This window comes from Ruegeria sp. AK11 (assembly GCF_056541095.1).
In genome coordinates, this window is the sequence record NZ_JBQFXU010000011.1 from 1 (window position 1) to 57671 (window position 57671).

The window sequence follows — 57671 nt, forward strand, 5'->3', positions numbered from 1 at the left end:
GCGTCAAAGCATCCGGTATCGGCCGCGACGGCGGCAACTGGAGCTTCGAGTTCTACATGGAACAAAAACACGTCGGCTTCGCAACCGGAAACCACAACATCATGCAGCTGGGGAAACTGTAACCGACTGCACTCGAAATACGCGCGAAGAAACTCTAACTCCAGGAGGAGACCATGGGAGAAATCGTACTTGCCGCCAAAATGACTCACGTGCCTACCCTGCTCATGTCCGAGCAGGAAGGACCGATCAAAGGCAAGCGTCAACCGGCTATTGATGGCCACCGGGAGATTGCTCGTCGCGCCAAGGAACTGGGCGCAACAACGGTTGTCATCTGTGATACGCATTGGGTGTTGAACGCGGGCTTTCACATAAACGCCAACGACCATTTTGAGGGTCTATTCACGTCGAATGAATTCCCGCAGTTCATTCAGGACCTGCCCTATAAATATGAGGGCAACCCCGAATTGGGTGATGCGATTGCGCGGATTGCGACCGAAAAGGGTGCTTATACGTTGGCCCATCACCTGGACAGCCTTGAGGTGGAATACGGCACGCTGGTGCCGATGCGGTTCATGAGCCGTGAACACGAAATGAAAGTGGTGTCGATCGGTGCGTGGTGCACCGTGCACGCTCATGACGAGAGCCGTATCGTCGGCGAGGCAATCCGCGAAGCAGTCGAGGCCAGCGACGAAAAGGTGCTGTTGGTTGCGTCGGGTTCGCTGTCGCACAAGATCTGGGCCAACAAGGACTATGCCGCCAATAACGGCACTTTCACAATCAGCTCAGAATTCAATCGCCAGATGGATCTGCACGTGCTGGAAATGTGGAAAAACGGCGATCACGCTACGTTCCTCAAGATGCTGGGTGACTATGCCAACTTCTGCTGCGGTGAAGGTTCGATGCATGATACCGCGATGCTATACGGCGCACTCGGCTGGGACGCTTACGACAAGAAATGCGAGGTTGTGACCGAGTATTTCCCGTCCTCGGGCACCGGTCAGACTAACGTCATATTCCCGGTCTGAGGATCGCGGTTTCCATTCCGATTGCTTGCCCCTGGTGCCTTTTGGCGGGGCAAGCCGTTGATCTATCTAATTCGAACTGATGCAGGTCCCCAAATGTTTCCTTTGAAAGACCCCGGTTTGCTGCGAGAGGCTGCCCTTGTAGGTACACGCTGGATTGAAGCTGACCCGGCCAACGGCCTTGCCGTCACCAACCCTGCCACCGGCGAAGTTATTGGTCATGTTCCCAATCTGGGCGCCGCCGAAACCGCCGAAGCTATTGCTGCTGCCGAGACCGCGCGCCATGAGTGGGCTAAACGCACCGCCAAAACGCGTAGTCAAATTCTGCGTCGCTGGTACGAACTGATGATGGAGAACCAGAACGATCTGGGCGCCATCCTGACAGCTGAGCAGGGCAAGCCACTGGCCGAAGCCAAAGGTGAGATCGCCTATGGTGCCAGCTTCATTGAGTGGTTCGCAGAAGAGGCCCGCCGCGCCTATGGTGATGTCACCCCAGGCCACGCGCCAGACAAACGCATCCTGACGATCAAACAACCCATCGGGGTTGTAGCCGCGATTACGCCGTGGAATTTCCCAAACGCTATGATCACGCGCAAGGCTGGCCCTGCTCTGGCGGCGGGCTGCTCCATGGTTCTGAAACCGGCCAGCCAGACTCCATTCTCAGCTATCGCGTTGGCGGTTCTGGCCGAAAGAGCGGGCCTGCCTGCGGGGCTGTTCTCGGTCGTCACCGGCTCAGCCCGTGGCATTGGCGGCGAGATGACCGGGAACCCGACAGTGCAGAAGCTGACCTTTACCGGTTCGACCGAGATCGGAACGCTTCTATATGCGCAATGCGCGCCAACGATCAAAAAACTGGGGTTGGAGCTGGGTGGCAATGCGCCCTTCATTGTATTCGATGATGCTGATCTGGACGCCGCTGTGGAAGGAGCGGTGATCGCCAAGTTTCGAAATAATGGTCAGACCTGCGTTTGTGCCAACCGCATTTACGTGCAGGCCGGTGTCTACGATTCCTTTGCCGCCAAGCTGCGCGACAAAGTAGCGACTTTGCCCACTGGTAATGGCTTTGACGAAGGTATCATATTTGGTCCGCTGATCGATCAGGCGGCTGTCGACAAGGTTGCCGAACACATCGCTGATGCGACCTCGAAAGGTGCCGAAGTCATTCTGGGCGGCAAGTCACACGACATGGGTGGCACATTCTTTGAACCAACCATTTTGACCGGTGTTACTTCGGAGATGGCGGTCGCGACCGAAGAGACGTTTGGCCCGGTTGCACCCCTTTTTAAGTTCAACACCGAAAGCGAAGTCGTCGCTGCGGCAAATAACACCGAGTTCGGCCTTGCCTCATATTTCTATTCCCGCGACCTGGCTCGCGTTTGGCGAGTTTCCGAGAAGCTGGAATATGGCATGGTCGGAATCAACACCGGCCTGATCTCGACTGCGGAAGCTCCGTTTGGCGGGGTTAAGATGTCTGGTCTGGGCCGTGAAGGCTCGCGCCATGGGCTGGATGACTTCATGGAACTCAAATACCTGTGCATGGGCGGCATCGACACCGCCGAGGAGGCTTAATGCGCTTTGCTACTTATACCGCCGAAGGGGATACCTTCTTTGGCGCGATTACCGATGATGGTGCGATTGCCCTGAACGGTGATTTCCCCGAGTTTTCCAGCCTGTATGAGGTCATCGCTGCGGGTGAGTTTAGCCGGTTGGCTGCGGCGGCCGAGGGTAAGCCTGTGACCCATTCCGATTTCACCTATGAAATGGTGATGCCGGATGCACGTCGCATTCTGTGCGTCGGCGTGAACTTTCCGGACAGAAATGCGGAATACAAGGATGGCAGCGCGCAACCGGAATATATGTCGCTGTTCCCCCGCTTTGCCAGCGGCTTTACCGGCCACAACCGCCCGCTGATCCGTCCGCCGGAAAACCACACGCTGGATTACGAGGGCGAAGTGGCCATTGTAATCGGCAAGGCGGGTCGCCGGATATCGCAGGACGAAGCCTATGAGCACATCGCCGCGTTGACGCTGTGCAACGAAGGCACGATCCGCGATTGGGTGCGCCATGCCAAGTTCAACGTAACTCAGGGCAAGAACTGGGACAATTCAGGGTCGATCGGCCCTTGGCTGGTGCCCTTCACCGACCCGGCGCAATTGGATGACGCCCGCATTCAAACCCACGTCAATGGTGAGTTGCGTCAGGGCGACACCCTCGACCGCATGATGTTCCCGATCCGGCGCGAGATCGAGTATATCTCGACCTTCATGACCCTGAAGCCGGGTGACCTTATCGTAACCGGCACCCCCACCGGTGCGGGCGCGCGCTTTGACCCGCCAAAATATCTTGCACCGGGTGACGTGGTCGAGGTTTCTGTCGGAGGTATCGGCACCCTGCGCAACACAGTCGAGGATGAGAAGGCATGACACCCGAAGAGCATGCCCGCGCAGCAGCCGACCTGCTTCAGGCCGAACGCACCGGCGACCAGATCGGTCTGCTGAGCCTGCGCCACCCCCAGATGGGTATGGACGACGCTTATGAGGTGCAGAACGCCATCTATCGCCAGAAGCTGGCCGAGGGGCGCAAGGTCATCGGGTGGAAAATCGGTCTGACATCGAAAGCGATGCAATATGCGCTGAACATCGATATTCCCGACAGCGGCATCCTGTTTGATGATATGGCGTTTGAAAACGGTGGTATGGTCCCTGCGGGCCGGTTCATCCAGCCCCGGATCGAGGCTGAAATCGCCTTTATCATGAAATCCGCCGTCGGTGGCGAGAATGTCAGCCGCGACGACATCGTATCCGCCACGGACTACGTCTCACCGGCGATTGAAATTCTGGACACACGTATTCAGCGTCAGGACCCCGAGACCGGCAAGGCCAGAACCGTCTTTGACACGATCAGCGACAATGCCGCCAATGCAGGGATTGTGCTGGGTACAGAGCGCCACGCGATTGACGAATTCGACCTGCGCTGGGTTGGTGCCTTGACCTTCCGCAACGGTGAGATTGAGGAAACCGGCCTTGGGGCCGGCGTATTGAATGATCCTGTTGAAAGTGTTGTCTGGCTGGCCCGGCGCATGGCGCAATACGGACAAAGTATTGAACCCGGACAAGTGATCCTGTCGGGCAGCTTCATTCGCCCCGTCGAATGCCCGCCAAGCACAGAAATTCACGCCGATTTCGGACCCTTCGGCTCGGTCGATATCAAATTTGATTGAAGGAGCACCTTAATGCCCGCGCCAACAAACCCCTTCAAGGCCGCACTGAAAGCCGGAAAACCCCAGATCGGATGTTGGATTGGGATGGCCAATGCATATGCCGCCGAAATCGCCGCCACATCCAGATTTGACTGGCTGCTTGTTGACGGGGAACATGCCCCGAACGATCTGCGGTCTATCCTTGAGCAAGTGAGGGTCATCGAAGGCACAGGTAGCCAACCGGTAGCGCGCCTGCCAATTGGCGAGACCTGGATGATCAAGCAATATCTCGATGCTGGCGTCCAAAGCATATTGGTGCCAATGGTTGAAAGCGGCGATCAAGCGCGGGAATTGGTGCGCGCGGTGCAATATCCACCACATGGAGTTCGAGGCGTTGGGTCTGCTCTGGCGCGTGCTTCGCGTTTCGCGGCGATCCCGGATTACCTGACAACGGCAGGCGACCAGATTTGCCTGTTGGTTCAGGTGGAAAACCGCCTTGGCCTGGATGCACTGGATGACATTCTGACGACAGATGTCGACGGCGTATTTATCGGTCCGTCAGATTTGGCCGCGGATATGGGGCACATCGGCAATGCTGGCCACCCCGACGTGGTCGAAGCGGTTTTGGACGCGTTGTCAAGGATCGTGGCAGCGGGCAAGGCAGCGGGCATCCTAACGTTGGACCCCGTGATGCAGCGCAAGTGTCTGGATCTTGGGGTTACGTTCCTGGCCACGAATATCGACGTAACACTTTTTGCCAAGTCTATGCGCGGGGCGGCCGAAACTGCGTTGGAAATGTTGCCAGACCAGTGCGCGTCTGGAAATGCGCGAACAGAAATGGCCAGCAAGTATCTTCAGCAGTTATGCAAGCACTGGTCCCACAAAGGGCAAGTCGAATTTGGCGCAACTGAAGGAAACGTTTCGTTTGAAAACCGGCGCGCGGTTGCGATGAAAGCGACGGACGAAGGGCTGGAAATAGTTGCTTCAGTCGGCCCACGTGAGGATTTGAACTTTTGGATGGGTGTTATAGAGGACCACCTGAAACGCTTTGCGTTTCGCGAGGAGTTCGAGGTTGTTTGGAATGCATAGCGCTGGAATGCAAGGGCAACCGAGCGCGCCCGGGACTTTCGGACACCGCCGCAGGCTACGATTTGTAGTCTGCGGGTATTCGACAAGATCCTGCACCGGATTCTGACTCGGGTAAAACAAGCCGCAACTGCGGATTTTCCAAACCTAAAGCGGCATCAACCTCGATAGACGTTGTGACAGTGGAAACAGACAGGCTTGCAACGAGTGATAGATGTCCGGCTTGCCGTCAAAGATGGATGTCACAACAGCCCCTGCCCCATCTACTGCTGGATACCAGCCGCCATGCTGATGATCGACAAATGTTTCATTCGCATAGGTCCAGAGCTTTCTGTACCACTCCTCGTCTTCTGGCCTTCTGTCAAGCACGATCAGAGCGGCAACCGCCCCGATGGCTTCGGTGATGGGCCACCAGAACCGCGAAGCGTTGGCAACGCGGCCATCAAAATCAAGTGTGTAGGCCAACCCGCCATCAGGCAGCCACGCATCTTTCAAAGCCTGCGCAATCAGGTGGCGCGCCGTGTTCGGAGTATTAGGGCTCGTTCGGCCTGACAAATCCCAATGCTGAAGCTGAAGCCGACCCAATTCGAACGAATGCCCCGGCGTTGTTCCGGAAGGCCTGAACATCGGATCGCCCGCATAATCTCGGTTAATTTGCCAATCAGACGAATAGTGTTCGGGAAGCCGCCAGTTTTCACCGGGTGCAATTTTGCCAATGAAAAAGTCCAGAATGCGACCGGCGCGGGACAGGTAGGTTTCGTCCCCTGTTGCCTCAAAGGCAGCCAGCATCGCCTCAACGCCGTGCATATTGGCATTCATTCCACGATATGCGGAAAACGGCGTCCAATCCCTGTTCCATTCATCGCGAAACAGGCCCGCTTCTTCGTCCCAGAAGTGTTTTTCCAGAACATTTCGGACATCTGTCATTAGTTTGTCTGCATCCGGGTGACCCGCCATTTTCGCACTTGCCGAGGCAAGAAGGACAAAGACGTGCCCATAAGCAAGCTTGCGGTCATCCTTGATCTGATCCCCTTCCAGCGCCCAAAGATATCCGCCGTGGTCGCGATCTCGGTGATGGCTTTCAAGATATGCCATACCGTGATCGATGATCCGTTCAGCACCTTGAAAACCAGATAGATGTCCTAATGCATAAGAATGAATCAACCGGGTTGTCGTGTGCAGCTCCTGCAGCTTGCCGAGCAGCGGGCGACCATCGTGACCAAGTATATAGAACCCGGGCTCATCCCGGCAACTTGCGCTGAAGAACGTAAGTTGCCGCTTGGCCTGGTTCATCAACCAATCGCGGTGTCTTGGCGTTTCAATCCAAAACCCGGTCTCGGACTGTGACCCCGGAAGCAATAACTGATTGTCGTTCATCTAAATATCCCGCGGATGGAGTCCTGTCGTGCGCGACTTGGCCCGATCTTCCAAATTGCCCATCATCTCAGCAAGCACGTAGCAACGCTGTACCATCCGAGGCAAACAGATGTGCATTCTGTGCTTGAATGCGCAAACCGAGGCGATCCCCGGATTTCACGGGGATATTGCCATGCTTGCGCACCATCATGGGGCCGATCCCCTCAGCATTGACGTAGATGTTCGTGTCCGACCCCAGATGTTCAACAACATCCGCAACGGCGGACAGATCACCGGCACCGTTTTCCACAACATCGATGTGTTCCGGCCTTACACCCAGTTCTTTGGCCTCAGCGGCAAGGGGTTGATCGAGAATTTTAATTTCAACTCCATTCCCGACATTCACACCAGTTTCAGTTCCCAATACAGGCACAACATTCATGGTGGGTGAGCCGATAAACTGCGCAACAAACTTGTTGGCCGGTCTTTCATAAAGCTCAAGCGGGCTGCCGACTTGCTGGATGTCGCCTGCGTTCAGAACAACGATCCGATCTGCCAGCGTCAACGCTTCGACCTGATCATGGGTCACGTAGATCATGGTCGCGCTGAGCTTTTGATGCAGCCGCGCAATCTCCAGCCGCATCTCGACACGCAAAGCCGCGTCAAGGTTTGACAAAGGCTCGTCAAACAGAAAGGCGCGTGGGTCCCGGATGATGGCCCGCCCCATGGCAACCCGCTGACGTTGACCACCCGAAAGGGCCTTGGGCAAGCGATCCGTCAATTTGGTCAACCCCAGCGTCTCTGCCGCCTGGGCGACCTTTGATATGCGTTCAGCCACCGGAGCTTTGCGGATTTCCATCGAAAAACCCATGTTCCGCGCAACATCCATATGCGGGTAAAGCGCATACGATTGAAATACCATCGCGATGTCCCGATCTCTTGGCCTCACATCGTTCATACGCTCGCCATCGATCAGAAAGTCGCCGCTTGATATCGGTTCAAGACCAGCAACCATGCGCAGCAAAGTGGACTTGCCGCAGCCTGACGGGCCGACCAGAACGATGAACTCACCATCCTGAATTTCAAGGTTGATGTTGCGCAGGACCTCAACGGATCCATAGCGTTTTGCAACGTCACGAAGTTCGATACGTGCCATGATCTGGCCTCCTATCCTTTGACCGCGCCGGACGTGAGGCCCTGCACGAGATAGCGTTGAATGAAGATGAAGAAGAGGCAACTTGGGATCAGAGCCAGCACGCCGGCCGCCATCATTTGTCCCCAATCGACCGAGAATTTGGAAACAAATGTCAACAAGCCAACCGGGAATGTCATCGCGTCGTTCTTTGAAATCAGCATCAACGCAAACAACAGCTCGGACCATGCGGCAGTAAAGACAAATCCAAGCGTCGCCCCGAGACCGGGCAATGTCAGTGGGAACACCACTTTGCGCAGCGCCTGAAACCGCGTACAGCCATCCATCATCGCAGCGTCTTCCAGATCTTTGGGAATGCCATCAAAGAAAGACTGCATCAGGAAAGTAGCAAAGGGGATGTTGAACGCAGTGTAGACAACGATCAGACTTGTCAGCGAATTCAGCAGTCCGAGGTCGGCAACAATCTTATAGATCGGTGCAATGATCATCAGAAGCGGGAACATCTGGGTGATAAGCATCAAGGCAATGATGATGCGTTTGCCCGCGAAAACGAAGCGCGAAAAGGCATAGCCCGCCCCAGCCGCAAACAGAGTAGTAAAGAACGCAGCCCCCAGCGACACCACAAGAGAGTTCCGGAAATAGGCCACAAAGTCGGTCTGAAAAATGACCGTCTTGAAATTTGAAAAGGTGACCTCGCTTGGAAACAGCCGGGTGCCCTCTGAAAAGATCAGCGCGTCCGGGGTCAACCCGATCTTGAGCAACCAGTAAAGCGGGAACAACGCAAAGATCAGATAGAACGCAAGTGCCGCGTACTTGCCCACAACCAGCAGGGGGTTGGGTTTCCTGACAGCTGACATGGCCAACTCCTCAAATCTTGACCAGCTTCTTGCGAAGCCAGAGCAGGATAACGGCGTAGATCAGAAGGATCAGCAGAAGCGCCACAGCAATGGTTGACGCGTAGCCGAAGTCCAATTTTCGAAAAGCGGTGGTGAAGATATAGGTCGACAGGATTTGCGTCGAATTCGCAGGCCCGCCACCGGTCATCACATAGATCAGGTCGGCAAAGTTGGCGATCCAGATTGTCCGCAGCATCACGGTGATCGCGATCATCGGAGCAAGAAACGGCAACGTGATCTTGGTGAAGGTCTGCCAGGGGGTCGCGCCATCGACTTCTGCGGCCTCATAAAGCTCATCGGGTATTGATTGCAAAGCCGCCAGCAGCGTGATCGCAAAGAACGGCACGCCGAACCAGATATTTGCCGTGATCGGACCCCACATGGCAAGCTTGGGGTCGCCAAGGATATTGTAGGGCTCTGACAGAATGCCAAGCGCGGCCAGCCAATGCGGCAGCGGGCCGATGACAGGGTTAAAAAGCCACGCCCAAGTCAGCGCGGAAAGGAAGGTCGGGACAGCCCAGGGTAGGAAAACAAGCGCCTGAAAAAGTTTCTTTCCAAAGAACTGCGTGTTCAAAAGCATGGCAAGGCCAAGGCCAAGCAGAAACTGGAACGTTATCGACCAAAAGGTCCAGAACAGCGTGTTCTCCATCGCGATCCAGAACTTGCGGTCTCGCCACAGGTCACCGTAGTTTTCAAAACCGATCCAGCCAGAAGCAAAAGGCTTTAACAGCTCAATGGATTGGAACGAATATGAGATTCCGATGATTAGCGGAACCATGATCACCGCACCGATCAGAAGAATTGCGGGCGACAAATAGAAAAAAGGCTCGACCATGTATTGCAGGTAGAGCGAGCGTCTTGCCCGGGTTTCCCCGGGCCGGACAGTTTTCTGAGTGCGCGAAATCACTGTTTTGCCTTCCACTTGGCATGCTCGTCGGTGAGGAACTCTGCCCACTCATCCGCGACGTCCTGCGCGCTGCGCTGCCCCAACAGGGCTTCCTGACTGGTTTCCAGCAGAAGTGTGCTGCCAAAATAGCCCCACTGCTCCAGGTTGGTTGGCATTGTTGTCGGCACATATTGCTCACCGTTCAGTTCTTCGAACCAGCCTTTGAATTGCTCGGTCTGGAAATGAGGATCCTGGTCGGCGCCTTTGTGGATCGGAATGACGCCAACACGCTTTGCCCACGTTGCGTTGGCTTCGGGCGTCGACAAGGCCGCAACCAGATCAAAGGCTTCGTCTTCATGTTCAGTCGCATTGAAGATCGACCAGCCTGCGAACCCAATTGTTGGGAAAGCTTTGCCCGAAGGTCCGACAGGCATCGGAATGACCGCGAAATCTTCGGCAGGCATCCGCTCGGCAATAGCGATCAGTGCATCCGGGTCCTGATCAAGGAATGCACAGGTGCCGGAATAGAAGCCGGCCACGATCTCGTTAAAGCCCCAACTGACGGCATCCTTGGGCGCAAACCCGCTCTGATACATATCGATCATGAACTGGATACCTTCGACCGAGCCGGGCTCGTTGATGCGGCTGGTGCCGTCTTCTGTGAAAAACTCGTTGGTGCCGTTCATGGCTGCGGCGAACATGATCCAGCCATTTGTTCCACCGGGACCACCGCGCAGACAGTATCCGTACTTGCCTTCAAGCTCGGACACCGCGGCAGAGGCAGCCTTGAACTCCTCCATCGTAGTCGGAGGGGTGTCGATACCGGCTTCGGCCAGCAGTTTTTTGTTGTAGAACATCGCCCGCAGGTAGAAGCCGTACGGGATCATATAGAGATCACCCGCCTGGCTGCCCATGGCGACTGTCTTGTCAGTCAGCGAAGCCCCGTGTTCCCATCCGGCGACATGATCCTTGAGACTGACCAGCTGATCGGACCCGGCATAGAGGGCCTGCCAGGTGTCGGGCATTTCAACCACATCCGGGATGTCGCCTCCTGCCACCATTGTTGCCAGCTTTTCGAACGCGTTGCCCCAGGGTAGCGATACAATCTCGACAGTGACGTCTGGGTTATTGGCTTCAAACTCATCAATCAGCCCCTGAAGCACCTCTGTACGCTCGGGGCTTGTAATAACCTCGACCAGTTTCAGTGTGGTCTCGGCATAAGATGCCGAACCCATGAACACGGCCGCAGCCGTCATTCCAGTTAGTAGTTTCTTCATGTTTTCCTCCTGTTGGTTTTTTTGAGCGAACGGTTCTAAGCCGCGCTTTCGGCGAGAGCCGAAGCAAAATCGGCCCATAGATCTTCTGCCGACTCGAGCCCCAAACTCAGGCGCACCAGATTGGGTGAGACCCCAAATTTCTGCATTGAGTTTTGTTCACCAGCCTGAGCAAGCCCGACGCGCGCAGGCAGGATCAGACTTTCGAAGCCCCCCCAGCTCACACCGAGGCGGAAAAGGTTCAAGGCATCAGAAAGTTTTGCGATGTCGACACTGTCATCAAACTCAACCGACATAAGACCGGACCGCCCGGTCAACCCGGGCACGTCGTTGGCACCGGGTGAGTTGACCAGCCTGACCTGCGGAACAGTGGCCAGGCGATCAACAAACGTGTTGGCCGTTGCTTGATGCTGCATCATGCGTGCGTTCAGCGTGCGCAGGCCGCGCGTCAGCAGGAAGGCTTCAAAAGGTGCCAGTTTGGCCCCAAGCAAAGGAAGTGTCAGATCACGGATGCGGGCGATATGGTCCCGGGAGGCAACCACCACGCCCGCAACCGTGTCCGAGTGCCCCGAAATATATTTCGAGGCCGAGTGGATGACGATGTCGATGCCCAATGCGAGGGGGCGTTGGAACACCGGGCTTGCCCATGAATTATCAATCATCGTCAACACATTGTGGCGTCTGGCATGCTCTGCGACGCGACGTAGATCCATCGCCTCAAAAATGATCGATCCGGGGCTCTCCAGATAAGCCACCGTTACATCGGCAAGCAGATCGGGGTCGTTCTCGAAACGCTCCGGCGCATGGTAGTCGATATGCACCCCGAACGGGCGCAGGATGCGCTCCATGAACCGGAATGAATCCGGATAGACATGTTCGACGCAGGCAATCCGGTCACCGGGTTTGACAAATGCCAGCAGCGTTGAGGAAATGGCCGCCATCCCGGAAGCAAATGCAACGGCTGCCTGACCTTGCTCGGCTTCAGCCATAAGCGTTTCAAACGCGGCGACGGTCGGGTTTTCCACGCGCGTGTAGATGGCCGTTTCTGATCTTCCGGCCATCCGGTCTTCAAAACTTTGGTAATTGTCGAAGGTGAACAGTGACGTTTGAACGATCGGCGGCGTGACCGAACCAGCCGCATCCGGGAAGGTTGCTGCAAGACGCGTCGAAAGGTCTTCGTAGTCAGACATTCTGGCTTTCCATGATTTCTAGGACTTCTGCTTCGACCATGTCCATGATCGCGCCGATAATACTTGCGGCTTCGTCTGCACGGCCGGAGACAACTGCTTCGGCCAGCGGCGCATGTATTGGAATTGAGGCCTGCCCCAAGTGTGGTTGACCGAAGGGCGTGTCATATACTTCGTGAAAAGCTTTTTGAATTTGCCGGATCAACTGCCCGAAAAGTGGATTTCCGCACGCTTCATGCAGTGCCGCGTGAAACCGGTAATCGGCCGGCCGCCAATCCTCACCTGCAGAATGAACAGCTATGAGCTCTGCAACGCGGGCCGAAATCAAAAGCCGCTGCGCGTCTGAGCAATTCAGTGCTGCCAACCTTGCTGCCTCGATTTCCAGTGGCCGGCGCACGGCGTGTGTTCGCAAAAGGCTTTCGGCTTCGAGCTTCAGCGTGAGTGGGAGATGGATCGTATTGGCAGATACCTCGGCCGCCAATCGCGTCCCGGCTTTCTTGTTCCGTACAACGATGCCCATATTCTGCCAACTTGTCAGGGCCTCGCGAACCTTCGCCCGTCCGATCCCAAGCTGATTTGCAATTTCGATCTCTGGCGGCAGGCGATCCCCTACTTTCAATCCTTCCACTTCGATCATTCCAGAGAGAGCCTCCAGAACGTCCCGGCCGCTGCTGCCAGCCGGTAGCACCTTCAAGGTGTTGCCGACACTCTCAGCTTTTTCCTTTGGGGGCGTTCTTTTGACCACGCGCGGCTTCTCCGATTCGTATTTCATTCACTTTTACATTTAATGTAGGACAAAATAAACAATAATGTCCGACATTAAAAAAAGCTTGTCATCCTTACAGTTGAAGTCGAAAAATCCGGTCTCGGTCATTTCGCGGCGGGATCAATGCAACCTTAATCGCCTGCGGCTTGTTGGCGGGCTGCGGTCTTCGCGCGTCCGTATATTTGCTGTATTCCGCCCGATTTGCCGTAATCCTGAAACGCCCGCCCAGCGGCGCCTGTAATTGCCGTTAGATTTTTGTCAGCTACGGCTGAATAGTGCTTCTTTACGCTAGGGACCCGCGGTTTCTTGCCCAAAAAAAGATGTGCAAACTTGGCAAGGCTGATCTAACTTTTTAAATGCGGGGGCGCATCTCCGGATAATATGGATTTAAAACATTGAAACCTGAACACCGCGTATCTGCGGCCCCCCGGCATGAACTGCGCAATGTGCGCAATCAGGGGATCGCGTTCCTTGCTTTGGCGTTCTTGTTCAGCATTTTTGTGAACCTGCTTATGCTGACTGGCCCATTGTTCATGTTGCAGGTGTATGACCGGGTATTGGGCTCGCGTGCAGTGGAAACACTGACAGCGCTGTTTTTGTTGGTGGCGTTGCTTTATGCGCTGATGGCGATGCTGGATTTTGCCCGCGGACGCATCGTGGCCCGGTTTGGCGCACGGTTCCAGTCACAGTTGGATGAGCGCGTCTTCGAAGCAACGCTGCGGCGTTCACTTTTGCCGCAAATACGATCTGCCCCGGCAACGGCCTTGCGTGATTTGGAATCCATTCGAAACCTGTGCTCATCCCCCGTTCTGCTGGCGGTGATGGATATTCCATGGACGCCTGTTTTTCTGGGTGCGATTTTCCTGTTTCATCCCTTGCTGGGCTGGCTGGCCGTGGCAAGCGGTGTTCTGCTTGTCGTGATTGCACTGCTCAATCAGGCTCTGACCAGCAGAAAAGTCGCTGAAGCACAAACTGCAGCAGCGCGGGCAAACGCCTTTGCGGAACATGCGAGACAAGCGGCAGAGGTTGTGCGCTCACAGGGTATGCAGGCGGACGTGACAAAGCGGTGGTTGGACCAGCGTTCGAATGCCTTGCGCCAAACCATTTCGGCCAGCGACTGGACAGGCAGTTTTACGTCTTTGACCAAGTCGTTACGACTGTTTCTTCAATCTGCAATGCTTGCCTTGGGCGCGTGGCTGGTTTTGCAAAACGAAATGACACCGGGCGCGATGATCGCGGGTTCAATCCTTTTGGGTCGGGCCCTCGCCCCGGTCGAACAAGCGGTCGGCCAATGGGGCATGATCGAACGTGCGCGAACGGCCTGGACTTCCCTAAGCCGGTTTTTGGATCAGACCCCTCCCGAAGAGCAGCGGATTCGCTTGCCCATCCCGAAAGCGCAGTTGGAAGCCAAATCGCTGACTGTCATTCCCCCCGGGGCAACAACGCCAACGTTGCGGAACGTGAATCTGAAGCTGCAACCGGGCAAGGCGCTGGGTGTCATCGGCAAAAGCGGATCGGGAAAGACGACACTGGCCAAGGCGTTGCTGGGGCTTTGGAATCCGGCAGCCGGTGAAATTCGACTGGGTGGTGCCACTCTGGATCAATATGACTCCAACGATCTGGGCAGCCATATCGGATATTTGCCGCAGCAGGTTACCCTGTTTAACGGGACCGTGGCCGAGAACATCGCCCGGATGTCAGAAAACCCGGATTCCGAAGCGGTGGTGGCCGCAGCCAAGAAAGCCAATGCGCACGACCTGATCCTGTCTTTGGAGAAAGGTTATGGTACCTTCCTTGAAGGCAATGACAGTCAGTTGTCAGGCGGGCAGAAACAGCGCATCGCTCTGGCCCGCGCCCTCTATGGCGACCCTGTTCTGCTTATTCTCGACGAACCAAACTCGGCACTGGACGCGGATGGCACCGAAGCCTTGAACGCGGCCGTGAGGGGGCTCAAGGCGGCAGGCAAAGCCGCCATCATCATGACACACCGCCCGCAGGCCATTTCGGAATGTGACGATCTGGCCGTTGTCGAAAAAGGACAAGTGGTCAGGTTCGGCAGTCGTGACGAGGTTCTCAGCGCAATGGTGCAGAACGCGGGCGCGATTAAGCGCAAGCTTAGCCCCGTAGGTGAATAATGGCAAAAAAGACGACCAAGAAGCAGGCGCAGGCCTGGAGTATGAGAATTCCCGCCCTGGTGGGATTCGCCGCACTTGCCATTTTGGTTGGCGGATTGGGTCTTTGGGCAGTGAAGACGCGCCTCGCAGGTGCGATCGTATCCTCAGGCGTGATCGAGGTACAAAGCAACCGTCAGGTGGTAGAACACCCCGATGGCGGCGTTGTTGGCGAAATATTTGTACGCGATGGTGATGTGGTCGCCTCGGGCGAGATGCTGTTGCGGCTGGATGATACTTTCCTATCGTCCGAACAGACGATTGTGGAAGCGCAGCTTTTTGAGCTTCTGACACGGCGTGTCAGGCTTCAGGCCGAACGCGACGGGCTTTCGTCGCAAGAGTTGGCGGCGCAGTTGCACGAGGTTCAGACGGAATACAGCATTGATCTGGACCTGATCGAAGGTCAGCAAAACCTGTTCGACGCTCGGGTGGAAACCCTATCCAAACAGCAAGAACAGCTGAACAAGCAGCTGGTTCAGATCGAGAGCGAGATTGAAGGCACGCAGGCCCAACTCGTTTCGCTGCGCCGTCAGGTTGAATTGATCGAGGATGAGCTGGAAGACCAGCAAAGCCTGTTGAAACGAGGATTGACGCAAACCAGTCGTGTACTGGCCCTGCAACGGGAAGAAGCCAGCCTGACAGGTGAAATAGGCCGACTGGAAGCTGCTGTCGCCCGCCTCAAAGGGCAGATCGCATCAACCGAGATCCAGATCGTTGAACTGTCTGCAACCCGCCGGGAAGAGGCAATTACCACGTTGCGGGACGTACAGGCGCAAGTTGCTGAACTATCGGAACGCCGACTGTCCCTGTCCGAGCGGCTGACACGATTGGACATCCGCGCACCGGTCAGCGGAACAGTATATGGAAGTCAGGTCTTTGCCCTTCAGTCTGTCGTTCAGCCGGGTGAACCCATGATGTATGTTGTTCCACAGGATACGCCATTGCTTGTCGCCGCGCGCGTTGACGCGATCCATGTGGATCAGCTGCATGTGGGTCAACCTGTCGCCCTGCGGTTTCCGGCCTTCAATCAGCGTGAAACGCCTGAATTGGACGGGCAGGTCAAAAACGTGTCAGCCGATACATTCACGGATGAAAAGTCCGGCTTTACATTCTATCGCGCCGAAGTGGTTATGAATGATGGCGAGCTGGACCGTCTCAACGGTCAGGAGCTTTTGCCGGGTATGCCTGTTGAGACACTGATCAAAACCGATGAACGCACCCCGTTGTCCTATCTGGTCAAGCCGATGGCCGATTACTTCAATCGTGCATTTAGGGAATGACGGCAGGGCTATCTCTGGATAACTGCGCTTTCCCATTCGGCCAGAAAACGGCGGCGTTTTAATCTGTCCAAAAACGTCATCAGCGCTGGATCAAGCCCAATCGTTTCACGTTCTTCGTCCGTGTCAAAAGGTGCCAAAGGCGGGAGGGTGTGGCCCCCACCTGACTGCGTGGATTGCTTTGATACAAGGTGACGAACAAAAGACGCGGCAAATTCGGGTACGGGTGTACCTTCAAGAACCATCACCGTGCGCATCATGGTCGTCTGAAAATCCGACGGCAGGATAACCTCAAGCGTATCCTTGTGCCCGGCGCGCGCATCCGCATAGCTGCCAAGTACATTATAGGCTACGGCGATCTCACCTTTAACAAGATCATCAATCATGTCGCCGGAACAGCAGTACAGACGCACATCCAACCCGCCCATGACTTCCATCAGGCGCCAGAACGTTTCTGACGCACGGGCATCCTGCGTCGCAAACAGATACCCTAGACCGGACTGACGGATGTCATAAGTTCCCACCCGGCCCCGAAAGCTGTCCGGTCGCATTCGAAGAGCTTCAATCAGTTGCTGTCGAGTCTCTGGGACAGGCGCGCCGGAAAAGGCGGCACGGTTGATCACGATGGTCGCGGGCTCGAACGTGAAGGCGAAAAGACTGCGATGCCACTGCGCCCAGGATGGCAGCGATATGTCATCAATCACGCGTCCATAACCGTCATTGGCCAGTTTCAGTTGCAGGTCCATGGCGCTGGAAATGACAATATCGAAATCTTCCGGTGCGGTGCGCACGATCCGATCGATGTCGGCAGTACCCGTCACCAAATACTCGACAGAAATGTCAGGGTTTTCCTTGATAAAGCTGGAAATCATAGGCTCAAACAAAAACGTATCGGTGCTTGAGATGACCCGAATATGTGCCTCGTCTGCTTCGGCGTTGAATACTTGCCGATCCTCCCAGACTTGCGCCTGTGTGACAGCGGGAAACCAAAGGAAGACTAAAGCGATAATGTAACGCATGCGCCGCCTCCCTGTCTGTTGGACAAGGCAAGCGCTCCACCATGCGCTGTTGCAACGTCCTGCGCGATGGTCAGGCCCAAACCGGACCCAATGGTACCACTTGCGTTCTTACCCCGTTCAAACCGACGCGTGAGAGTGTCAATTTCGTTTAAGGGAAACCCCGGGCCACGGTCTTTTACCCGGATTTGAGCCCATGGCTCCGACGTGACTTCGATGCGAACAGAACTGTCGGCCGGAGCATATTTAAGTGCGTTGTCAATCATGTTGCGCACGGCGTTTTGAATGAGGATGGGGTCACCTGAATACATGACCTGTGGGTCGCCACAAAGCGACAACGACAAGTCCTTCATCTCGGCAATTGGTGTCAGGCGCTGCACAAGGTCACTGACCAAAGCGTTCAGGTCAATGTCTTCCCGCTCAAGGTGGTCAGCCCGGAACGTGATCATCGCATGATCCAACAGCTGTCCGGCTGCACGAGAGCTTTCGTCAATGGCACGCACCATCGAGCGCAGCGCCTCGCGGTTTTCTTCTTTTTCAACCCTTTGTAAAGTGGCGTCAGCATAGGACCTGACCGTAGCAAGAGGGGTGCGAACACGGTGGGCCGCCTCGGCAATAAAGTCTTCTGACTGGCTGAGTGACTGATCAAGCCGCCCCATCAATGAGTTCAGTGAAGCAACCAAGGGGGCCATTTCGCGGGGTACCGGCTTTTTGAACGGGCTCAGATCCTGCGGCCCACGGCGGGTGACAGAGGTTGTCAATCTGTTCAGCTGCCCGATGGTCGAGGACGTCGCCCAGAAGGAAAGAGCGGCAGCAAGGGCAAAGAACCCTACGCCCAGAATCGCTGCATTGCGCGAAATCTGGTCCAGAGTTTCGGCCAACGCGTCTTGTGTCTGCCCCAGCGCGACCACCAGTTCGGTTTGCTTATCCAATCCCACCAAAGTCCGGCTGGCGCTGACCTGACGAATGGTTTCACCGCGAATCTGACTGGAACTGAAAAGCGACTTTCCGTCACGCGGTCCAATGGTCGGTGGAAAATCCTCGTATCCGGAAAGAAACGTGCCGTCCTGAAAAATAGAATAGAAGATCCGGTCGTCCGCAGGGGTGCTTAGCATCGCGAAGGCGGCATATGGGATATCGACCTCCAACACCCCTTCCCGCAAAGCGGCCGCATCGAGGATTGAGGCCACCGATGCACCAAGAATGTTGTCTTGTCCCTGTTGCGCGACCTGCGCAGCATAGTTTCGGACTGCGACAAACAGCAGGAACGCAAGTATGGCCGCGCCGCCGATCAGTGTCAGAACCAGCCTGTTCCGCAGCGATCCTGACACATTGGGATCAGGAGGCATGGTCAAGTCTGTATCCCAGCCCACGAAGCGTGGTGATTTTCAGGTCCGAGGGTTCCAGATGCTTGCGCAAACGGCCCACATAAACTTCGATCGCGTTATCAGAGACATCATCATCATAAGAAAACAGCCGGTCCGTTAGTTTTTGCTTCGAAAAAACCTGACCAGGTGCGCTGATGAACAATTCCAACAGGCGCAGTTCACGATTGCGCAGCGACACGGTCTCGTCACCCACGGTCAGATGGCCAGCCAGGGGATCGAATACGATGCCGCCGACTTCTATCGTTGTCTTCGTATTCCCGGATTTGCGACGCAGAACTGCGCGGCAGCGCGCTTCCAGCTCGGCATGATCAAACGGTTTGGTGACATAATCGTCAGCACCAAGATCAAGCGAGCCGATTCGATCCGAAACCTGACTGCGGGCCGTCAAAACGATCACCGGCGTGTCCAAATGGCTCGCGCGATGCCGCTTGAGGAAATCGCGACCGTCCCCATCCGGCAGCATGATATCCAGCAGGATCAGATCGTATTCCTGAGTTTCAACGAAGGCAGTTGCATCACCTAATGTAGACGCGTTATCAACCACATGCCCGTCTAACCTCATGCGGGAACTGATTGCGTTTGCGAGGTCTAGATTGTCTTCGACAAGCAGAAATTTCATCGGGCTTTTATACTATTCTCGCGCGTGACAGGTTGATGTCAGGTTGGTGTGTTTTTGTTCTTCCCAATCTGAGCCGCCATGCGGCCCGTTGTCAAATGGGAGGACATCATGACAACATTCGCACTGGGCCGTCGCGCCCTTATCGCAGCTGTAGCTGCAGTAGGTCTTGCAGGACCTGTTCTGGCTGAAGACCAGGTAGTGGACAGCATCCACTTTCTGATCCCCGGCGGCGCCGGTGGTGGTTGGGACGGTACCGCCCGCGGCACCGGCGAAGCGCTGACGAACGCCGGTCTTGTGGGCACCGCGTCTTATGAAAACATGTCAGGCGGTGGTGGCGGCAAAGCCATCGGCTATCTGATTGAAAACGCCGACAGCAACCACGGGACATTGATGGTAAACTCCACGCCAATCGTGATCCGTTCGTTGACTGGCGTGTTCCCTCACAACTTCCGCGACCTGACGCTGGTGTCGGGTACGATCGGTGATTACGCAGCCATTGTTGTCGGCAAAGACAGCCCCATCAACTCTATGAGTGATCTGCTGGCAGCCTTCGACGCCGACCCGGGCAACACGGCCATCGGCGGTGGCTCGGTTCCCGGCGGCATGGACCACCTGGTCGCAGCCATGGTGATGGAAGCGGCCGGAAAAGATGCGCTTGGCGTGAAGTACATTCCATATGATGCGGGTGGCAAAGCCATGGCTGCCCTTCTGTCCGGTGAGATTGCAGCGCTGTCTACAGGTTTCTCTGAAGCCGTCGATCTGGCCAACGCAGGTGAAGTCAAAATCATCGGCGTCACATCGGCAGATCGCGTAGATGCCGCCCCAGACGCGATGACCATGAAAGAACAGGGCATCGACACCACCTTTGTGAACTGGCGTGGCTTCTTTGCGGCCCCGGGTCTGCCCGAGGACAAGCTTGCAGCCTACCAGGCCGCGATTGCCAAGATGTACGACACCCCGGAATGGGAAGAGGTTCGTGCACGCAACGGTTGGGTGAACATCCATAACTCGGGCGATGATTTCCGGTCATTTCTTGAGCAGCAGGAACAACAGATCGGTGATCTGATGAAAAAGCTGGGCTTCCTCTGAATCCAACTAGGGCAGAGCGGTAACCCGCTCTGCCATCCCTGACGACGAAAAAAAGGAGGGGGTCTCATGGCGCTGGATCGCTGGATCGCGCTCATTCTTCTGGGTATTTGTTTAACATATGGCTACGCCGCTTGGTTCACGATGGACAGTAGTCTGCCCCCTTTCATGCAAAGAAACCCCATATGGCCAAGCACTTTCCCCAAAGTGCTGTCTATTCTGGGGATCATCACGGCCACGATCATTCTGCTGGGTTTCGAAAAAGCTGAACCCAGCGAACCTGAAATCGATTATCGGCGGTTGGGCGATTACCATCTTGGTCAGGCGATCATGCTGTTGGTTCTGATGGTCGTCTATGCGCTATGCCTGCGCCCCGTCGGGTTCCTGATCTCAACTTCGGCCTTCCTGATCTTTGGATCTTTTATCCTGGGTGAACGAAAATGGCATATCATGCTGCCCGTCGCCCTGGTCGCCACAGGTACGGTCTGGTATCTGGTTCAGGAAGTCCTTGGCATTTACATGCGCCCTTTGCCCGGCATTTTCGGAGGCTGACATGCTTGAAGGACTTCTGATAGGCCTGCAAACGGCATTCTCACTGCAAAATCTGCTGATGGTCGTCGCGGGCTGTCTGATTGGCACATTCATCGGAATGCTGCCGGGTCTGGGCCCGATGTCGATCATCGCCATCATGATCCCGGTGGCAATTTCCATGGGCGATCCGTCCGCCGCGCTGATCTTGCTGGCCGGTGTGTATTATGGCGCCATTTTTGGTGGTTCGACCTCTTCTATTCTGCTGAATGCGCCGGGGGTCGCGGGTACCGTCGCCTCCAGCTTTGACGGCTACCCGATGGCCCGTCAGGGCAAAGCGGGCAAAGCCCTGACCATTGCCGCAATCGCAAGTTTTGCAGGCGGTACGTTAGGCGCATTGCTTTTGATGATCTTCGCCCCTGCCCTGTCCTCTGTTGCGTTGCTTTTCCATTCAGCCGAGTATTTCGCGCTGATGGTTGTCGGCTTGTCGGCCATTGCAGCCTTTGCGGGAACAGGTCAGGTTGCCAAGGCTATCATAATGACAATCCTTGGATTGATTATGGCCACCGTCGGTGAAGGCGTACTGTTCAATATGCCTCGTTTCACCATGGGCATCATGGATTTGCAGTCAGGCTTTGGCTTTATCACACTTGCAATGGCCATGTTCGCATTACCCGAGGCGCTGTTTCTTGTCCTCAAACCCAAGGACCTTAAGGGGGAAGAAGGCGAAATCAAGGACCTGCGCATAAGCAGGGAGGAAGCCAAAGCCATTGCACCAGTGATTGGCCGCCAGTCTATACAGGGGTTTTTCATCGGCGTTCTGCCGGGTGCGGGCGCAACGATTGCCAGCTTTCTGGGCTACGCGGTTGAGCGTAACATCGCCCCAAAAGCCGAGCAGGACGAATTCGGCAAAGGGTCGATCAAAGGGCTGGCCGCGCCTGAAACGGCGAACAACGCCGCCTGTACAGGCTCATTCGTGCCGCTGCTGACCCTGGGCATTCCCGGATCGGGAACGACGGCAATCCTGCTTGGGGCATTGATTGCTCTGAATGTGACACCGGGCCCACGCCTTATGCTGGACGACCCGCAGATCTTTTGGGCGGTCATCATGTCCATGTTCATTGGCAACCTGGTGCTTCTGATCCTGAATCTGCCGCTGATCCCCTACATAGCCAAAGTACTCTCGGTGCCGCGCAACTATCTGATCCCCTTTATTTTGTTCTTTACTCTGATGGGGGCCTATATCGGGCAGAACAATGCAACCGAACTGCTGATACTGGTGGGTTTTGGGGTATGCGCAACGGCGTTGAAATTTGCTGATTACCCACTGGCACCACTGCTGATCGGTTTCATCCTCGGCGGTATGATGGAAGACAACTTCTCACGGTCCATGCAGTTGTACGATGGTATCGCCTTTATCTGGGAACGCCCGATGACGCTGGGTCTGTTGGTTATTGCGGCGCTTCTGGTGCTACTACCCAGCTACCGCGCGCGCCGTGCACAGGCCCGGGCGGAAGGGGTTGCCGAAGGTGACTGACCCGCTGGCGGGAATACGGGTTCTCGATCTGACCAATGTCCTCGCGGGTCCGTATTGTTGCTACCAACTGGCATTGATGGGTGCCGACGTGATCAAGGTCGAGCGCCCCGATGGTGGCGACCTTGCTCGCGTTCTGGGTGCCGATCCCGCTAGAAACAAGGCGGGGATGGGGATCAGTTTTCTGGCGCAGAATGCCGGGAAAAAGTCTGTCACGCTGGACATGAAATCGGAAAAGGGCAAGGCGCTGTTGAAACGCCTTGTCCAGTCAGCTGATGTTCTGGTGGAAAACTTCCGGCCCGGAGTAATGGATCGTCTTGGTCTAGGGTATGAAATTTTGCGCAACTCCAATCCCAACCTGATCTATTGCGCCATCAGCGGGTTCGGGCAGGATGGCCCCCGGCGCGGCGATCCGGCTTATGACCAGATTGTGCAGGGTATCAGCGGCGTGATGTCAATCACCGGAGCCCCCGACACGGCACCGTATCGCGTCGGTTATCCGTTGGCGGACACGGTCGGGGGGATGACGGCCGCCTTTGCAGTCGCGGCGGCATTGAACGCCAACCCACGCGGCACCTATCTGGATGTTGCGATGTCCGAAGCCGTGATTTCGACGATGGGTTGGGTTGTTTCAAATTATCTGGTGGGTGGCGTAACGCCCGGAGCGCATGGGAATGAGAACACAACCTCGGCCCCCTCAGGTACATTTGCCACGCGGGACAACCCGATCAACATCGCGGCCAATCGGGACGAGCAATGGCAGGCACTTGCCCGCTGTCTCGGGCGGGATGACCTGCTGAACAACCCCGACTACGCAACGCGTGAAGATCGCAAAACAAACCGCCACGCCTTACGTACAGAACTGGAACGCACCCTAAAGACGAAGGCCGCGGCCGAGTGGGTGAGTGAATTAAACGCATTGGGGGTACCGACAGGACAAGTTCTGACCGTGCCCGAGGCCCTTGCAGACCCGCAACTTTCCGATCGCGGTCTGATTGGCTCTTTGTTGGTTCACGGCGAACAAATGCAACTTGCAGGCAGTCCCGTCGTAATGAATGGCGCCCGGCGAATGCCGCAAATCGCGCCACCAAAACTTGGGGCCGACAACAAGGCGGTGTGGTCCGAAATCGGATTGACCGACGCGGAAGTCGACGCGCTGAGCAGAGAGGGGATCATATGAGCGATGTGTCAGATTGGTGGGCAACATCCATCATCGATATGGAACCTGGCCGGATAGACCTGCGCGGGGAGCCGATTCAAAACCTGATCGGACGCCTTGGTTTTGCGGAGATGATCTGGTTCATGGTACGCGGCGACCGCCCATCAAAAGCGCAGGCCCAATTGTTCGAAGCCGCGCTGGTCGCGGCAGTCGACCACGGTCCTCAGGCACCGTCGATTGCAACCGCGCGCATGGCGGTTACCTGTGGCCTGCCTCTCAACAACGCGATGGCGAGCGCTGTGAACATGTTGGGCGACATTCATGGAGGGGCTGGCGAGCAGGCCGTGGAACTCTACCACTTTATGGGCCATTACCCTGGCACTTTGGCGCAGGCAATCGATGCGTGGATCGAAAGCCACGGAAAGATACTTCCGGGTTTTGGACACAGGTTTCACACGCCCACAGACCCCCGCGCGCCGCGCCTGATGGATTTGGTCGCCGAAGCGGTGAAAACCCGTGCTTGCGATGGGCAATTCATGCGAATTGCGCAGCAAATCGAGGCAGAACTTGCGCGGCGTAAGGGTAAACCCGTCCCGATGAACATCGATGGCGCAACCGCAGTTATTTATGCCGAGCTTGGGTTTGCGCCACCATTGGCGCGCGGCCTTTTCTGCCTGTCCCGATCAGTAGGTATTCTGGCACATGCCTGGGAGCAGATGCAGCAAGGTGGTCGCAACAAAGGGCCTACCCCACCCTCGTATCGCTGGACGTATCAGCCGGGTTAAGCGCTTTTCCGATGGGACCGATTTGCCAACAGATCGGCGGCCGCACGGGCAATAACCAGCTCTTCATTTGTCGGGATAACCATGGCGACCACTCGGGACAGGTCTGTCGAGATGATCCGATCATTGTCCGCGTTGGCATCGGGATCCAGTTCAATCCCCAGCCACCCCATTCCAGAACATACCCTATCACGTACAAGACGCGAGTTTTCTCCGATACCACCTGTGAAGATCAAGGCATCAATACCGCCCAATATTGCGGCCATTGCCCCAAGTTCGCGGCGGATGCGGAACGTGAAATAGCTGATGGCCTGTCGACTTTCGCGGGTATCTGCGTTTTCAAGGGTGCGCATGTCGCTTGAAAGTCCCGAAAGACCCAGCAACCCTGATTTGCGAAACAGAAGGTCGGAAATCTCTGAGGCGCTCAACCCTTCCTGATCCATTAGATACAACAAAACACCGGGATCAAGCTGACCGCAACGGGATCCCATCGGCAGACCGTCCAACGACGAAAACCCCATGGTAGAACCGACGGATCGCCCCCCAATCATGGCACACATCGACGCACCGTTGCCCAGGTGCGCAACCACGACCCGCCCCGCGTGCAAAAGCGGTGCGGTTTTGGCCAAATGGTCCGAAATGTACTCATAACTAAGCCCGTGAAAACCATAGCGCCGGACGCCTTTGTCGTAATACTCGCGCGGCAGGGCGAATACGTCGTTCTCCCAGGGGTGGTTGCGATGAAAGGCCGTGTCGAAACAGGCAATCTGGGCGGCATTTGGAAAGCGTTCCATAGCTGCCTTGACGCCAGCCAGGTTGTGCGGCTGGTGCAGAGGTGCATACGGAGAAAGCTTGTCCAACTCCTCCAAAGCAGCGGCAGTCAACGGCAAAGGCGTATCGATCTCGGGTCCGCCGTGAACAATACGATGCCCAACCGCGGTGACCTCGCAACTGGGGAAGGCCCGTGACAACAGGTTCAGTACCCAGTCCAGGGCAGCAGCGTGGTCGTGAATATCGCCTGCCGTGCCATTCGCCAGAACTCCACCACCAGATGACCGCGCCTTGACGATTGGCTCAGGCTCACCGATCCGTTCGACCACACCGGCGCACACCATGACTGGATCGTCTTCTGTCAGTTCGAACAGGCCGAACTTCATCGAAGACGATCCGGCATTCAGGGTCACGACATGTGTCATGCATATCCTCTGGTTTGCGAAAAGGTGAAGTTCCTAAGGTTTACTGATCCGCTCTGGTACAAGGTTGAGTTTAAGACATTACCCAAGACTACGAGCCAGCCAACCGCTACAAACCCTGGTCTTTGCAAATCTCCATGGAAGAAAAGATCGTTCAGCCCATTTTTTTCCGGGGTGCCAACATCACCTTCATTCCTGCCAACCTAGTCGTAATCATGGATTGGAACACGTGCAAGGCACTAAGCTGACGCTGTCAAACACGGGTTCCGAAGCAAAGTTCACTTCATCCTCCGCGACGGTTTCCTCCACCCCCTTGTTTTCGCATGGTCAACCCAATGCGTTTTCTCGCGACATCAACATCGACGACACGTACTTTAACCACCTGCCCGGTTTTAACCACGTCATGCGGATCTTTGACAAACCGGTCCGCCAGCTGGCTGACATGAACCAGCCCATCCTGATGCACGCCGATATCCACAAAAGCGCCGAAAGCGGCGACGTTGGTGACTGTGCCTTCCAAAACCATTCCGGGTTTCAGATCGGTGATTTCTTCGATGCCATCGGTGAAAGATGCGGAGACAAAACTGGGTCTGGGGTCGCGTCCGGGCTTTTCAAGTTCGGCAAAGATGTCCCGAACCGTCGGCAGGCCGAAATCCTGAGTTACAAATTGTTCCGCCCGCAACCCCTTTAACGCGCCATCATGGCCCATGATGTGACGGATATCGCGACCGCAGGCGGCAACGACCCGGCGCGCAATGTCATAGGCTTCGGGGTGCACTGAAGACGCGTCTAAAGGCTCTGAACCGTCCCTGATGCGCAGGAAACCGGCGCATTGTTCGAACGCACGTGGTCCAAGGCGGGCGACGGACAGCAAATCCTTCCGCGATAGGAAGGGCCCATTCAGGTCACGGTGGGTGACAATCGCTTCGGCCTGCGCCGGACCCAGACCAGACACGCGTGACAGCAAAGGGGCAGATGCGGTGTTCAGATCAACCCCGACAGCATTCACCACATCCTCGATCGCGGAATCCAGCGACTGTGACAGGCGATGCTGATCCACATCATGCTGATACTGGCCAACACCAATGGATTTCGGTTCGATTTTAACCAGCTCGGCCAAGGGGTCCTGCAATCGGCGCGCAATCGAGACCGCGCCACGTAGCGAGACATCCAGATCAGGAAATTCGCGCGCAGCCAGTTCAGATGCGGAATAAACCGAAGCGCCAGCTTCTGACACCACCACTTTTGTTGGTGCTTTCACCGTCTTGGGTAGAAGTGCAAGAGTGTCTGCAACCAACCTTTCGGTTTCACGGCTGGCCGTCCCGTTCCCGATTGCGATCAGTTCGATCCGATGAGCTGATATCAGATTGAGGATACTGGCCTGTGCACCTCGCAGATCATTCTTCGGCTGAAACGGGTACAAGGTGTCGGTGGCGACAACCTTGCCGGTCGCATCAACAACAGCAGCCTTTACGCCCGTACGAATGCCCGGATCCAGACCCAAGGTCGCCTTGGCACCTGCCGGTGCGGCAAACAGCAGATCCTTGAGGTTTCGCGAGAAGACCTGAATGGCTTCGTCTTGCGCCCGGCTGCGCAGGTCAGCCATCAGTTCGACCATCATGGACAGCGAAAGTTTCACCCGCCAAGTCCAGCCCGCGACTTTGCGCAACCACACGTCTGCTAGCCCAGTGCCACGTGTCTGTAGATGGGCGGCGACAATCGTCTCGGCCCGCGCGGCACCAAACTCCGGTTCAGGCGCGATATCCAGCGTGACGATGCCCTCTTTGGATGCCCGCAGCATCGCCAATGCCCGATGTGACGGCACGTCCGCCCACAATTCGGAATGGTCAAAGTAGTCACTGAACTTGGCGCCGTCCTTTTCCTTGCCTTCTATGACCTTTGCGCTGAGCAGAGCCTCGTGCTGCATGAAACTGCGCAATTCGCCCAGCAGAGCGGCGTTTTCTGTCAACCGCTCGGTCAAAATATCCCGCGCACCGTTCAAAGCATCCCGGGTCGTTGTTACCGCCTCGGTGAGGTACGCCGCGGCTAATATTTCAGGGTCGCAGTTGCGGTCCGCCAGAATAGCGTCAACCAAAGGTTCAAGCCCATTTTCGCGTGCAATCATCGCCTTGGTGCGCCGTTTTGGCTTATACGGCAGATAAATGTCTTCCAACTGCGCTTTGGTTTCCGCGCGCGCAATGGATTTACTCAGATCGTCGGTCAGTTTGCCCTGATCCTTGATCGAGTTCAGAATGGTTTCACGCCGCGCTTCAAGCTCGCGCAGATAAGTCAGCCGCTCAGACAGCAGGCGCAATTGGGTGTCGTCCAATCCTCCGGTTGCTTCTTTCCGGTATCGGGCGACAAAAGGCACGGTTGCTCCTTCGTCCAGTAGCTTGATCGCGGCACCGACCTGCTCGGAACGTGCCTTAATCTCGGTGGCGATAGTGCGGGCGATACGGTCCAATGGTGCCTCCTGAAGCGACGGTGGAAGAACTTCTTAACCAGCCGTTTCGGCAAGGGGAAGACCCTTGGTTCACTCCGCAGTCAGGCCGTTTCAGTTTGGCTGTTCATCAAGTCAGCACGCCAGGCAGTGTCCACATCAAACCCACGGCATAAGTCCGCGATACGGGCTACGCGTGCTTACCGAATGGGCCATATGTGCCAAGGTCACCAGATCATAAACCGGCAGGCTCAATTCCTTCTGAATTGAGGCCGCGTAAGGCGGTAGATCGGTGCATTCCAGTACCAGCGAACGGATTTCCGGTGTATCGCGTTTCAGTTTGCGTACAGCATTCAGAACTTCAGCCTCAATCAGATCGGTATCCATTCGGGTGCGCGTATTGCGCAGGATGACTTCGGCGAACTCGGTCGTGTTCTCAAGACCCTGCACAGCTACGGGGATATCTCCTGCCCCAACCCCATCGAAATGGCGTTGCGTCAGCGCCGAGGAATCGGCGGTTATCACTCCTACCGGTGCACTGGCACCGGTCATGTAATAAGCCAGCGGCACCTGAATCAGGCTTGAGGCAAAAACGGGCACGGACACGGCTTCGGCCAGCTCTTTCTGGAACAATGCAAGAAACCCGCAACTGCCAGTGATGGCCCGCACACCTTCGGATTCAAGCCTCTGCGCGCCTTTGATGAAGGGCTCCAGCAACTCTGGTGTCGGGTTGTTCAGCAGCTTTGGTACTGTGACGCCTTCAATCATCTCATACAGCACCGGGAACGGAAGACTCGATGGGTTTTTGATATGGCCCGGAGGTTTGGGGAAATAGCTTTCCAGGCACAAAACTCCGATGGATGCCCCGCAGATATTCTGTCCACCTGGGTAGATCGGCATGACGTTGTGATCCTTCTCGAGAAGTCGCTTCGCGTGTTTTAAAACCGCGACAAGGCAAATGGGTCCAGACTGATGTTCAGACGCTGTCCAGCTACCAGATCGGCCACAAGCTCTCCGGTTTTAGGCGCCATCATCAGGCCATAGTGGGAATGACCGAAAGCGCTGAACAATCCCTGATGTCCGTCAATCGGCCCGATGGCAGGCAAGCTGTCTGGAAACGATGGGCGGCGCCCCATCCAGAATTGCGTGTCGGCGGTATTAAGATCCGGTATCATTGCCTTGGCTTGTCGCGTCAGTAACGCCTGTTTTCGTGGATCGGGCGGGGCATCTACACGCGCAAACTCGGCGGTGCCTGCCACACGCAGCCCGCCCTGCATCGAACTGGCAACCACTTTGGCATCCACATCCATGACCGAATTCTGAAGGCTCGCCAAAGGTGCGGGGAACTGAACATGGTACCCGCGTTCAGCAGCCAGCGGCACAGACAGACCCAAAGGTTTCAAAAGCTCGGCAGACCACACACCTGCAGCCAATATGACTGTATCAGCCTGAAGCGTATCGGTCTGGGTTGTCAGATGCCACCGCCCCTCGTCGGTACGGTTCAGTTTTCGAACTTCGGCCCGAATAAACTCAGCGCCTTGTTGGCGCGCTTTTTCAGCCAGAACCGCGCCAATCTGACCGGGTGATGTAATCCGTGCCTGACCTTTGATAAGGATCGCTGCTTCGAAATCCTCGGATAGAGCGGGTTCAATTCGGCGCAACTCTGGGCCGTCGATCCTCTCGAGTTGCCCACCTTTCTCCTGTCGGATCAGATATCCCAGCGCCTTCAGGTCAGCTTGATTCGGGTGTCGGAAAGCATGGATGTAGTTGGAATCGACAATCAGGTCTTCATAACCAGTGTTCTGCAAATGACGTCGATACAACTCTATCGACGGTCTGCAAAGAAGCTCCATCGCATCCGAGATTCGGCGGACCGATCGTTCATCAGATGCTTTCAAAAACCTCAGGCCCCAAGGGACCATCCTCGGCCAGAACGAGGCCCTGACGGACAAGGCGCTTTTGGGGTCCAGCAGCATCCGGGGGATTGCCTTCCAGATACCGGGAACCGCTTGGGGGATCACTGACCATGGCGAGACGACACCAGCATTACCGAATGAGGTCTCCTGCCCGGGCTCTCCCCGGTCAATCAACCGCACGGTTTTGCCACGTTCCTGCAATGACAGCGCGCAGCAGATGCCGACGATCCCGGCGCCGATTATGGTAACACGTTCAGACATGTCAGGCCGTTGCTTGAGTTCGGGTGCGGGCGATCAACTGCGCAACGATCACGGGTGACGCCACTGCCAGCGCGATCAGGTCTGCCGTTAACGTGGGTGCCACGAAGATGATCCCGGCAAAGGCAATCAGAATACGAGACAATACGTTGAGCGGTTGCAGCCAATAGCCGACGACCGCCGCGGACAGAGCGATGACCCCCGCTATGCAGCTTGTCGCAGTATATGTGAATTCCCAAAAATCAAACCCAGTGGAAGACACGAACAACAAAACCGGCGCATAGACGAATGCCATCGGCGCTATCACCTTGCCCAACCCGAGCGTAAACGCGGACAGCCCGGTGCGGAACGGATTTGAGTTGGCGATCGCAGCTGCCGCATAAGCCGAGGTACAGACCGGAGGTGTAATTTCGGATACCACACCGTAGTAAAGCACGAACAGGTGGCTTGCGATGGGCGGAACACCCAACTGAGCCAGCGCGGGCTGCGCGACAGAAACCAGCATGATGTAAAGCGCGGTGGTTGGAATACCCGCCCCCATCAAGATGCAGACGACAGCGATGAAGATCAGTGAGATGAACAGTTGCAGGTCTTCGATTGCAAACAGCTGGAAGCTGCCGAACGAGATCATATTATAAAGATCCGCCGCCAGATTGCCTGCCCCTTGCGTGACCATAAATCCGATACGAAAGCCGATACCGGTGGTGTTGATCACACCCACAACGATACCCACAGCGGCGGCAGCGGCACCCACCGCCAGCGAGTATTTTACGCCCAGTTCGACAGCAGCCAGCATCTCGGGCACCTCGATACGTTTTTGTGGGTTCAGTGTGGCTGTCACAGACAGCGCGCAGAGTATCGCGGTCATTGTCAGGTCGAACCCGCCATCCGAGAATTTCCACAACACAAAGGCCAGAAACGCCGCCGCGTAAATCAGCGTTGGTGGCTGCTTGATACGCGACATACCCGCGATCACCGCCAGCGATATGCCGCAGAAGGCCGACATGAATGGCGTGTAACCGGTAAACAGCACCACCAGCAGGCCAATCAGGGGCACGATATTGGCCCAACCTTCAGCCCAGACAGCTTTAAGCTGCGGTAATTGCTCTTTCGTCAGACCCTTCAGGTTCAGCTTGCGCGCCATCAGATGCACAACTGCAAAGACACCCACGTAGTGCAGAAGCGCCGGGAAGATCGCCGCAATGACAATAGTGGTGTAAGGCACCTCCAGGAACTCGGCCATGATAAAGGCCGCGGCTCCCATGATGGGCGGGGTGATCTGGCCGCCCGCCGAGGAAGCGGCCTCGACCCCGCCCGCGAAATGGCCCGGATAACCCAGGCGTTTCATGTTCGGGATGGTTAGCGCTCCGGTTGAAACCGTGTTGGCGACTGAAGACCCCGAGATCGTTCCAAAGAATGCCGATGAAACGACCGATACCTTGGCCGGGCCACCTGTATAGCGACCCGCCAGAATGGTGGCATTGTCGATAAACAACTGTCCCAACCCGGTGCGCTGCGCGATCACACCAAACAAAACGAAATGGAAGACTATGGTCGAAACGACCCAAAGCGTGACGCCATAGATGCCTTCCTGCGGAAAGTACATCGACGACACGAAGGTTTTGAAATTTACACCGGGATGCTGCAACAAACCGGGAAAATAAGGACCAAGCAGAGCGTAAGAGATGAATACGCAGATAATCAGCGGCAGCACCCAACCCAGCGTGCGACGGGCGATGTCAAGTACCAGCAGAATGATAACCACGCCAAGAAAGACATCGTAATTGTTGGGATTACCCATACGAAAAGTCTGTTCCTCGATCCCGAGAAAGGGAATACCGCGCCAGGCAAATCCAACGTAAAGCGCCGCAACGATGCCAAATGCCATGAATACCAGGTCATAAAGCGGGACGTTCCCAATACGAAACCTGCTGATTTTGAGCGCATATAGGTTTTTAGCCCCGACAATCGGAATGGTCGCGTAAACCAGTATGAACAACAGGGCCAGATAAATGCCCATGTGCCAGTGGTCCGCCGGCAAGCCGAAACCTGCGGTGAAGAATTCATAGGACGCGAATAACAGGGCAACAACCCGCAGAACCTTGGCCGTGTTCGGTGTAACCTGACGTACTGCGGCGCCTTCGTCGAACTGTTCTTCGATGGCTGCCAGTTCTTCGGCTGTCAGGTCGTGGTCATCGCGTGTTTCGGTCTCGGACATGATGGCCCTCTGATTGCGCGTGTAAGGAGAGTGCGGTGCCCCGCACAGGGGCACCGACGACAGGCTTCAATGAGGTTCGATTACTGCAGAAGGCCTGCTTCTTTGTAGAACTTCTCTGCACCAGGATGCAGGGGGACACCCAGTGCTTCGACTCCGTCCAAAGCTGTGTCAGCTGTGATCTGCTTGCCTTTGGCGTGACCGTTGTCCAGCAGTTTTCGGGTGTTGTCGTTCCACAGTGCTTTGGTCAGCTGATAGACCAGTTCTTCGGACAGATCCGACGACACAACCAGCATAGCGCTGACCGCTGGGGTCTTGGTTTCGGTGTCAATCCCTTCATACACACCGCCCGGTATGGCGGAAGGGATATAGGCCGGAATGATCTCGTTGATCTTAGCAAGGTCTTCGTCACTGAACGAGTGCAGGTTCATACCTTTGGTCGATGACAACTGCACCATAGCGGCGACCGGCCAGCCAGCTGCGTAGAAATACGCGTCCAGCTGCCCATCGGCCAGACGCTCGGCGCTCTGACTGTTGTTCAGCTCTGCTTCGTCCATGTTATCGCGGTTCACGCCCCATGCATCCAGCATCTGCAGCACGGCCACCTGTGTGCCTGAACCCGCCTGTGCGATACCCACGCGCTTGCCTTTGAGATCGCTCAGGTCACCAATGGTCTGACCTGCGGGCAGAACCAGATGCAGATCCTCTGGGAACAGGTTTGCCACAATGCGCAGCTTGGGATGCGGCTTGCCTTCGAACTTGCCTTCGCCCAGATACATCGAACGGGTGACATCAGCGGCGGCCAGACCGGCCTCAAGCTCGCCATTCTCCACTGCCGCGTTGTTAAAGACTGACGCAGTTGTTGATTGTGCAATCGCGATCAGGCCGGGTACGCCGCACTGACCACCTTCTTCGCAGGGGCGCGAGCCCGGAGGGGCCGAGATCCCATTTGCGATGGTTCCGCCAATCGGAAAATAGGTGCCGCCTGCACCACCGGTGCCAATACGGAAAAAAGTTGGGTCCTGTGCAAGTGCGGGCGCGGCCATAGCACCTGCCAAAGCCAGACCTGTCAGGCATTTCATCAGTCTCATCGTAAGCTCCCAGTTTTGGATCATTGGATTCGGTTTGTCCGAACTCTGATCCAATCAGCCTATGGAGATTTACCATAAATACAAATTTGTTATATTTAACTAAACTGAAGTTTGGCTTATGGATTTGGAATGAACCTTACTCAATTGACTGTTTTTCGTGAGGTGATGGAAAGCGGCTCTATCTCTCAAACCGCAAAAAAGCTGAACCGGACACAGCCGGCCATCAGCCTTGCGCTCAAGAACCTAGAAAAAAGTTTGGGGCTGATCCTGTTCGAACGAAGAGGGCGCCGTTTGATTCCAGTACCGGAAGCACACTACCTATTGTCGGAAACCACTGGTATTCTGGACAGATTATCTACGATTTCCAGTACGATGCACGGACTTCTTAAAGGGAGTTCCGGTAGCTTGAATATTGCAGCGATGCCAGGCCCTTCCACTTTTGCCTTTCCGAATTTCATCAGCCGTTCAGTTGGTGGAAACCCCGATATACAAATCACACTTTCAACTCGCAGCTCTCCGCAGATTATGGAACTGGCGGGTACTCAGAACATCGATTTCGGGTTTGCTGATTTTGAACATCCGACAGGTAAGCAACCACAGTTCTCAGCCGAGATCATAAGCGGCGACTGTTTTTGCGCGCTGGACAGAGACAACCCCCTGGCGAAAGAAAGCGCCGTTATGATATCCGATCTTGACGGAGTTCCAATGGGCGGGCTGCATGACACGCATCCGTTTCAGGAAAAAGTGCGACAAGCGTTTCAGATGGTCTCGGCGAATTACACACCAACGGTGACCTGCCAATATTTTCTGCCGCTTATCCCTTTTGTCGGATCGGGCCAATGCTGCACGATTGTCGATCCGTTGACAGTCGTTACCGAGCGGGAGTTGAACATTTCAAACGACCGTGTCGTGTTTTTGCCCTTCAGTGAACCGTTGAGGTATGAATATGCGATCCTGTCACCGAACCACCGGCCTCCGTCCCAGCTAGCGTTGCAGATCAAAGCCGGCTGGAAGGCTGAGGTTTTGTCGATGCTGCATCGAACAGGTGCCAACCCACAGACAGAAATCGCCTGAAAACATACACGTTCCCAGTGCTGCTCAGTTGCGTTGTTCAATCGATGACTCCAGCGTTGACCGCAAAAGTTGCGCATCAAGCGGTTTGTAGAGCAAAGGCAGATTGGCGCGCTTGCAGCGCCTGGCCAGTTCAGGTGATCGGTTGGCCGAAATAACGCAGCCGGGCAGAGGTCCAAACTCGTTCGTCAGGGCATGTATCGCGTCGACACCGGTTCTATCGTGATTCAACTGAAAATCGGCAACTATTGCATCGGGCAGAATGTCAATTTCACGAAGAAGATTGATTGCTTCGTCTTCGCTTTCGCTCTCCAAAACCTCGACCCCCCAGGATTCGATGGTCATGGTCAGTGCACTACGAAGGTTTTCATCATTCTCAATCAACAATACGACCGTGTTACCAAGTACCTTGGAGCCCGGATCGTGGGCCGCAGGGGCGCTGCTGGATGTGGTCTGCTCTTCCCGCGCCAACGGCACTTCGACTGAGAATCCAGTGCCTTTGCCTACTTCGGAATACAGCTGGATTGGATGTTGCAACAGCCCACAGGCGCGCTCCACGATTGCAAGGCCCAATCCCATACCCTCTGCGGCGCTGGCATCAGAATGCAGGCGCTGAAATTCCTGAAAGACGATGTCTCTTTGGTCTGACGCGATACCGATACCTGTATCCCAGACTTGCAAGGCAATTGCGCCTTTGCGACGCCGCACACCGACCAGAACCTTTCCGGTCTCGGTATACCTGATCGCGTTCGACAGCAGGTTCTGCAAAATCCGACGCAAATAGCTGGCGTCGCTGGTCACACGCGCGTTCGTGTCAACAAATGACAGCTCAAGCCCTTTTGCCTGCGCCACCGGGCGAAATGCGTCTTCCATCTGCGAAAACAGCGTGCTCACTGATATGGTCGACAAATGCGCGGTGGCCCGTCCTGAATCCAGCTTCGAGATATCCAGCAGCGCTTCCAGAATGTGTTCAACGCTGTTCAGCGCACTTTCAGCCTTGCCTGCAACGGTCTTTGCGTCGTCTTTATCCAGGCCGCTGCCCAGCGATGCAACATAAAGCTTTGCCGCGGAAAGAGGTTGCAACAGGTCGTGACTGGCTGCTGCCACGAATCGCGACTTGGATGCATTTGCACGCTCGGCCTCGTTCAACGCGTCAGCCAGTTCCATTGTGCGAGATGTTACGCGTTGTTCCAACAGCTCTTTGGCTTCGTATAAGGCCTGAGCGGACTTTCGTTCTGCGGTTACATCGGTGAAGGATATCACAAAGCCCCGGTCCGGCATCTCCTGCGCAAACACCGAAAGAATTTTTGACCTTCCGCGGTGCATCTGAAATTGCAGAGGACGGCGATAAGTTTGCCGCGTCACCCAATCCAGCAGATCGGCTTCCGTTACCCCCTTCTGGAACTTGATGTTCGTGCCAAGGCGATTGGACAGCGATTCAAACCGGGTCCCCATCTGAAACTGTGCGATCGGAATGGCCAGCAACTCGCTGGCGCGGTTGTTCCACCCGATCAGACGGTGTTTGTTGTCAAAAATGCAAACGCCCTGTTCGATATGTTCCAGCGTCGCGCGGATCAGCCTGGCCTTGTCATCCAGTATCCGGTCACGCTCCTGCCGTTCGATCCGCATGATATCGGTCACATCGGTTTGCAGGATAACAGTGCCGCCATCCGGCGTGCGGTGTTCGGATACTTGCGACCACCGATTGCCAACAAGCCGGACGTTGAACACCACATGATCGTCCGTATGCCGGTCCAAACGGCTTTTGGCCCAGTCTGTCGGTGTCATCGTTTCAGGCAGGGACAGGAACCCTGATCGGCTGACCAGTTCGACATATTCGGCAAAGCTCAGCCCTGGACTCAGCCGCTCCTGAATGTCAGGCATATGCAGACCAAAGCGGCTGTTGCACAGCACCAGTTTTTCGTCGCGATTGAAAAGGGCAAACCCCTCTTGCACTGTTTCGATTGCATTGGCCAGATCCGCGCGTGCGGCTTCGGTGTCCTTGTTCGCCTGTGCCAGTCTGGCATTGGAATCGTTCAGCAACTCAAGGGCACGTTCCAGATCATTCGTCCGGGCGCGGACCTCTTGTTCAAGCACGGCCGCGCGCTGAAACTGCGCATAAGCTGCGCCTGACGCATCGGTGGATTCTTCTACCCGGCGCATCAGCGCTTCGGCAATCTTGCGAAGTTTCTCGTTCTGGCGATCAACCGAGTCCGTGGGATCTGTAAGATGCTCGATCATGCGTTACTCTTTCTCGGGTGGATATATAGCAACACCCGTCAGAGTTTGGTTCACGTGGATGGAATTGTACTGCTCTCCGTAGGTTGAAAATCCGACAACGTGATTGCGGGCCAGAATGTCCGAGATTTCGCGGGTCTTTTGCTTTTCCTGCGCTTCCAGTCGGCGGAGAATGCAGTCGCAACCCAGAATGGTGTCGGGTTGCCGTTTCTCGGTCAGAAGGCCGATTTCTTCCTCAAGATGCTCGACCATGTCCCTTGGTTCGGCCAGCGTCAGCACAAGCCCTTCATCAATGGCCGAGAAAAAGACGAGGTCCCCGTTGCCCGCCACCTGCTGAATGGCGCGGACGTGATGCTGCCCGCCAATCTGCACAACAACGGGGTGCGCCGCAAATGTGAATGTCGTCAGTTGTTCCGGATCCTTGCCAAGGATACGGGCGTATTCACGCGCGGCGGGCTCGGCGTTGATTTCCTGAACGATGCGTTTTGCCGGGTCCGCCTTGGTCACCACCATGCGCCGGTTCGTTGGTACCAGATGATCGGTTTTGAACACCTTGATCGGGCACCGCGTACGAACCTGAGTCAGTATGGCAGCATTGCTCAGCGCCTTGCCCTGATGCAGCACATAGGTACGCCCGAACCGGGTTCCATCACCGGCCGATCCGCCAAACAATGGCACCGGCCCCAAACCGACGGCCAACTCGGAGGTCAACGCATCCTCTTTGGTCGACAATCCGTCGATCATCAGGAAAGTAAACTCATGGTTCCAGTCGGGCGCCGTGACCATCATGTCGTTTCGGTTGTGGATCATCTCATTGATGATGCTTTCCGCCTCAAAATCGTTCAGATCGGAAACCAGGACCGTACGCGTGTCGAAATGGGACTGTGGCAGGCCAATCGCGACGATCTGATCCTCGCAATAACCGCTATCCGCAAGTTCTCCGGCGGTGGTACAGCCAACCACCGGAGTAGGCGCAAACACCTGCTCGGCTTTGGTAATGACCGCAGCCGCGTCCGCGTTTGGACTAACAAAAAGTATCACCAGCGCAAGCGGTTCAGCCCCGAGTTGACGTACGAGCACCCCAAGCGCCTGCCCGGTGTCGTAACGCGCGAAAGCCGTTTTGACGATGCCTGTCGCACCGGTCCGGGCTGTCGCCCACCCGACTGCTTGGTCCATCGAGCCTCCTCCCTAAAGCGCGACGATGTGGTGAGAGTATGACGCTTAGCCGTGGTCTTGCAAGACGCTGGCAAACGAAGCTTTCTTTGCAATCAGAACGGCTTGCGTCCGGCTTTGCACACCCAGTTTCCGCATGATTGCCGTGACATGCGCTTTGACCGTGGGTTCCGCAATGGACAGGTCATAGGCAATCTGTTTGTTCAGCTTGCCCTCACAGATCAGTTGCAGAATGCGGGCCTGCTGATTTGTCAGCGTCGCAAGCCGATTGACCGCCTCGGCGTGTTCATCCTCTTCAACATTGATCAGAACGCACCCTTCGGGCACGAAAACTTTGCCGGAATGCACTGTCTCGAATGCCAGGCGAAACACATCGCGTTGGCTATGCTTGGGTACATAACCCGATGCGCCCGCCTGAATCACCTGACTGACAACGCGATTATCCGTCATCGAGGACACCACAATAACCGGGGCATTCGCAGCAGCCTTCAGACGGACAAGGCCGTCCAGCCCCTCCACATCCGGCAGGTTGAGGTCCAGCATGACCGCGTCCGGTTTCAGCCCACCTGACAGAAGTTCCATCGCGCCTTCCAGTCGGTCCGCGGTATGGATTTCGCCGATCTGCGCCACGCTTTGCAAGGTCATCGACAGCGCGTCGCAAAACAGGGGGTGGTCATCGACGATCAGCACTTTCTCGAAGCCAGATCTTTCGACGGAGTCTGCAAGCATTTGGTATTGCCTTTTTTCAATCAGGTTGCCCCCAGTTTATCCAATCCTAACAACGAAAGTAATCTGCGCCTACTGGCCCAAAGTCGTACATAAGATCGGCTCGGCGACACCTACACCCAAGGTCTAATAGGCAGGGCGAAAAACACCACGTAGCGTAAGAAAAAACACCTGGAGAAGAGAAATGGAGCTTAGTGACAGCCGCGTCATTGCCGCGCCGCGATCCAAGGTCTGGGACGCGCTTTTGTCGGCTGAGGTTCTGAAAGAATGCGTTCCGGGATGTCAGGAAATGACGGGCTCGGTCGATGACGGATTCGAAGCGACGGTGGTGCAGAAAGTCGGCCCCGTAAAAGCGACCTTCAAAGGGGCCGTTACCCTTTCTGATATCGTAACGCTTGAAAGCGTGAAGCTCTCGGGTGAAGGTAAGGGTGGGGCTGCTGGTTTTGCCAAGGGTGCGGCCGATGTCAGTTTGTCTGATGTGCCCGAAGGTACTCTGCTGACCTATACCGTCGACGCACGTGTCGGTGGCAAGCTGGCCCAGCTGGGCAGCCGGGTCATCGATGGCGTCGCCAGAAAAATGGCCGACCGGTTCTTTGAAAATTTTCAGAACGCGGTCGAACCCGAAAAAACACCCGATCCGGAAACCTCGGATCAGGTTCAAGCTGAACCTTCTGCCGAGGGTGAAGGCGGCGAAGCAAAAAAAGGTTGGTTCAAGCGCGTATTGGGCGGTTGAACCGTTGGAATTCAGGGAGGAGAAAGTCATGAAAATTTCAATGACCGTGAACGGCAAGGCCGTCAGCGGCGAGGTTGAGGGCCGGACGTTACTGTCCGGCTTTCTGCGCGAGCAACTGTCATTGACGGGCACGCATGTCGGCTGTGATACGGCCCAGTGCGGCGCCTGCGTTGTACATGTGAACGGTCAGGCCGTGAAGTCGTGCAATATGCTGGCGGTCGAAGCCGACGGTGCTGACGTTGGCACCATCGAAGGTCAGGCAAATGCGGACGGTTCGCTGAACGTGATCCAGCAAGCCTTTCAGGATCATCACGGCCTTCAATGCGGGTTCTGTACACCGGGTATGGTGATGAGCGCCGCAGCGCTGCTGAAAGACAACCCACGCCCATCTGAGGCCGAAATCCGAAAGTACCTGGAAGGCAACCTGTGCCGCTGCACCGGGTACCACAATATCGTCAAGGCGATCATGGCCGCCTCAGGCCAGGACGTCGGCAGTATCGCTGCGGAATGATGCCGCTGCGGGCGTAAACATTGCGCCCGTGGGACAAGTGAAGGGTGCAGCAGCATCCGTTTATGGGAGGAGAACAAGCAATGCCCAAAGACAGTGGCATCGGAGCCAGTTCCAAGCGGCGCGAGGACGTCCGCTTTCTGACCGGAGCAGGCAACTATACCGACGACATCAACGTACGTGGTCAGGCTTACGTATATTTCCTGCGGTCCGACATCGCGCATGGTCGGATCAATTCTGTAGATACATCAACCGCCGAAGGTATGCCCGGTGTGGTCAGAGTATTCACCGGCAAAGACTTTGAAGGCGTGGGCGGAATGCCCTGTGGGTGGGAAGTGACCGACAAGCACGGCGCGCCGATGCAGGAACCACCACACCCAATTCTGGCACAGGGCAAGGTGCGCCATGTGGGCGATCCCATTGCCGCCGTGGTGGCCGACAGCCTGGAACAGGCCCGTGACGCGGCCGAGGCTATTGATCTGGATATCGAGGAGCTGCCCGCCGTGATCGACATGAAATCCGCGGCGCAGGAAGGCGCGACGCTGGTTCATGACGATCTGAAAAACAACATCTGCTATGACTGGCAGCTGGGTGAGGCCGACGACGCCAAGGTGAACGACGTCTTTGCCAATGCCGCGCATGTCACCACTTTGGATCTGGTGAACAATCGGCTGGTCGCCAACCCGATGGAGCCGCGCGTGGCTGTGGCCGAGTACAGCCGGGGCACGGATGAATATACGCTCTATACCACTTCGCAGAACCCGCATGTCATCCGCTTGTTGATGTGCGCGTTCGTTCTGGGTCTGCCGGAACATAAAGTCCGCGTCGTAGCCCCGGATGTGGGCGGTGGTTTTGGCACCAAGATTTTCCATTACGCAGAAGAAGCGTTCTGCACTTTTGCCGCCAAGGCCTGCAACCGCCCCGTCAAGTGGACGGCCAGCCGGTCCGAGGCGTTCATGTCGGATGCGCAGGGTCGTGACCATGTCAGCACGATTGAGCTGGCTCTGGATGCGGATAACAACTTCATCGGCCTGCGGACCAACACCTATGCCAATCTGGGTGCCTATCTGTCGACCTTCTCCAGCTCGGTTCCGACATGGCTGCATGGGACGCTGATGGCAGGCAACTATAAGACCCCGGTCATTCAGGTGAATGTGAAGGCGATGTTCACAAACACGGTGCCGGTGGACGCCTATCGCGGCGCTGGTCGACCCGAAGCAACCTTCCAACTGGAGCGTGTCATCGACAAGGCTGCGCGCGAGTTAGGTGTCGATCCGATCGCCCTGCGTCGCCAGAACTTTGTCACGCAGTTCCCCTATGACACGCCAGTGGCGCTGACTTACGACACCGGGGACTACAACGGGACAATGGACAAGCTTGAGGCTGCTGCTGATCTTGCGGGCTTTGCCGCACGACGCGCGCAGAGTGAGGCCAAAGGCAAGCTGCGCGGTCTCGGCGTCAATTGCTATATCGAGGCTTGTGGTATCGCGCCTTCGAATATCGTCGGCATGTTGGGAGCCCGTGCAGGTCTTTACGACGCGGCGACAGTTCGGGTGAACGCCACCGGCTCGATCAGTGTGATGGTTGGCGCACACAGCCACGGGCAAGGCCATGAAACAGCCTTTCCGCAGGTCGTGGCCGACATGATCGGCATCGACGAGTCAATGGTCGAGATCGTGCACGGGGACACCTCGAAGATCCCGTTCGGCATGGGCACCTATGGCTCACGCTCGCTGGCGGTCTGCGGCTCGGCTATGGTCAAGGCCACCGAAAAGGTGATCGACAAGGCCAAAAAGATCGCAGCCCACCTGTTGGAGGCGTCCGAGGCAGATATCGAACTCAAAGACGGTCAGTTCAGTGTTGCGGGGACCGACAAGTCGGTGGCGTGGGGGGATGTGACTCTTACGGCCTATGTCCCGCACAACTATCCGCTGGAAGTTGAACCGGGGCTGGAGGAAACCGCGTTCTATGACCCGGCCAACTTTACTTTCCCGGCAGGGGCTTATGCCTGTGAGGTCGAGGTTGATCCAGACACAGGTCAGGTCAGTATCGAGAAGTTCACGGCTGCAGATGACTTTGGCAATATCGTCAATCCAATGATCGTTGATGGACAAGTGCATGGCGGTATTGGTCAGGGCATCGGTCAGGCCTTGCTGGAGAACTGTGCCTATGACGAGAACGGCCAATTGCTGAGCGCGTCCTACATGGATTACGCGATGCCACGCGCCGATGATGTCCCGTTCTACGGCGTGGATCATTCCAGCCAGACGCCCTGTACGCACAATCCGCTGGGCGTGAAGGGTTGCGGCGAGGCCGGAGCGATCGGCTCACCGCCAGCGGTGGTCAACGCGGTGCTGGATGCGTTGAACTCGGGTGGAAGGGCTGTTGATCATATCGACATGCCGATGAGCCCGTCACGCGTTTGGACTGCGATGCATGGTTGAGAGGTTGGGGTGCGAGGGGCCAGCCCCTCGCGCTCCCTGGGATATTTATAGCCAGATGAAGGGCGGATCAGCGCCTTTCGGAAAGGAAGAACGAAATGTACAATTTCGAGTTTGAGAAGCCCTCGACCATTGCTGACGCAGTTGCAGCATTGGCAACAGAGGATGCGCAGGCGTTGGGAGGCGGGCAAACCCTGATCCCGACATTGAAACAGCGATTGGCGGCACCGTCCAAACTGGTGTCGATGGGCGGCATTGCCGAGATGCAAGGCGTCTGCGTTGATGATGACGGCTCGGTCTCTGTTGGGGGTGCAACACCTCACGCTGTCGTTGCTCGCGACGCTGCAGGATCTTATCCCGCGCTGGCGGCATTGGCTGGACAAATTGGCGACCCGGCAGTGCGCAATCGCGGAACCATCGGTGGTTCGGTTGCGAACAATGACCCGGCTGCCTGCTATCCGGCGGGTGTGCTGGGATCGGGCGCAACCGTGGTGACCAACGCGCGTCAAATTGCGGCAGATGACTTTTTTCAGGGCATGTTCACCACAGCCCTGGATGAAGGAGAGATCATCACCTCGATCCGCTTTCCGGTTCCGCAGGCGGCAAGCTATCAAAAATTCCAGCAACCAGCATCGCGGTTTGCACTTGTTGGGGTATATCTGGCCCGTTTCACGGACGGCGTGCGCGTGGCGGTGACCGGCGCAAGTGAGGATGGCGTCTTCCGTTGGAGCGAAGCCGAGCAGGCGCTGAACAAGGAGTTTCGCCCGGACGCCTTGATGGACCTTCGGATTAACCCCGCCAACATGATCGCTGATTTACATGGCAGCAAGAAATACCGGGCGCATCTTGTGTCGGTCATGACCAAACGCGCCGTGGAAGCCTGCATGTAGGCATTTCACGACAAGATGCTCAAAAGCCCCGGTTTTTACCGGGGCTTTTTCGTTGAGATATGGTTTTGATGTCTCACCAAGGTCGGGCTGGCCAGCACTTTTCCGTTGTTTGAGGGTCGTGGCCAGTGTCTGCGCAAAATGAAATCAGGCCGCCCATTTCCGGGCGGCCTGATCAAGTCATAAACTAAGCTTTCGCTTTATTCGGCGGCTTGTGCACCTGTAGCGGCGTGTTTGTCACGCTGGCTGTCGCGGAACAAAGCTTTGGCCAGAGCAATACACATCAGACCCATCACAGCAGTAAAGGGCAATGCACCGATGATCATCGCGTTTCGCAGCGCATCCATCGGGTTGTTTTCACCGGCTGCGAGGATCAGAGCGCCGATCACAGCCGTCAGGATGACACCCCAGATGATGCGGTGCTTGATGCCCGTCTCCTGGCTGCCACCCGACATGATGGTGTTCATCACGAGAATGCCCGAGTCTGCCGACGTGACGAGGAATGTCATGATCAGGATCACGCACATCACGTTCAACATTGACAGCAGACCACCGTCAATCATGTAAGATAGTGTCACGAACAGCTTGTTGGTGTTCGATGCGCCGATGATTGCACCTTCTGCAGCGCCTGCCAGTTCCAGATCAATCGCAGTTCCTCCCAGAACAGTCATCCATGCAAAGCACACCAAAGCCGGGGCGAACACACAGCCTACGATGAACTCGCGGACAGAGCGTCCTTTCGAAATGCGCGCGAGGAACAGGCCCACGAAGGGCGAGAACGCGATCCACCAGGCCCAGTAGAACGTGGTCCAACCCGACTGCCAGCCGAACTGACGCCCCTGCTCACCCGCCGCATAAACGGCTGCCAGGGTTGCTTCATCCAACTCTGCTGCTGCCCCTTCCAGGCCGCTCTTGAAACCGTCAAAGCTGCCCCACGCATTGGTAGCTCCGCCCATCAAATCATTGGCATGGGCTTGTGCTTCGGCAGGCAAAGCCGCAGCGAAGGCTTCAACTGACAGCGGGCCATAGGCGTTAAAGCTGAGCGACAGGATATGCAGGATATAGTCGACCATTGCCGTGCCATAAGTGGTCATGGCAAAGACGAACGAGCCGAAGACGATAAATGTGCCCAATAGGATGATCGACAATACGAGGTTCAGGTTCGACAGATATTTAACACCACGACCAACGCCTGATACGGCCGAAATAATCGACAGACTCATGATGATGACCAGACCGGCGATCAAACCTACTTTGCTTGGGGTTGGAACTTCGCCACCCAGATCCATGACCCATTCCATACCGGTGATGGCATAAAGCCCGTCGATGAACTGGCTGACACCATAGCCGATGGTGACGGAAACACCGAGGATCGTCGCAACAACACCCAGAACGTCAACCACATGGCCGAAGAATCCATTGACGAAGCGGCCGAACAGGGGCGTCAGCGCCGAGCGGATGGTGAGAGGCATGTCGCGTGTATAAGCGTAATATGCCAGCGACAAACCGGTCACCACATAGATGGCCCAAGCGTGAAACCCGTAGTGCAAGAAGGTATAGCGGTAAGCCGACTGCAGCGCTTCGGGTGTATTTCCAACGACCGCCTCGGATACGACTTCGGGGTTCGAACCCCACAGCCCCAACGGTTCTGCGGTTGCAAAAACCATCAGACCAACACCCAGGCCGGCGCCGAACATCATGGAGAACCATGAGAAGTTTGAAAACTCGGGCTTTTCACCGGGTGTTCCCATCACACGGCGACCCGTGGACGGAATAGCGGCGACAACGGCCAGAAAAACGAGGAACAACCCGACAATGACAATGTAGAAGCTGTTGAAAAGCTCAAGCAGCCGCCCGTTCAGGCTGCCAAGCGTGCCGTTTGCATTTGCAGGGAATACCAATGCCCACAGAACCAGCGCGACCATGATGGCCTTGCTGATCAGGGCAATTGGGACGCTGTAGTTTTCATAAAAACCGGCATCCGCCGTCTTTATCTCAACGTCCGTGAATGGATCGGGTATCGACATATTGCGTTTTCCTCCGTGTGTTCGCCGTTTCTTGTTCTTTGGATTTCTGCTTGGGGTGCACCGCGCGGGACGGCGTAAACAAACATGCCCAATGCACCAAACGATCAGCGAGTTGACTGCAACTCAGCTGAGATTTACGGGGAAGACCACACACCATGTGGGATCGCCCACCGCTCTTTTCCTCCCAGATTGTGTTCGCTTGCAAAAGCTGTTGGTTCGTTGTGGCAAGTCTGTCTGCCGTTGAACCTGGTAGCAGCTTCGCAAGAAGTGGTTGCGCCCTTCAATTCGGGAAAACCTATGACAGAGGTTAGGGCAGCTCACCCAAGAATCCGACCCTTATGCTACTCGAAACGACGCTCTCGGTTACTCGAAACACGTGTTAGCGAGAACAAGTAAAGGGCGTGATTGTGGTTCCTTCTACAGTTTCAATACCAGTTTGTCCGACTTGGCCCGCGAAACGCATGTGCACAGGAACTCATGCGTTTCCTGCTCTTGCGGAGTAAGTATACCGTCGCGATGATCAACTTCGCCGGACACGACATCAACGATACAGGTTCCGCAAAGCCCTTCGGAGCAGCCGAAATCAACCTGCACACCATTGGCCTGCAAAACCTCCAGAATAGATTGGTCCTTGCCAACGGGATAGACCGCGCCGGTCGACTGGATCTCGATCTGGAAATCGGCGTTCGGGGCATGTTCAATGTCCGACGCGGCGGCGAACCGTTCAAAGTGTATCGCGCCGCCACGCAGCAAGGCACCTGCTTCCAGTACCGCATTCAGCATCGGTTCCGGGCCGCAGGTATAAACGTCTGCGCCCATCGGCATCGATTGCATGACCGATCTCAGATCGAATACCCCGTCTGTGTTATCACAATGCAAATGATACCATTCATCCAGTCGAAGCGCCCGGAATTGCGCATCCATCGCCGCGTATTCTTTCGAACGAACAAGATAGTAGACACGAAAATCCTGCCCTCGGTTCAGCAACTCACGTGCCATTGCAACCAATGGTGTGGCCCCGATACCGCCAGCGATCAAAGTGACGTGCCGATCATGGCTTTCGAGTTTGAAATGGTTGCGGGGACCGCCAATTTCCACGGTCGCGCCCTCTTGCAGGTCATGCATCGCCAGTGACCCGCCTCGCCCTTCGTCTTCGCGTTTGACGGCCACGTTGATCAGGCGTCCATCCTGGCTCCAGCTCCACAGCGAGTATTGCCGTATCAGACCGTCTTCAAGATGGATGTCCACATGCGCCCCGGGCTCGAGGCTGGTGAAGCGCCCGCTTTCGATCTCGAAGCAGAAATCAGAGGTGTCGGGACTGAGTGGTGTTTTTCGCACAAGGCGGGCAACTTGAGTATCCATCACTTGTCCTGTTCGGTCTCACGTGGCGTACATTCTGCGTCTTTCAGCAAACAACAGGAAAAAAGATAGATTTCAATTGCAAAATTTCTAACATTCGGGTGAATTGAGCTCACCCAGAGTTCAAAAGCCAACAAACCTCCATGTCTCGACGCCACTACAACCTTCCTCCACTTACGACACTATCGGCCTTTGAAGCCGCCGCTCGGCATCTCAGTTTCAAGGAAGCCGCAAGCGAGCTTTCCGTGACGCCTGGTGCCGTCAGTCATCAGATTAAGGCGCTGGAAAGCGAGCTGGGCGCGGCCCTTTTTGTCCGAAAGCACCGCGGCGTGGAACTGACCGAGGATGGGCAAGACCTGTTTGAGGCACTCGGCACTTCGTTCCGGCAGATTTCAAAGGCACTTGAAAAGATTCGCAGCAATGATTCCGAGAACCACGTAACCGTTGGATCAACCACTGCAGTCGCCGCACTTTGGCTGTCGCCATCTGTCATCCGGTTCTGGCAGGATTTTCCGCACGTGAAAGTGAACCAGATGGCGCAGGACAAGGCCTTCACGGACCGGCCGGATATCGACCTGTTCATCCGCTATGGCCGGGACGCCAACGCGCAACTCACGCACACGAAACTGTATCGCGATATCCTGACACCCGTTTGCAGCCCCCAGATGGCCGCGGACCTTAAAGGGGCCAGCCTTGAAGACCTCGTGCAGCGGCGGCTGATCCATCTCGAAACTCAGGACAGCACCTGGACGACCTGGTCATCCTGGTTCCACGACCTCGGGTTTTCTGGAGTTGTTCCCGTGGAATCGCGGGTGAACAGCTACGCGCTTGCCCTTCAGGTGGCGCGTAAAGGGGCGGGCCTTGCGCTGGGATGGAAACGTCTGGTCCAGCCCATGCTGGCTTCGGGGAAACTCGTCGCGCTGGAGGAATTCAGCCTGCCCGCCCCGGACAACTTCTATCTTGTCGGTCGCCCGGACGATCAGCTTTCGGAAGGGGCGCTGGCTCTCAAGAATTGGTTGCTCAACGAACTGTCTGAAGGTTCGGTTTAGCCTGCCTCAATTTGCCATTAGGTTTTTTAGTATTGAACGTGGGCGGCCTCAGCCGCCAATGGATGCAGCGATAAACTCATTCAAAATCACTCAGGAGTGGCCGATGAACAAGCACGCACCGCTTTCGTCTGTTCTGACACCGGTAAACACCGCAAAGGGTCTGCCGAACGAGCATTATATTGATCCCGCAGTTTTTGCCGAAGAACGGGATGCGGTCTTGTTTGCGAACTGGTCCGGCATCGGCTTTGGCAAAGACATTCCCGAGGCGGGAGATGCATATCCGATCGATTTCCTCGGTGTGCCGCTGTTGATGGTTCGTGATCGCGACGGTCAGATCGGCGTGTTCCAGAACACCTGTCGTCATCGCGGCATGATTTTGGTCGACAAGCCGCAAAAAATCCGCGGCGCGATCCGCTGCCCCTATCACAGCTGGTGCTACGGCCTGAATGGTGAATTGCGGACTGCCCCTCATGTCGGTGGCCCTGGGCAGAACACCCATGAGGATCTGGACTTCGCCGAGTTGGGCCTTATCCGCATCCGCTCGTATGTCTGGCGGGATGTTGTCTTTGTCAATGTCAGCGGCGACGCGCCGGAATTCGAAGATGTCCATGGCGAGTTGATGGAACGCTGGAAAGAATTCGATCAACCGATGTATCACGGTGGCGCTGGCGCATCGGTTTATCTTGAGTTGAACTCGAACTGGAAACTGGCTGTTGAGAACTACTGCGAAAGCTATCACCTGCCCTGGGTTCATCCCGGCCTGAACAGCTATTCGCGTCTGGAAGACCACTACAACATCAACGAACTGGGCAAATATTCGGGTCAGGGCACCTATGTCTACCGCCAGTTCGAGGGTCACGATGGCGAAAAGCTGGATGATTTCGAGAATCTGAGTGAGCAGTGGAATGACGGCGCGGAATATATCGTCGTTTACCCGAATACCCTGCTGGGTGTTCAGCGTGACCACGGCTTTGCCTTCCTCATCGATCCGATCACGCATGAGCGTTCGAACGAACGGATTGAGCTCTACTACGCCAAAAAACCCGAAGACGCACCCGAACACGAAGCGCTGCGTGCCAAGAATGCGCAACTGTGGAAAACAGTGTTCGAGGAAGACGTCTTTGTGGTTGAAGGCATGCAGAAAGGCCGTCACGGCGTGAAATTCGATGGCGGCCGTTTCTCGCCCGCGATGGACGGCCCGACCCATTGTTTTCATCATTGGGTGGCCACGCAAATCGAAAAAGCCCGCGCTGAAGTGTAAGCAATCCTGAAAATGTTGATCTGGTCAGGCCCTTCTGACCAGATCGCGGATCGGTTGTAACAACAGCAGACGGGACGGCGTTGCGTCTTTTGTCTCCTAGTGGACAGCCGGTGAATTCGCTGAAAGGGTCACAGTGGATCTGGACGAACTCGACAAACACCTCTTGCGGGCCCATGCGGAAAAAGATGTACCCGCATTGATCCGGCTGTATCACCAAGCGGCGATTCTCGCCGAAGAGCGCCAGCATCATGAAGCCGCGTGCTTCTATCTGACCCACGCATTTGTGTTTGCGCTGGAATACGGCGCGCCGGAGGCAGATGAGTTGAACCTGAAGTTGTTTGAACGTGGCCGCGCACACCGATTGACGTTCTGACGAGCTCATTTGCTTAAGCGTACCGCGACGCTAGGCAATTTTCAAAGTTTGAGTTTAGCTGACTTCATTCGATCTCGAATTTTGTCGACATTGTCGATGGGCCAGTCTTCATGAAAGAACAGGCGCGAACGAAAACGCGCGAGATAGCCAAAATGCGAAACGAAGCTCAGGCCGTGGTCATCGGCGGGGGAGTGATCGGGTGCTCGATCCTGTATCATTTGACCAAACTGGGATGGTCGGATGTTGTTCTGTTAGAGCGGGACGAGCTGACCTCGGGGTCAACCTGGCACGCAGCCGCCAACATTCACGGATTGCACGACAGTACCAATATCAGCCGCATCCAACATTACACGATGAGCCTGTATAAAGCGCTGGAAGCTGAAACCGGTCAAAGCTGCGGAGTATTCCAGCCCGGCTCGTTATACTTGGCCCAGACAGAAGAACGCGAACATCAGCTGAAGCTACAGGCCGCAAAGGCCAGGCTGTATGGCATGAATTTCTATGAGATCAGCATCGAGGAAGCCCAGAAGCTGAACCCGCTGGTCAATTACGAGGGCATCCGTTGCGTGATGTTCGAACCCGATGGCGGCAATGTGGACCCGTCGGGCGTGACCAATGCCTATGCGGTCGGCGCACGTCAACGTGGGGCGCAGATTCACCGTTTCACTCCGGTCACCGCAACCGAGCAGCAGGAGGATGGTAGTTGGATCGTCAGAACGCCAAAAGGTGACATCAGGACACGCTGGGTGGTGAACGCAGCGGGCCTGTGGGGGCGCGAGGTTGCTGCACTGGCTGGAATCGAACTGCCGCTGCAACCTACAGAGCACCAGTATTTCGTAACCGAATCCATGGCGGATGTGAAAAGCCACGGCACCCGCCTGCCGTCTGTGTCGGACCGGGATGGAGAGTATTACCTGCGTCAGGAAGGCAACGGCTTGCTGGTCGGCGCCTATGAGAAAGACATGAGGTTCTGGGCCGAAGAAGGCACGCCGCTGGATTTTGCCCACGACCTGTTCCCTGATGATCTGGAACGGATCGAAGAGAACGTGATGAACGCCATCGAACGCCTGCCCGCGGTTGGTGAAGCCGGGATCAAGCGTGTCATCAACGGCCCAATGATCTGGTCTCCGGATTCGAACGTTCTGATGGGGCCGGTGCCCGAGGTCGACGGCTATTTCTGCTGCAATGGTATCATCCCCGGCTTCTCGCAATCGGGTGGCATGGGCCTGATGGCAGCGCAATGGATCATCGAGGGTGAAACGGAATACGACATGTTCGCCTGGGATCTGGCGCGTTTTGACAGCTGGGCCACCAAGGCATTCACCAAAGCGCGCGTGGCAGATCAGTACAGTCATCGGTTCGCGATCCATTTCCCCAATGAAGAACGCAGCGCCGGTCGTCCGGCACGGGTTCGCCCGATCTATGAGGCGCAGAAAGCCATGGGCGCGGTTTTTGGCCTGAACGCCGGTTGGGAACATCCGCTGTGGTTTGCCGCAACGCCCGGCACCAAAGACACCAATGGCTTTACCCGTCAGAACTGGTGGGGACCGGTGGGCGAGGAATGCAGGATGTTGCGCGACCGTGCCGGGATCATCGATATCTCGAATTTCGCCAAATATGTCTGCAAGGGTCCGGGTGCAGCAGACTGGCTGAATGCCGTCTTTGCAAACACCATGCCCAAAACCGTTGGTCGGTCCTGTCTGACCCCACTGATTTCAAAGCGCGGCGGTATTGCAGGCGACTTTACCGTCACCCGCGTGGCTGATGACGAGTTCTGGGTGATCGGCTCGGGCATGGCAGAACGGTATCACAAACGCTTTTTCAAACAGGTTCCGCTGCCTGAAGGCACCGCTTTCGAAAGCAAAACCGAAGCGATGTGCGGCTTTAACGTGGCCGGGCCCAAATCCCGTGACATCCTGCAACGTCTGACCAACACATCGCTGGCAACCGAAGATTTCCCGTTCATGCGGTCCGCCAAGATCGAGCTGGCGGGAGTCCAGGTCCTTGCCCTGCGCGTCTCCTTTACTGGCGATCTGGGGTGGGAGCTGCATTGCGCCACCCAAGATCAAGCACGACTGTACAATGCCTTGATTGAGGCAGGCAAAGAGTTCGGGGCTGGCCCTGTTGGCAGTCGGGCACTGATGTCTATGCGGGTCGAAAAGGGCTATGGGTCTTGGAGCCGCGAATACAGCCCGGAATACTGGCCGCATGAAGTGGATCTTGATCGCCTCTGCAAATTCGAAAAGGACTTCCTCAACAAGGCAGCTGCGCAGAAAGTATTGCAGAACCCGGCTCGGGAAGACCTGGTGATCCTGCACCTTAACGAAACGGATGTGACAGCGTCCAACGCGGATGCAACAGGTGGCGAGCCGATCTTCAAGAACGGTGAAGGGATCGGTCGGGTGACCTCAGGCACCTATGGCTACACCGTCGGAATGTCGTTGGCCTTGGGATATGTAAAAAATGCCCAGCCAGGTGATGAGGTCGAGGTTATGGTTCTGGGGCGCCCACACAGGGCCACAATCCTGCATGAACCGCCCTTTGATGCCGCAGGAAAAGCGCTTAGGGCTTAAAACCGCAATAGCTCAAGGCGTTGCCCTTCGGGATATTCCGTCACTTCTGCCGGGATGATCGCCAATCCATCCGCTTGCGCAAGCAAAGCAACACGACCACTGTAGGACGGCTCCATCAGACGCAATCGGGGCCGTCCGTCCAGTGTGTGACCGTCAATCTGAACCGGGCGATATTCCTGTCGGCCTGCGGTGCGGTACAAAGGTTCCGACAGAACTGCTTGTACGGCTGCGTGCGGTGTGTGGTGCAGACCGGCGCGGCGCGCCATCATCTGCGATCCGAAAATTTGCCAGGTCACAAAAGCAGAAACCGTGTTACCAGGCAGACCGATGTAAAGCGCACGGCCACGCCGACCGAACATGATGGGCTTGCCCGGTTTCATTGCGACTTTCATCACATCCGTCACGCCACCGATCTCGGTGAACAGACGCGGCATATGATCTTCATCGCCGACAGAAACACCACCGGTTGTGATAAATAGGTCAGAGGTTTCAGTCGCGTCCAGCAAGACCTGTTTCAAAAGCTCGGGATCATCTTCAACCTGCCCCCGGTCCGTGAGTTCAATCCAAGGCTTCTGCAACAGCGCAAGCAGCATGTAACGGTTCGAATTATAGATCTGCCCCGGCCCAAGGGGCTCACCCGGTTGGCGCAATTCACTGCCGGTTGAAAAGATCAAAACCTTCAGCTTGCGGAGGACCACGACCTCGCCATACCCGGCGGAAGCAAGGGCTGCCACCTCACGCGGGCCAATCTCGCAGCCGCGCCGCAGGATCGGCGCTCCGGCACGAAGGTCTTCACCGGCACGCCGGATATGTTGCCCGGGCTTTGGACGGCGGCTGAAGCGAATTTGTCCCTCCACAAAATCACAATCTTCCTGCATGACGATGGCGTCGTAATCAGAGGGAACGGGCGCTCCGGTAAAAATCCTCAGCGCGCTACCCACAGGTGCAGCATGAGATCCGCTGTCCCCCGCCGCGATGCGACCCGCCACCGGCATCTGGAACAGGTCGGTATCGCCAAGATCGGCTGTTCGAACCGCATAGCCATCCATTGCCGAATTGTCGAAAGCGGGCATATCGACCTTGCTGAAACAGTCGCAGGCCAATACTCGCCCAATTGCAGCGGCCAAAGGCAGCGTTTCCGTTTCTGTGATCGGATCAGCAGCGGACAGGCCCCGGCGCAGGGCCTCATCCACGCTCAGATACATATGCGCGTGTCGATCACAGCCGCATCCATCAGCCATATCCAGCCTCCAACTCTGCGAACATGCCTTCCATCCATTCTAAGGTGGGCTAGGCTCGCTCAACCGACACGACATCCGCGGTACTGTCATTGACATAGGTCACGTGAAACCGCGTCGCGCGCTTCGAAACGACGAGTTGGCTGGCCAAGCGCGACTTCCGCTACAGTGGCTTCCCGGATGGCTCTCAGGCCGGGAACAGCTCTTCCTGATATGCGAACAGCGCGGGTTGCCCACCCGTATGCAACAGCACAACTGTCTGGCCCTGTTGAATTGTGCCGTTTTCAAGTAATTCCAACAAACCTGCAAAGGTTTTGGCCGAGTAGACCGGATCAAGAAAAACACCCTCGGCACGCGCCATCTGTTCAAGCGCCCTCCGTGTGGACGGACCTATCCGCCCGTATCCAGGGGACAATGCGCCGTCCCATGTGAGGATGTCTTTCATGACCAGAGCCGGGTCAAACTTCATCATACCCGCCAACCGTTCCAATACCTTTTGCAACCGCGCATGTTGCAGGTGGCGGTCGCGGCGAACGCAGATGCCATAAACAGGTGCCGTGTTGCCAGCCAGCCGCAGCCCGGCCAATAACCCGCCGTGGGTCGAACCGCTGCCGGATGGCACCACCGCCACGTCGAAATCGGCGATCTGATCCAGTAGTTCGGCAGCCCCGGCCACATAACCTAACGCCCCCAAGGGCGGATGATCGATGCCCAAGTGAATTACATACGGCTTTCGGCCCTCAGCGATCAGCTGATCTGCCCGCGCGTGAAGGGCATTGTCGGCCCCGGCCTCGTCTTCTCCGGTATCGTAGTGCATGTGCTCGGCACCCAGAAGCCGGGCCAGAAGTACATTTCCCGAGGAATAATAATGTTCTCCCATATCCGGCACACGCTCTTCCAATTGAAGCACGGCCTCCATCCCAAGCTTCGATGCAGCCATGGCAGCCGTGCGCACGAAATTGGATTGCACAGCGCCGGTGATCAGAATGGTGTCTGCCCCCTGTATCTGTGCCTCACCCATATAGAACTCGAGCTGCCGGGTTTTGTTGCCGCCAAAGCTCAACCCTGTCAGATCATCCCGTTTGATCCACAGATCCAGACCAAGCTGGTCGGACAGACGATCAAGCCGTTCGACCGGCGTGGCAGCTGTCATCAGTCTCGCGCGGGGATAACCGGCTAGTTTCTGTTCAATCGTCATGTCTGCGTTCCATCACCTCACCCATTCAGGATCGCGCCGAATAGGGCATATCCAGCAAGAATAGTAAGGATAGTGATTGCCGGAAAGATCGCAGACCGGAAATGGCCAGTTTACTGCCCAGAGAAACAGCCACACGGCTCTATTTCTCGCTCGGGTCGCTTTCCGCGTAATTCCGCAATACATCCATATCTGCAATTTCCGCGTGGTTTCGGTTGATCTTCACCCCGACTGGTTTCAACCTCGAAAACGCTCGGCTCAGGCTTTCGGGTTTCATCCCCAGACGCCCGGCGATCAGCATCTTGTCATACGGCAGTTCAACTTCGCACTGGCCGGCATCGCAATCACACAGGTTCAGCAGGAATTCCGCGACACGCTGCGCACCGGTCTGGGCTTTGAGCTGTTCGAGCTGCGCCACCAGGGAATGCAGATGCGTGAATGTGGCCGCCAGGATCGATACGCAGATTTCCGGGTCTTGCTTCATCAGCGACAGCAGCACCGGACTTGGGATGTGCATGATCTCGCAGGGAGATACCGCCTCGGCCGAAACGGGATAGCGCACATTGCGCAGCGCAACGGCTTCGCCAAAGCTTTCACCACGCGTGAAAACGCTCACCACGGCTTCGGCACCGGTCGGGGAAATGCGAAACAGCTTGACCCAACCAGCCAGTACAACATGTACGGCCTTGGCCTCTTCCTCTTGCAGAAAGATCGTCTCGCCCCGGTCGTATTGCCGCCAGACGGCCTGACGCAGCAGAGTATCGACATGTTGCTCTGGCAGGCTTCGCAAGAGCAGTGACTGCCGCGCAATTATCTTTTGTGCCTCGTGTGACAAGAAGGCAGCCCCTTATTCGTCCGCTCCGGGAACACCCCCGGATGATCAACCCCGAGATATGCTATGCCAAAGCCAGCGCGGGGGTGCCACCCTTTTCTCAGTCTCCAACTTGACTATTGTCATGTAAGGGCGGGCGCCTCTGGCATAGGTTCAACGAAATTTCAGTTATCCGGGGAGCACGCCAGATGGACTTCGAGCAATTTTTCAGCCAGAGCCTCGACACTTTGAAAGACGAAGGCAACTACCGGATTTTCATCGACCTGCAACGCCGTCGTGGCGCGTTTCCGAACGCGCGTCAAACCGACGGGCCGGTTCAGCGGGATGTGCGGATCTGGTGCTCAAATGACTATCTGGGCATGGGGCAGCACCCTTCGGTGATCTCTGCCATGCACGACGCACTGGATCGCTGCGGAGCAGGCGCTGGCGGTACGCGCAATATCTCGGGCACCACGCATGATCACGTTCTGCTTGAGGCTGAGCTGGCTGATCTGCATGGGAAAGAAGCCGCGTTGCTGTTCACCTCGGGATATGTGTCGAACTGGGCTGCTTTGGGGACATTGGCTGCGCGAATTCCCGGGCTGATCGTGTTTTCTGACGCGCTCAACCACGCCTCGATGATCGAAGGTATCCGGCATTCGCGTGCCCAGAAGGTGATTTGGAAACATAACGACTTGGCGGATTTGGACGCCAAATTGGCCGCAGCGGATCCCGACGCACCCAAAATGATCGCATTTGAATCGGTTTACTCCATGGATGGCGATATCGCTCCCATCAAGGAAATCTGCGATCTGGCTGACAAATACGGCGCGATGACCTATCTGGACGAGGTTCATGCCGTCGGCCTTTACGGCCCGCGCGGTGGCGGGATTGCTGAACGCGATGGATTGATGGATCGCCTGACTGTCATCGAAGGTACATTGGGCAAAGCGTTCGGCGTGGTTGGTGGGTATATCGCGGCCTCAGCCGCGCTGTGTGATTTTGTCCGCAGCTTTGCCAGTGGCTTCATCTTCACCACTGCCCTACCCCCATCGATTGCAGCCGGCGCTGCCGCATCGATCCGGCATTTGAAGCATTCAAGTGCAGAGCGTGACTTGCAAAAGACCCGCGTGGCGCAGGTACGCGCCCGATTGGATGCCGAGGGCATTCCGCATTTGCCCAACCCCAGCCATATCATCCCGGTGATGGTTGGCGACCCTGTGAAGTGTAAATTCATTTCGGACACCCTGCTTGAGGAGTTTGGCATCTACATTCAGCCGATCAACTATCCTACAGTTCCCAAAGGAACCGAGCGCCTGCGGATCACGCCGTCACCCGTTCATACGGATGAGGATATCGATCATCTGGTGGGCGCCTTGTCGGCGCTGTGGCAGCGCTGTCAGATCGCGCGGATGCCAATGGCCGCACAATAACCTAAGCGTCCCTTTGCTTGGTAACCTGCCGTCCCTTTTAGGGGCGGCTTTTTTCAGATCAGGTAAAGTGCGAAGATCACAGCAGAGAACCCCGTCAGAACCAAGGTGAAGCCTCGCAGCCAACCCGGGCTTTCAGCCAGGTCCAGATATCGGGCCAGAATCACACGGGTTTTGATCAGGGCAAGGAGCAGGATACCGCCTGCAATGAGTGCGTCAGGCGTTTTCATCAGGGTCAAAAGCGTTGAAGCCAGACTGAGCGCCAAAAGCGCCAGCCACGCGCCGGTGAGTGAGTTCGGACGCCTCCGGCGGGAGTATTTAGCAAAAGATGAAGTTGCCGGCATATTGTTTATCCCAGAAGATAAATCACGGGAAACAGCACGATCCAAACCAGATCGACCATGTGCCAGAACTGTGCGCCCGCCTCGATGTTACGAGGATCATCGCGCCACGCGACCAGCAACAGGATACACACCCCGGCCAGAACATGCGCCGCGTGAAATCCTGTCAGCAGGTAGTAGAACATGAAAAACGGGTGGGTTTCATAGGTAATGCCCTGCCCCGCCTTTCCAGCATATTCCACGCTTTTGACAACCAGGAATGCGATCCCAAGTACGGCCGCCCCTGTCAGGGCAAGTCTGGCCTTGAACCGGAATGCTGCGCGGCGCCAGTTCAGGGCCTGCGCGGCCAGGTAGCCAGATGTGACCAGTATTGCAGTGTTAAAGGCTGCACCTGTTCGATAAAGATGCGATTGCGCCTCGGCAAAGCCTGCAGGGTCGGTCAGGCGAACGCCCATGAACGCGATCAGCCCCGCACCAAAAACCAGCAGCTCACTAATAATCAGAACCCACATCAGCAATTCGCCCGGAAGCTCGTCGATGAAGGAGGTTTCGCTCATGCACCGACCAATTGGCGATATATTTGCGGCAACGCCATGGTCAGGCGATGCGGATCTGGGATAACAGCGAAACCGCCGTGTCCGAACATGCGGGGGAACCAGCTTTTGCCGGTTTTATCGATGGTGACGCCAAAAACCGATTGCCCGGCGCGGCGTGCCTCACGCACGGCCATGCAGGTGTC

The 57671-nt window shown here is 56.2% G+C and carries 49 protein-coding genes (1 of these 49 running past the window's edge); 22 read left to right on the plus strand and 27 right to left on the minus strand.

Annotated features, from left to right (window positions below):
• The first annotated feature begins 173 nt into the window (after window positions 1–173).
• The 5 genes from hpaD to ACR0D9_RS17720 all read left to right on the plus strand — a co-directional run bounded on the left by hpaD (window position 174) and on the right by ACR0D9_RS17720 (window position 5310).
• A complete protein-coding gene (hpaD, locus tag ACR0D9_RS17700; RefSeq protein WP_480488665.1) occupies window positions 174–1025 on the plus strand; it encodes a 3,4-dihydroxyphenylacetate 2,3-dioxygenase in 852 nt (283 codons plus the stop codon).
• Between the two features lie 93 nt (window positions 1026–1118).
• Window positions 1119–2591, plus strand: a complete 1473-nt coding sequence (locus ACR0D9_RS17705) for an NAD-dependent succinate-semialdehyde dehydrogenase (RefSeq protein ID WP_480539677.1) — start codon at window positions 1119–1121, stop codon at window positions 2589–2591.
• A complete protein-coding gene (locus tag ACR0D9_RS17710; RefSeq protein ID WP_480539679.1) occupies window positions 2591–3445 on the plus strand; it encodes a fumarylacetoacetate hydrolase family protein in 855 nt (284 codons plus the stop codon). The genes ACR0D9_RS17705 and ACR0D9_RS17710 overlap by 1 nt, the downstream gene beginning before the upstream one ends.
• The gene (hpaH, locus tag ACR0D9_RS17715) at window positions 3442–4242 is read left to right on the plus strand and encodes a 2-oxo-hept-4-ene-1,7-dioate hydratase (protein ID WP_480484354.1); all 801 of its coding nucleotides are present in this window, start codon (window positions 3442–3444) and stop codon (window positions 4240–4242) included. Before ACR0D9_RS17710 ends, hpaH begins: the two co-directional genes overlap by 4 nt.
• A gap of 12 nt (window positions 4243–4254) precedes the next feature.
• Window positions 4255–5310 (plus strand): aldolase/citrate lyase family protein, encoded by a 1056-nt coding sequence (locus ACR0D9_RS17720; protein WP_480484353.1) that lies wholly within the window; start codon window positions 4255–4257, stop codon window positions 5308–5310.
• A gap of 144 nt (window positions 5311–5454) precedes the next feature.
• Here ACR0D9_RS17720 and ACR0D9_RS17725 read toward each other — a convergent pair whose 3' ends face one another.
• From ACR0D9_RS17725 to ACR0D9_RS17755, 7 genes are all read right to left on the minus strand, one after another.
• On the minus strand, window positions 5455–6684 hold the full coding sequence (locus tag ACR0D9_RS17725; protein WP_480484352.1) for an AGE family epimerase/isomerase: 1230 nt from the start codon (window positions 6682–6684) through the stop codon (window positions 5455–5457).
• A gap of 67 nt (window positions 6685–6751) precedes the next feature.
• Window positions 6752–7819: an ABC transporter ATP-binding protein gene (locus tag ACR0D9_RS17730; RefSeq protein WP_480484351.1), complete on the minus strand. Its 1068-nt coding sequence runs from the start codon at window positions 7817–7819 to the stop codon at window positions 6752–6754.
• Window positions 7820–7830: 11 nt separating this feature from the next.
• Window positions 7831–8673, minus strand: a complete 843-nt coding sequence (locus ACR0D9_RS17735; protein WP_209506774.1) for a carbohydrate ABC transporter permease — start codon at window positions 8671–8673, stop codon at window positions 7831–7833.
• 10 nt (window positions 8674–8683) lie between these two features.
• Window positions 8684–9634: a carbohydrate ABC transporter permease gene (locus tag ACR0D9_RS17740; protein WP_480539681.1), complete on the minus strand. Its 951-nt coding sequence runs from the start codon at window positions 9632–9634 to the stop codon at window positions 8684–8686.
• Entirely contained in the window at window positions 9616–10875 is a 1260-nt protein-coding gene (locus tag ACR0D9_RS17745; protein ID WP_480539683.1) for an ABC transporter substrate-binding protein, read from the minus strand. Before ACR0D9_RS17745 ends, ACR0D9_RS17740 begins: the two co-directional genes overlap by 19 nt.
• Before the next feature lie 35 nt (window positions 10876–10910).
• Complete coding sequence (locus tag ACR0D9_RS17750; protein ID WP_480488678.1) at window positions 10911–12062, minus strand: aminotransferase class I/II-fold pyridoxal phosphate-dependent enzyme; 1152 nt, start codon at window positions 12060–12062, stop codon at window positions 10911–10913.
• A complete protein-coding gene (locus tag ACR0D9_RS17755; protein ID WP_480488680.1) occupies window positions 12055–12831 on the minus strand; it encodes a FadR/GntR family transcriptional regulator in 777 nt (258 codons plus the stop codon). Before ACR0D9_RS17755 ends, ACR0D9_RS17750 begins: the two co-directional genes overlap by 8 nt.
• A 389-nt stretch (window positions 12832–13220) precedes the next feature.
• Between ACR0D9_RS17755 and ACR0D9_RS17760 the strand changes: the two genes are divergently transcribed.
• Window positions 13221–14960 (plus strand): type I secretion system permease/ATPase, encoded by a 1740-nt coding sequence (locus ACR0D9_RS17760; protein ID WP_480484348.1) that lies wholly within the window; start codon window positions 13221–13223, stop codon window positions 14958–14960.
• A 41-nt stretch (window positions 14961–15001) separates the two neighbouring features.
• Window positions 15002–16276 (plus strand): HlyD family type I secretion periplasmic adaptor subunit, encoded by a 1275-nt coding sequence (locus ACR0D9_RS17765; protein ID WP_480484347.1) that lies wholly within the window; start codon window positions 15002–15004, stop codon window positions 16274–16276.
• 8 nt (window positions 16277–16284) lie between these two features.
• Here the strand turns inward: ACR0D9_RS17765 and ACR0D9_RS17770 are convergent, their stop codons facing one another.
• Genes ACR0D9_RS17770 through ACR0D9_RS17780 form a run of 3 tightly spaced genes read right to left on the minus strand, consistent with a single transcriptional unit; the run spans window position 16285 to window position 19296 of the window.
• On the minus strand, window positions 16285–17292 hold the full coding sequence (locus tag ACR0D9_RS17770) for an ABC transporter substrate-binding protein (protein WP_480484346.1): 1008 nt from the start codon (window positions 17290–17292) through the stop codon (window positions 16285–16287).
• The gene (locus tag ACR0D9_RS17775) at window positions 17271–18638 is read right to left on the minus strand and encodes a sensor histidine kinase (RefSeq protein WP_480484358.1); all 1368 of its coding nucleotides are present in this window, start codon (window positions 18636–18638) and stop codon (window positions 17271–17273) included. Before ACR0D9_RS17775 ends, ACR0D9_RS17770 begins: the two co-directional genes overlap by 22 nt.
• The gene (locus ACR0D9_RS17780; protein WP_267366073.1) at window positions 18628–19296 is read right to left on the minus strand and encodes a response regulator transcription factor; all 669 of its coding nucleotides are present in this window, start codon (window positions 19294–19296) and stop codon (window positions 18628–18630) included. Before ACR0D9_RS17780 ends, ACR0D9_RS17775 begins: the two co-directional genes overlap by 11 nt.
• A gap of 108 nt (window positions 19297–19404) precedes the next feature.
• On the opposite strand from ACR0D9_RS17780, the gene ACR0D9_RS17785 reads away from it, so the two are divergent.
• The 5 genes from ACR0D9_RS17785 to ACR0D9_RS17805 all read left to right on the plus strand — a co-directional run bounded on the left by ACR0D9_RS17785 (window position 19405) and on the right by ACR0D9_RS17805 (window position 24388).
• Window positions 19405–20385: a tripartite tricarboxylate transporter substrate binding protein gene (locus tag ACR0D9_RS17785; protein ID WP_267366074.1), complete on the plus strand. Its 981-nt coding sequence runs from the start codon at window positions 19405–19407 to the stop codon at window positions 20383–20385.
• A gap of 66 nt (window positions 20386–20451) precedes the next feature.
• Entirely contained in the window at window positions 20452–20934 is a 483-nt protein-coding gene (locus tag ACR0D9_RS17790; protein ID WP_480494105.1) for a tripartite tricarboxylate transporter TctB family protein, read from the plus strand.
• Window position 20935: 1 nt separating this feature from the next.
• Window positions 20936–22447: a tripartite tricarboxylate transporter permease gene (locus ACR0D9_RS17795; RefSeq protein ID WP_480539685.1), complete on the plus strand. Its 1512-nt coding sequence runs from the start codon at window positions 20936–20938 to the stop codon at window positions 22445–22447.
• Window positions 22440–23624: a CaiB/BaiF CoA transferase family protein gene (locus tag ACR0D9_RS17800; RefSeq protein WP_480484343.1), complete on the plus strand. Its 1185-nt coding sequence runs from the start codon at window positions 22440–22442 to the stop codon at window positions 23622–23624. The genes ACR0D9_RS17795 and ACR0D9_RS17800 overlap by 8 nt, the downstream gene beginning before the upstream one ends.
• Window positions 23621–24388 carry a citryl-CoA lyase gene (locus ACR0D9_RS17805; RefSeq protein ID WP_480484342.1) on the plus strand — a complete coding sequence of 256 codons (768 nt, stop codon included), beginning with the start codon at window positions 23621–23623 and terminating at the stop codon, window positions 24386–24388. Before ACR0D9_RS17800 ends, ACR0D9_RS17805 begins: the two co-directional genes overlap by 4 nt.
• On the opposite strand, the gene ACR0D9_RS17810 is transcribed toward ACR0D9_RS17805, so the two are convergent.
• The 6 genes from ACR0D9_RS17810 to ACR0D9_RS17835 form a co-directional block, all read right to left on the minus strand.
• Window positions 24385–25581, minus strand: coding sequence for an acetate/propionate family kinase (locus ACR0D9_RS17810; protein WP_480488682.1), 1197 nt, complete (start codon window positions 25579–25581; stop codon window positions 24385–24387). The genes ACR0D9_RS17805 and ACR0D9_RS17810 overlap by 4 nt on opposite strands.
• Before the next feature lie 280 nt (window positions 25582–25861).
• A complete protein-coding gene (locus tag ACR0D9_RS17815) occupies window positions 25862–28042 on the minus strand; it encodes a Tex family protein (RefSeq protein ID WP_480488684.1) in 2181 nt (726 codons plus the stop codon).
• Between the two features lie 135 nt (window positions 28043–28177).
• Window positions 28178–28918 carry an aspartate/glutamate racemase family protein gene (locus ACR0D9_RS17820; protein ID WP_480484339.1) on the minus strand — a complete coding sequence of 247 codons (741 nt, stop codon included), beginning with the start codon at window positions 28916–28918 and terminating at the stop codon, window positions 28178–28180.
• A 38-nt stretch (window positions 28919–28956) separates the two neighbouring features.
• Window positions 28957–30195 carry an NAD(P)/FAD-dependent oxidoreductase gene (locus ACR0D9_RS17825; RefSeq protein WP_480488686.1) on the minus strand — a complete coding sequence of 413 codons (1239 nt, stop codon included), beginning with the start codon at window positions 30193–30195 and terminating at the stop codon, window positions 28957–28959.
• Between the two features lies 1 nt (window position 30196).
• Entirely contained in the window at window positions 30197–32410 is a 2214-nt protein-coding gene (locus ACR0D9_RS17830; protein ID WP_480484337.1) for a TRAP transporter permease, read from the minus strand.
• A gap of 80 nt (window positions 32411–32490) precedes the next feature.
• Window positions 32491–33498 carry a TAXI family TRAP transporter solute-binding subunit gene (locus tag ACR0D9_RS17835; protein WP_480484336.1) on the minus strand — a complete coding sequence of 336 codons (1008 nt, stop codon included), beginning with the start codon at window positions 33496–33498 and terminating at the stop codon, window positions 32491–32493.
• A gap of 129 nt (window positions 33499–33627) precedes the next feature.
• Between ACR0D9_RS17835 and ACR0D9_RS17840 the strand changes: the two genes are divergently transcribed.
• A complete protein-coding gene (locus ACR0D9_RS17840) occupies window positions 33628–34572 on the plus strand; it encodes a LysR family transcriptional regulator (protein ID WP_480488688.1) in 945 nt (314 codons plus the stop codon).
• Window positions 34573–34596: 24 nt separating this feature from the next.
• Here the strand turns inward: ACR0D9_RS17840 and ACR0D9_RS17845 are convergent, their stop codons facing one another.
• From ACR0D9_RS17845 to ACR0D9_RS17855, 3 genes are read right to left on the minus strand one after another with little or no spacing between them, the layout of a single operon-like run.
• Window positions 34597–36810, minus strand: coding sequence for a hybrid sensor histidine kinase/response regulator (locus tag ACR0D9_RS17845; RefSeq protein ID WP_480539687.1), 2214 nt, complete (start codon window positions 36808–36810; stop codon window positions 34597–34599).
• A 3-nt stretch (window positions 36811–36813) separates the two neighbouring features.
• On the minus strand, window positions 36814–37983 hold the full coding sequence (locus tag ACR0D9_RS17850; RefSeq protein WP_480539689.1) for an FIST N-terminal domain-containing protein: 1170 nt from the start codon (window positions 37981–37983) through the stop codon (window positions 36814–36816).
• Between the two features lie 45 nt (window positions 37984–38028).
• Window positions 38029–38709 carry a response regulator gene (locus ACR0D9_RS17855; protein WP_480488693.1) on the minus strand — a complete coding sequence of 227 codons (681 nt, stop codon included), beginning with the start codon at window positions 38707–38709 and terminating at the stop codon, window positions 38029–38031.
• 181 nt (window positions 38710–38890) lie between these two features.
• On the opposite strand from ACR0D9_RS17855, the gene ACR0D9_RS17860 reads away from it, so the two are divergent.
• The 4 genes from ACR0D9_RS17860 to ACR0D9_RS17875 all read left to right on the plus strand — a co-directional run bounded on the left by ACR0D9_RS17860 (window position 38891) and on the right by ACR0D9_RS17875 (window position 43278).
• A complete protein-coding gene (locus tag ACR0D9_RS17860) occupies window positions 38891–39439 on the plus strand; it encodes an SRPBCC family protein (RefSeq protein ID WP_267367516.1) in 549 nt (182 codons plus the stop codon).
• A gap of 28 nt (window positions 39440–39467) precedes the next feature.
• A complete protein-coding gene (locus ACR0D9_RS17865) occupies window positions 39468–39950 on the plus strand; it encodes a (2Fe-2S)-binding protein (protein ID WP_209507073.1) in 483 nt (160 codons plus the stop codon).
• 80 nt (window positions 39951–40030) lie between these two features.
• A complete protein-coding gene (locus tag ACR0D9_RS17870; RefSeq protein ID WP_480539691.1) occupies window positions 40031–42391 on the plus strand; it encodes a xanthine dehydrogenase family protein molybdopterin-binding subunit in 2361 nt (786 codons plus the stop codon).
• A 95-nt stretch (window positions 42392–42486) separates the two neighbouring features.
• Window positions 42487–43278, plus strand: coding sequence for an FAD binding domain-containing protein (locus ACR0D9_RS17875; protein WP_480488699.1), 792 nt, complete (start codon window positions 42487–42489; stop codon window positions 43276–43278).
• A gap of 197 nt (window positions 43279–43475) precedes the next feature.
• Here ACR0D9_RS17875 and ACR0D9_RS17880 read toward each other — a convergent pair whose 3' ends face one another.
• Window positions 43476–45302 (minus strand): BCCT family transporter, encoded by a 1827-nt coding sequence (locus tag ACR0D9_RS17880; RefSeq protein ID WP_480477333.1) that lies wholly within the window; start codon window positions 45300–45302, stop codon window positions 43476–43478.
• Window positions 45303–45719: 417 nt separating this feature from the next.
• On the minus strand, window positions 45720–46664 hold the full coding sequence (locus ACR0D9_RS17885) for a PDR/VanB family oxidoreductase (protein WP_480539692.1): 945 nt from the start codon (window positions 46662–46664) through the stop codon (window positions 45720–45722).
• A 140-nt stretch (window positions 46665–46804) separates the two neighbouring features.
• Between ACR0D9_RS17885 and ACR0D9_RS17890 the strand changes: the two genes are divergently transcribed.
• The 4 genes from ACR0D9_RS17890 (at window position 46805) to ACR0D9_RS17905 (ending at window position 51917) form a co-directional block, all read left to right on the plus strand.
• Window positions 46805–47710 (plus strand): LysR substrate-binding domain-containing protein, encoded by a 906-nt coding sequence (locus ACR0D9_RS17890; protein ID WP_480488703.1) that lies wholly within the window; start codon window positions 46805–46807, stop codon window positions 47708–47710.
• Between the two features lie 103 nt (window positions 47711–47813).
• Entirely contained in the window at window positions 47814–48971 is a 1158-nt protein-coding gene (locus tag ACR0D9_RS17895; RefSeq protein WP_480488705.1) for an aromatic ring-hydroxylating oxygenase subunit alpha, read from the plus strand.
• A gap of 133 nt (window positions 48972–49104) precedes the next feature.
• A complete protein-coding gene (locus tag ACR0D9_RS17900) occupies window positions 49105–49344 on the plus strand; it encodes a hypothetical protein (protein ID WP_480488707.1) in 240 nt (79 codons plus the stop codon).
• A gap of 152 nt (window positions 49345–49496) precedes the next feature.
• Window positions 49497–51917, plus strand: a complete 2421-nt coding sequence (locus ACR0D9_RS17905) for a GcvT family protein (RefSeq protein ID WP_480539694.1) — start codon at window positions 49497–49499, stop codon at window positions 51915–51917.
• On the opposite strand, the gene ACR0D9_RS17910 is transcribed toward ACR0D9_RS17905, so the two are convergent.
• The 3 genes from ACR0D9_RS17910 to ACR0D9_RS17920 form a co-directional block, all read right to left on the minus strand.
• Complete coding sequence (locus ACR0D9_RS17910; protein ID WP_480539696.1) at window positions 51914–53158, minus strand: molybdopterin molybdotransferase MoeA; 1245 nt, start codon at window positions 53156–53158, stop codon at window positions 51914–51916. The genes ACR0D9_RS17905 and ACR0D9_RS17910 overlap by 4 nt on opposite strands.
• 184 nt (window positions 53159–53342) lie before the next feature.
• Complete coding sequence (locus tag ACR0D9_RS17915; protein WP_480539698.1) at window positions 53343–54353, minus strand: D-cysteine desulfhydrase family protein; 1011 nt, start codon at window positions 54351–54353, stop codon at window positions 53343–53345.
• 139 nt (window positions 54354–54492) lie between these two features.
• A complete protein-coding gene (locus ACR0D9_RS17920; protein ID WP_267365173.1) occupies window positions 54493–55185 on the minus strand; it encodes a Crp/Fnr family transcriptional regulator in 693 nt (230 codons plus the stop codon).
• 185 nt (window positions 55186–55370) lie between these two features.
• Here ACR0D9_RS17920 and hemA point away from each other — a divergent pair, with 185 nt between their 5' ends.
• The gene (gene hemA, locus ACR0D9_RS17925; RefSeq protein WP_480488712.1) at window positions 55371–56594 is read left to right on the plus strand and encodes a 5-aminolevulinate synthase; all 1224 of its coding nucleotides are present in this window, start codon (window positions 55371–55373) and stop codon (window positions 56592–56594) included.
• 53 nt (window positions 56595–56647) lie between these two features.
• Here the strand turns inward: hemA and ACR0D9_RS17930 are convergent, their stop codons facing one another.
• The 3 genes in view from ACR0D9_RS17930 to ACR0D9_RS17940 are tightly spaced (at most 5 nt apart) and all read right to left on the minus strand, a layout consistent with a single transcriptional unit that may run on beyond the window.
• A complete protein-coding gene (locus ACR0D9_RS17930; RefSeq protein ID WP_267365170.1) occupies window positions 56648–56935 on the minus strand; it encodes a cytochrome C oxidase subunit IV family protein in 288 nt (95 codons plus the stop codon).
• Between the two features lie 5 nt (window positions 56936–56940).
• The gene (locus tag ACR0D9_RS17935; protein WP_480488714.1) at window positions 56941–57489 is read right to left on the minus strand and encodes a cytochrome c oxidase subunit 3; all 549 of its coding nucleotides are present in this window, start codon (window positions 57487–57489) and stop codon (window positions 56941–56943) included.
• Window positions 57486–57671 carry the 3' end of a nitric oxide reductase activation protein NorD gene (locus tag ACR0D9_RS17940; protein WP_480488716.1) on the minus strand. Its footprint extends 1737 nt past the window's final position, so the window shows 186 of its 1923 coding nt (coding positions 1738–1923); its start codon lies beyond the right edge, outside the window; it ends in the stop codon at window positions 57486–57488. Before ACR0D9_RS17940 ends, ACR0D9_RS17935 begins: the two co-directional genes overlap by 4 nt.

Coding starts and splice junctions, on each gene's coding strand:
- ACR0D9_RS17705 (WP_480539677.1), top strand. CDS start 1,119: ATGTTTCCTTTGAAAGACCCCGGTTTGCTGCGAGAGGCTGCCCTTGTA.
- ACR0D9_RS17765 (WP_480484347.1), top strand. CDS start 15,002: ATGAGAATTCCCGCCCTGGTGGGATTCGCCGCACTTGCCATTTTGGTT.
- hpaH (WP_480484354.1), top strand. CDS start 3,442: ATGACACCCGAAGAGCATGCCCGCGCAGCAGCCGACCTGCTTCAGGCC.
- ACR0D9_RS17930 (WP_267365170.1), bottom strand. CDS start 56,935: ATGCCGGCAACTTCATCTTTTGCTAAATACTCCCGCCGGAGGCGTCCG.
- ACR0D9_RS17795 (WP_480539685.1), top strand. CDS start 20,936: ATGCTTGAAGGACTTCTGATAGGCCTGCAAACGGCATTCTCACTGCAA.
- ACR0D9_RS17710 (WP_480539679.1), top strand. CDS start 2,591: ATGCGCTTTGCTACTTATACCGCCGAAGGGGATACCTTCTTTGGCGCG.
- ACR0D9_RS17790 (WP_480494105.1), top strand. CDS start 20,452: ATGGCGCTGGATCGCTGGATCGCGCTCATTCTTCTGGGTATTTGTTTA.
- ACR0D9_RS17825 (WP_480488686.1), bottom strand. CDS start 30,195: ATGTCTGAACGTGTTACCATAATCGGCGCCGGGATCGTCGGCATCTGC.
- ACR0D9_RS17915 (WP_480539698.1), bottom strand. CDS start 54,353: ATGACGATTGAACAGAAACTAGCCGGTTATCCCCGCGCGAGACTGATG.
- ACR0D9_RS17785 (WP_267366074.1), top strand. CDS start 19,405: ATGACAACATTCGCACTGGGCCGTCGCGCCCTTATCGCAGCTGTAGCT.
- ACR0D9_RS17845 (WP_480539687.1), bottom strand. CDS start 36,810: ATGATCGAGCATCTTACAGATCCCACGGACTCGGTTGATCGCCAGAAC.
- ACR0D9_RS17775 (WP_480484358.1), bottom strand. CDS start 18,638: ATGCCTCCTGATCCCAATGTGTCAGGATCGCTGCGGAACAGGCTGGTT.
- ACR0D9_RS17870 (WP_480539691.1), top strand. CDS start 40,031: ATGCCCAAAGACAGTGGCATCGGAGCCAGTTCCAAGCGGCGCGAGGAC.
- ACR0D9_RS17890 (WP_480488703.1), top strand. CDS start 46,805: ATGTCTCGACGCCACTACAACCTTCCTCCACTTACGACACTATCGGCC.
- ACR0D9_RS17750 (WP_480488678.1), bottom strand. CDS start 12,062: ATGTCTGACTACGAAGACCTTTCGACGCGTCTTGCAGCAACCTTCCCG.
- hemA (WP_480488712.1), top strand. CDS start 55,371: ATGGACTTCGAGCAATTTTTCAGCCAGAGCCTCGACACTTTGAAAGAC.
- ACR0D9_RS17840 (WP_480488688.1), top strand. CDS start 33,628: ATGAACCTTACTCAATTGACTGTTTTTCGTGAGGTGATGGAAAGCGGC.
- ACR0D9_RS17720 (WP_480484353.1), top strand. CDS start 4,255: ATGCCCGCGCCAACAAACCCCTTCAAGGCCGCACTGAAAGCCGGAAAA.
- ACR0D9_RS17780 (WP_267366073.1), bottom strand. CDS start 19,296: ATGAAATTTCTGCTTGTCGAAGACAATCTAGACCTCGCAAACGCAATC.
- hpaD (WP_480488665.1), top strand. CDS start 174: ATGGGAGAAATCGTACTTGCCGCCAAAATGACTCACGTGCCTACCCTG.
- ACR0D9_RS17885 (WP_480539692.1), bottom strand. CDS start 46,664: ATGGATACTCAAGTTGCCCGCCTTGTGCGAAAAACACCACTCAGTCCC.
- ACR0D9_RS17735 (WP_209506774.1), bottom strand. CDS start 8,673: ATGTCAGCTGTCAGGAAACCCAACCCCCTGCTGGTTGTGGGCAAGTAC.
- ACR0D9_RS17805 (WP_480484342.1), top strand. CDS start 23,621: ATGAGCGATGTGTCAGATTGGTGGGCAACATCCATCATCGATATGGAA.
- ACR0D9_RS17850 (WP_480539689.1), bottom strand. CDS start 37,983: ATGGACCAAGCAGTCGGGTGGGCGACAGCCCGGACCGGTGCGACAGGC.
- ACR0D9_RS17935 (WP_480488714.1), bottom strand. CDS start 57,489: ATGAGCGAAACCTCCTTCATCGACGAGCTTCCGGGCGAATTGCTGATG.
- ACR0D9_RS17895 (WP_480488705.1), top strand. CDS start 47,814: ATGAACAAGCACGCACCGCTTTCGTCTGTTCTGACACCGGTAAACACC.
- ACR0D9_RS17820 (WP_480484339.1), bottom strand. CDS start 28,918: ATGCCGATCTACCCAGGTGGACAGAATATCTGCGGGGCATCCATCGGA.
- ACR0D9_RS17725 (WP_480484352.1), bottom strand. CDS start 6,684: ATGAACGACAATCAGTTATTGCTTCCGGGGTCACAGTCCGAGACCGGG.
- ACR0D9_RS17905 (WP_480539694.1), top strand. CDS start 49,497: ATGCGAAACGAAGCTCAGGCCGTGGTCATCGGCGGGGGAGTGATCGGG.
- ACR0D9_RS17875 (WP_480488699.1), top strand. CDS start 42,487: ATGTACAATTTCGAGTTTGAGAAGCCCTCGACCATTGCTGACGCAGTT.
- ACR0D9_RS17835 (WP_480484336.1), bottom strand. CDS start 33,498: ATGAGACTGATGAAATGCCTGACAGGTCTGGCTTTGGCAGGTGCTATG.
- ACR0D9_RS17860 (WP_267367516.1), top strand. CDS start 38,891: ATGGAGCTTAGTGACAGCCGCGTCATTGCCGCGCCGCGATCCAAGGTC.
- ACR0D9_RS17770 (WP_480484346.1), bottom strand. CDS start 17,292: ATGCGTTACATTATCGCTTTAGTCTTCCTTTGGTTTCCCGCTGTCACA.
- ACR0D9_RS17745 (WP_480539683.1), bottom strand. CDS start 10,875: ATGAAGAAACTACTAACTGGAATGACGGCTGCGGCCGTGTTCATGGGT.
- ACR0D9_RS17730 (WP_480484351.1), bottom strand. CDS start 7,819: ATGGCACGTATCGAACTTCGTGACGTTGCAAAACGCTATGGATCCGTT.
- ACR0D9_RS17810 (WP_480488682.1), bottom strand. CDS start 25,581: ATGACACATGTCGTGACCCTGAATGCCGGATCGTCTTCGATGAAGTTC.
- ACR0D9_RS17855 (WP_480488693.1), bottom strand. CDS start 38,709: ATGCTTGCAGACTCCGTCGAAAGATCTGGCTTCGAGAAAGTGCTGATC.
- ACR0D9_RS17865 (WP_209507073.1), top strand. CDS start 39,468: ATGAAAATTTCAATGACCGTGAACGGCAAGGCCGTCAGCGGCGAGGTT.
- ACR0D9_RS17910 (WP_480539696.1), bottom strand. CDS start 53,158: ATGGCTGATGGATGCGGCTGTGATCGACACGCGCATATGTATCTGAGC.
- ACR0D9_RS17830 (WP_480484337.1), bottom strand. CDS start 32,410: ATGTCCGAGACCGAAACACGCGATGACCACGACCTGACAGCCGAAGAA.
- ACR0D9_RS17755 (WP_480488680.1), bottom strand. CDS start 12,831: ATGAAATACGAATCGGAGAAGCCGCGCGTGGTCAAAAGAACGCCCCCA.
- ACR0D9_RS17880 (WP_480477333.1), bottom strand. CDS start 45,302: ATGTCGATACCCGATCCATTCACGGACGTTGAGATAAAGACGGCGGAT.